The following is a 56,084-nucleotide window of genomic DNA, read 5'->3' as shown; positions in this document are numbered from 1 at the left end:
CGTTCGCCGCGCCGAGCTGCCTGACGGCCGTGATGCCCTCGGGGATCGAGTCGTGCCGGAAGCCGGCGGTCTTGGAGAAGACCAGGACACGCTTGGCGTGGGCCGGGTCCGACACGGCGGGTGCGGTCACGCAGCCGAGGAGCAGGGCGGCGCCGAGCGCCGCGGTGGTGATCCTGCCAGTTGGTCGCACGGTGTGTCCTCCTCTCAGCCGGTGGTGAAGGTGAAGTCGTCGACGTCGAACAGGGCGCCGCTGCCGCCCTTGAAGACGAGGTAGAGCGTGGTGCTGCCGCGCGGTGCGCGGGACAGCGCGGCGGTGACGTCCTGATAGGTGTCCCAGCCGCCGGTCACGGGGACGGTGGCCTTGCCGAGCAGGGTGCCGGTGGCGGATCCGGCGCGGACCTCGAGGGTGCCGCCGGCCCCGGCGGAGGCGACGCGCGCGGTGATCTTCTTGGCGTCGGAGAGGGCGTACGGGGTGAAGGCGATCCAGTCGCCGTTGTGGATGTCGCCGACGGTCTTGGCGCCGTGAGCGCTGGTCCGGGCGGTCACCGTGACGCCGGAGGAGGTGCTGAAGTGCTCGGCCTGGCGGTGCCGGGGCTGCAGGACGCTGCGGGCGTGCGTGGTGAGCGCGTCCTGGCCGCCGCCTCCGCCGTCGGTGTACTGGGCGTCGAGGACACCGAAGATGTTCGCGTCCTCGTCGTGTCCGCCGTCGGCACTGGTCTGGATGGTGCCGGAGCAGCCCTGTGCGGAGGTCAGCGGGTGGCCGTGGGTGTCGTGGCCGAGGATGAAGTTGACGGTGACCTTGGAGCAGTCGACCGCCTTGCCGTCCTCGGGGTCGGTGACCTTCACCTTGAACGGCACGGCGTCACCGAAGCTGAACAGCTGCCCGTCCTGCGGGAGTTCCAGGGTGACCTTGGGCGCGGTGTTGCCGACGACCACCTGGACGCTCGCGCTGCCGGTGCGGCCGGTGGTGTCCTTGGCGGTCACCGTGGCGGTGTAGGTGCCGTTCTTCTTGTACTTGTGCGTGGGGTCGGCGGCCGACGAGGTGGCTCCGTCGCCGAAGTCCCAGCTGTAGGTGAGCGCGTCGCCGTCCTGGTCGCTGGAGCCGGCCGAGGAGAAGGCCACCTTCAGCGGCGCCTGTCCCGAGGTGCGGTCGGCCGCGGCCTGGGCCACCGGGGAGTGCCCGTCGGTGGCGTTCTCGATGCGGAACAGGCCTGAGTTGTCGTCGCCGCCGAACCAGGAGGTGCCGTAGTCGAGCACGTAGAGGGCGCCGTCGGGGCCGAACGCCATGTCCATCACCTGGGTGCCGCTCCAGGGGACGTCGTTGATCGACTGGACCTTGCCGTCGGCGTCGCTGGTGATGCGCTTGATCCAGCGGCGGCCGAACTCACCGGCGAAGAAGTCGCCGTCGTAGGCCTCGGGGAACTTCACGGGTGAGTCGAGCGTGGCGTCGTAGTGGTAGACCGGGCCGCCCATCGGGGACTCGGAGCCGGTGCCGAACTCCGGAACGGACGGGCCGTCGTACGGGATCCAGGCCGGCTGGGCCGGGGGCAGGTCGGTGAGACCGGTGTTGTGCGGCGAGTCGTTCTTCGGTGCCGAGCAGTCGAACGTGGCGCCGGACGCCTTCGTCGCGAAGTCGTAGTCGACGTAAGGGTCGTTGGCGCCGGTGCAGTACGGCCAGCCGAAGTTGCCGGGCTTGGTGACGCGGGCGAACTCGACCTGGCCGGCCGGGCCGCGGCTGGGGTTGGCGGCGCCGGCGTCGGGGCCGTAGTCGCCGACGTAGAGGATGCCGGTCTTCTTGTCGACGCTGAACCGGAAGGGGTTGCGGAAGCCCATCGCGTAGATCTCGGGCCGCGTCTTGTCCGTCCCGGGCGCGAACAGGTTGCCGTCGGGGATGGAGTAGGAGCCGTCGGCGTTGACCTTGATGCGCAGGATCTTGCCGCGCAGGTCGTTGGTGTTGCCCGAGGTGCGCTGGGCGTCGAAGCCGGGGTTGCGGTCGGCGCGCTCGTCCAGCGGGCTGTAGCCGTCGGACTGGAAGGGGTTGGAGTCGTCGCCGGTCGACAGGTACAGGTTGCCGGCCGCGTCGAAGTCGATGTCACCGCCGACGTGGCAGCACAGGCCACGGGTGGTCTTGACGTCGAGGATCTCCTTCTCGCTGGCCTTGTCGAGGATGCCGTCGCTCTTCAGCACGAAGCGGGAGAGGCGGTTGACGCCGTCGAAGGGCGCGAAGTCGGCCGCCGTCCCGGTCTCGGGGGCGTCGCCGGCCGGAGTGTCCAGCGGGGGTGCGTAGTAGAGGTAGATGAAGCGGTTGTCGGCGAAGTCCGGGTCGACGCCCACGCCTTGGAGGCCCTCCTCGTCGTGGGAGTACACGTCGAGCTTGCCGGCGATCCTGGTGTTGCCGGCCGCGTCGGTGAGGCGGAGCTCGCCGTCGCGGGAGGTGTGCAGGACCGAGCGGTCGGGGAGGACGGCGAGCGACATCGGCTCGCCGACCTCGGCCTCGCCCTTGGCGAGGGTGACCTGCTGGAAGTCCTCGGCCGCCGCGGTGGTGTCCTGGCCGGTGACGGCTGCGCCGGCCTGGGGGGTGGTCAGGGTCAGGGTGGCGCCGGCGAGCAGGGCGCCGCTCAGCAGCGCGACCGCCTTGCGCAGACGTGTTCTGTGGGTTCCGGTGCGGTTGGTGCGATCGTTCCCGTGCACGAAATGCCTCCAGAAGGGGCTGGTTGTACGGGCGGGTGCGAGCGCCGGGATGCGCCGTCATCCCGGAGTTGCGAACTGACCTCTACGTGCGGGTCAGTTGGAGAAGGCCGCGTCGAAGGAGGCCGACGGCGGCTCGAAGTCATGGGCCCTGAGGCGGGCCAGGGCCTCGGGGGCGCCCTGCAGCCGGTCCATGCCGGCGTCCTCCCATTCGACGGAGACGGGGCCCCGGTAGTCGATGGAGCGCAGCATGCGGAAGACGTCCTCCCAGGGCACGTCCCCGTGCCCGGCGGACACGAAGTCCCAGCCGCGGCGCGGGTCGCCCCAGGGCAGGTGGGAGCCGAGCCGGCCGTTGCGGCCGTCGAGCCGCTTGCGGGCCTCCTTGCAGTCCACATGGTAGATGCGGTCGCGGAAGTCCCACAGGAAGCCGACCGGGTCGAGGTCCTGCCAGACGAAGTGGGAGGGGTCGAAGTTCAGCCCGAAGGCGGGGCGGTGGCCGATCGCCTCCAGCGCGCGGTGGGTCGTCCAGTAGTCGTAGGCGATCTCGCTCGGGTGGACCTCGTGGGCGAACCGCACGCCCTCGGCGTCGAAGACGTCGAGGATCGGGTTCCAGCGCTCCGCGAAGTCCTCGTAGCCCCGTTCGATCATCGATTCGGGGGCGGGCGGGAACATGGCGACGAGGTGCCAGATCGCGGAGCCGGTGAAGCCGATGACGGTGTCGACCCCGAAGGCGGCAGCGGCGCGGGCGGTGTCCCGCATCCGGTCGGCCGCGCGCCGCCGCACCCCCTCGGGGTCGCCGTCGCCCCACACCGCGGCGGGCAGGATGGCCCGGTGGCGCTCGTCGATGATGGCGTCGCAGACGGCCTGGCCGACGAGGTGGTTGGACACGGCCCAGCACTTCAGGCCGTACTTGTCGAGAAGCTGGTGGCGGGAGGCCAGGTAGGCGGGGTCGGACAGGGCCTTGTCCACCTCGAAGTGGTCGCCCCAGCAGGCGAGTTCGAGGCCGTCGTAGCCGAAGTCGCGGGCGAGCCGGCAGACCTCCTCCAGGGGCAGGTCGGCCCACTGGCCGGTGAACAGGGTGAACGGGCGCGGCATGGGCGGGCCTCCTCAGTCCGCGACGGACGTGTAGACGGAGTTCTTCTCGGCGCTCTCCTCGACCGCGGCCAGCACGCGCTGCACCTGCAGTCCGTCGGCGAAGGAAGGCTCGGGGCTGCGGCCCTCGGCGATGGCGTGGACGAGGTCGCGGACCTGGTGGACGAAGGTGTGCTCGTAGCCGAGTCCGTGGCCCGGCGGCCACCAGGCCTGCAGGTAGGGGTGTTCGGGTTCGGTGACGAGGATGCGGCGGAAGCCGGCCTCGGCGCCCGGTTCGGTGGCGTCGTGGAACCACAGCTCGTTGAGGCGTTCCAGGTCGAAGGACAACGAGCCCTTTTCCCCGTTGAGTTCGATGCGCAGGGCGTTCTTCCGGCCGGTGGCGTAGCGGGTGGCCTCGAAGGAGGCCAGGGCGCCGGAGGTGAACCGGCCGGTGAACAGGGCGGCGTCGTCGACGGTGACCGCGCCGGTGCCGGCCGCCGGCATCGCCGTCAGGCCGCTGCCCGCGCCGCCGGGCAGCGGCCGCTCCCGGACGAAGGTCTCGGTCAGGGCGGACACCCCGGCGAGCCGCTCCCCCGCCAGGTACTGCGCGAGGTCCACGATGTGCGCGCCGAGGTCGCCCAGGGAACCGGAGCCGGCCAGTTCCCTGCGCAGCCGCCAGGTCAGCGGGAACTGGGGGTCCACCAGCCAGTCCTGGAGGTAGGTCACCCGCACATGGCGCAGGGTGCCGATCCTGCCGCCGGCGACCATGCGCCGGGCGAGCGCGGTGGCGGGCACCCGGCGGTAGTTGAAGCCGACCATCGCCACCCGGCCGCGGGCCTGGGCCTCCTCGGCCGCGGCCGTCATGGTCTCGGCCTCCGCCACGGTGTTCGCGAGCGGCTTCTCGCAGAGCACGTGCTTGCCGGCGGCGAGCGCGGCCAGCGCGATCTCGGCGTGGCTGTCGCCGGGGGTGCAGATGTCGACCAGGTCGATGTCGTCCCGGGCGATCAGCGCACGCCAGTCGGTCTCCACCGCCGCCCAGCCGTGCCGGCCGGCCGCCGCGCGGGCCGCGGCCTCGTCGCGGCCGCAGATCACGGCCCGGACGGGCCGCAGGGGCAGGTCGAAGACCCGGCCCGCGGTGCGCCAGCCCTGCGAGTGGGCGGCGCCCATGAACGCGTAGCCGACCATGCCGACGCGCAGCGGGGGTTTCCCCTCCGGCGGGTCCCCGGCCGGGGCCGCCGGCTCCGTCGACTGCTGCGGCTGTTCCATGCGCTCGTCCTCCTCTTCGTGGTGGCGCGGTGGGGGGTGCGGGCGAGGACCCGGAGGCCCCGGGCTCACCGGAAGCCGGTGGGCATGTACTGGTCGACGTTGTCCTTGTCCACGACGGCCGAGTAGAGCGTGATCGAGGCGGGGATCTCGTACTCGGCGAGGCCGCCGACGCCCTTGCCCTGGCCGAGGGCGCGGGCGAGGTCGATCGCGGAGGCGGCCATGGTCGGCGGGTAGAGGACGGTGGCCTTGAGTACACCGTTGTCCTGCTTGATGGCCTGGAAGGCGGAGAGCGCGCCGGCCCCGCCGACCATCAGGAAGCCGTCCCGGCCGGCCTGCTCGATGGCGCGCAGCGCGCCCACGCCCTGGTCGTCGTCGTGGTTCCACAGGGCGTCGAACTCGGACTGGGCCTGCAGGAGCTGGGCCATCTTGGACTGCCCGGACTCGACGGTGAAGTCGGCCGCCTGCCGGGCCACCTTCTTGATGTTGGGGTAGTTCTTCAGGGCGTCGTCGAACCCCTGGGTGCGCTGCTTGGTCAGCTCCAGGTTGTCCAGGCCGGCCAGCTCGATCACCCGGGCGTTCGGCTTGTCCTTGAGCTTCTCGCCGATGTAGTTCCCGGCGCTCAGGCCCATGCCGTAGTTGTCGCCGCCGATCCAGCAGCGGTACGCCTGGGCGGAGTTGAAGATGCGGTCGAGGTTGACGACCGGGATGCCGGCGCGCATCGCCTTCAGGCCGACCTGGGTGAGGGCCTTGCCGTCGGCGGGCAGCACGACCAGGACGTCGACCTTCTTGTTGATGAGGGTCTCGATCTGGCCGATCTGCTGGGCGGTGTCGTTGGAGCCCTCGGTGATCTCCAGGGCGACGTCGGAGTACTTCTTCGCCCGGCTCTTGGCGTTGTCGTTGATGGCGTTGAGCCAGCCGTGGTCGGCCTGGGGGCCGGCGAAGCCGATGGTGACGTGCTTGCCGGGCTTGTCGTCGGCGGCCGGGCGGGTGTCGGCGGCCGCGCTCTCGTCCTTGGTGTCGTTGCTGGTGCAGGCCGTGAGGAAGGCGCCGGCGGAGACCGCCGCGGTCCCGAAGAGGAGTCCTCTGCGGCTGGTGCGGCCGTTCGTGGTGGGGCTGGTGTGCTCTGGCATGGCGGTGGACCCTTCCTCAGCTCGTTCTCGCGGTGCGGCGCTGGACCAGGACGGCGGCGACGATGATCGCGCCCTTGGCGATCTGCTGGACGTCGCTCTGGAGGTTGTTCAGGGCGAAGATGTTGGTGATCGTGGTGAAGATCAGGACGCCGAGCACGGAGCCGGTGATGGTGCCGCGGCCGCCGCTGAGCAGGGTGCCGCCGATGATCGCGGCGGCGATGGCGTCGAGTTCGTAGAGGTTGCCGTTGGTGTTCTGGCCGGAGCCGGAGAGCACGATCAGCAGGAAGGCGGCGATGCCGCAGCACAGCCCGGACAGCAGGTACAGGTAGAGGCGCTGCCGGCGGACGTCGATGCCGGCGAGCCGCGCGGCCTCGGCGTTGCCGCCGACGGCGACGGTGCGGCGGCCGAAGGTGGTGCGGTTCAGCAGCAGCCAGCCGGCGATGGTGACCAGCGCGAAGACCAGCACGAGCGGCGGGACGCCCAGGACATAGGAGTCGCGCTCGCCGAGCTTCAGGACGCCGTCGACGGTGACGACCTGGGTGCGGCCGTCGGTGATCTGCAGGGCGAGGCCGCGCGCCGAGGCGAGCATGGCGAGGGTGGCGATGAACGGGACCATGCCGCCGTAGGCGACCAGCAGCCCGTTGACCAGTCCGCAGCCGAGGCCCACGACCAGCGCGGTGAAGAGAATGCCGGTGAAACCGTACTCCTGGGTGGCGACGGTGGTGGCCCACACCGAGGCGAGGGCGACGATCGCGCCGACGGAGAGGTCGATGCCGCCGGCGGTGATGACGAAAGTCATGCCGACGGTGACCACGCCGATCACCGAAGCCTGGGTGAGGACGAGTTGGAGGTTGCGGGTGTCCAGGAACTCGTCGGGTCTGGTGACGCCGCCGATGACGACGAGGGCGGCGAGCACGCCGAGCAGGGACAGGGTGCGCACGTCGGCGCGGGCCGGCAGGCCGCGCCAGGCGGGGAGCCGGCCGGCCGACGGCGGCTTGCCGGTGGTGTCCCGGGGCGGGGAGACGGGCTGCGTCATGACGCCGGGCTTCCTTCCATGACGAGGTCGAGGACCTGGTGTTCGTCGAGTTCCTGGGCGGGTGCCGTGTGCACGACCCGGCCCTCGCGGAGCACCAGGACGCGGTCGGCGAGGCCGAGGACCTCGGGCACCTCGCTGGAGACGAGGAGCACGGCGAGGCCTTCGTCGGCCAGGCGGCGGACGACGGCGTACAGTTCGGCGCGGGCGCCCACGTCGACGCCGCGGGTGGGTTCGTCCAGCAGCAGCACCCGGCAGCCGCGCAGCAGCCAGCGGGCGAGGACCGCCTTCTGCTGGTTGCCGCCGGACAGGGTGCGCACGGGCACGTCCGGGTTGTCGGGCCGCAGCGACAGCTCGCGGGTGGCGGCGTGTGCGGCGCCCCGCTCGGCTCCTCGGTCGACCCAGCCGGCCCGGGAGAAGCGGGAGAGGGTGGAGACGGACACGTTGCGGGTGACGGACTCCAGCATCAGCAGCGCCTGCGCCTTGCGTTCCTCGGGGGCCAGCCCGAGCCCGGCCCGTACGGCGGCGCGCACACTGCCGGTCCGCAACGGCTTGCCGCCGACCAGGACTTGGCCCGCGCTGGGTCTGCGTGCCCCGTAGACCGTTTCCAGGATCTCGGAGCGCCCGGATCCGACCAGCCCGGCCAGGCCGACGATCTCTCCCGGCCGTACGTCGAGGTCGAGCGGCGCGAACTCGCCGTCCCGGGCCAGCCGGCGGATCCGCAGCACGGGCTCGCCGGCGGGTGGCGCCGCGGGCCGGGCGGGGAACACGTACTCGACGTCGCGTCCGGTCATCAGGGCGACGACGTCCCTGGTCGGGGTGGTCCTGGCGGGCAGTCCGCGGGCCACGGCCCGGCCGTCCTTGAGGACGGTCACCCGGTCGCCGATGCGCCGGATCTCCTCCAGGCGGTGCGAGATGTGGACGACGGCGACGCCTTCGGCGGTGAGGTTCCCGACGATCCGGAAGAGGTTGTCGACCTCGTCGGGGTCGAGCGCGGCGGACGGCTCGTCCATCACGATGAGCCGCACGTCGTGGGAGAGCGCCCGGGCCATGGAGACGATCTGCTGCTGGGCCGCCGACAGGTCCCCGACCAGGCGGCCCGGATCGATCTCGGGATGTCCGAGGCGCCCCAGCAGCGCGCTCGTCGAGGTACGGGCGGTCTTCCCGCGTACGACGAACCCGGCGGCCGTCGGCTCGTGGCCGAGGTGGACGTTCTCGGCCACCGACATGTGCTCCACCAGGTCGAGTTCCTGGTAGATGGTGGCGATGCCGAGGCGCATGGCGGCGATCGGCGAGCGCAGGGTGACGGGTTCGCCGCGCCAGTGGATGGTGCCGCCGTCCGGCTGGTGGGCGCCGGCCAGGACCTTGATGAGGGTGGACTTCCCGGCGCCGTTCTGGCCGAGGAGGCAGTGCACTTCTCCCGCCTGGACGTCGAGGTCGACGCCGTCCAGGGCGCGGACGCCGGGGAACGACTTGGTGATGCCGGTCATGCTGAGCAGCGGTGCTTCTGGTGCCATCGGATTCCCCTCGGCGGTCGTGCGGGCCGGTGTCAGGGCGTGCCGCGCCTGCTGCCGGGCGCGGTGCCGGGCAGACGTCGTTCGGGCAGGGCTGGGCGCTGTCGGTGCGGGTGTGGGTGGAGACGGCAGGGCGGAGCGGGCCCGTGACGGGGCCGGCCGCCTCGGCTGCCGGGCGGTGACGCGGTGGGGTGTGCTCGGGTGCGGCGGACGGGGTGGGCTCGGGGGCGCGGGCGGTGGTGCTGTCTACACGAGTCAGTGCGGGCGGTGCGGGCGGCTCGGACGGGTGGGCGGTCGCTCGTTACGCGGGTGAGAAGAGGTGGTCGCTGATCAGCCGGGCCGCGCCGGTCACACCGGCGGTGGGTCCGAGCTCCCCGAGGACGATGGGCAGGTTGCCGGTCGCCAGGGGCAGCGACTGGCGGTAGACCTGGGTGCGGATCGCGGCGAGCAGGGTGTGGCCGAGGCCGGTCACCCCGCCGCCGATCACCACCAGGCCGGGGTTGAAGAAGGAGACGAGGCCGGCGATGACCTGGCCGACGTGGGTGCCGCCCTCGCGGATCAGGTCGAGCGCGGTGGCGTCGCCCGCCGCGGCCGCGGCGGCCACGTCGACGGCGGACAGGGTGCCGTTCGCCGCCAGCCGGGCCGCGAGTTCGGCGGACAGGCCCTGGCCGGCCGCCTGCACCGCGTCCCGGGCCAGCGCGGCGCCGCTGAAGTGGGCCTCCAGGCAGCCCCGGTTGCCGCAGGCGCAGGGACGGCCGTCGGGCACGGCCTGGATGTGGCCGATGTCGCCCGCGCTGCCGGTGGTACCGCGGTGCACGGTCCCGCCCACGACGATGCCGCAGCCGATGCCGGTGCCGATCTTGACGCAGAGGAAGTCCGCGACGGTGCGGGCGACTCCGGCGTGCTGCTCGCCCATGGCCATGAGGTTCACGTCGTTGTCGACCATGACCGGGCAGCCGAGTTCCTGGCTGAGCGCCTCCCGGACCGGGAAGCCGTCCCAGCCCGGCATGATCGGCGGGGCGACCGGGACGCCCTCGGGGAACCGGACCGGTCCGGGGACGCCGATGCCGGCGCCGTCGAAGCCCTCGGCGAGCCCGGTGGCCTTCAACTTCCCGGCCATGTCCAGGACTTGCTCGAAGACGGCGACGGGGCCCTCACGGACGTCCATCGGCTGGTTGAGATGACCGAGGATCTCCAGTTCGGCGTTGGTGACGGCGACGTCGACCGAGGTCGCGCCGATGTCGACGCCGAGGAACCTGAGGCCCGGGTTGAGCCGGACGTTGTGGGAGCGGCGGCCACCCCGCGAGGCGGCGAGTCCGTCGGCCACCACCAGGCCGGTCTCCAGCAGCCGGTCCACCTCCACGGCCAGCTTGGACCGGGACAGATCGACCTGGTCGCCGAGCTGGGCACGGGAGTTGGGGCCGCCGTCACGCAGCAGCTTCAGCAGGCGGGCCTGGTGCGTGTTCGCCGGTCGTGCCGTCATGCGTCTCACGTGCCCCTCCCCGCCAGTTTTCGGCCGCCAGTGGCTGGCTTTCACAGGGAAAGTAGCAGTGGTCGTTGAACCTGGGAAGAAGTCGTGCACGGATTCGCGCAGACTTTTTCCTCTTCCAGGACAAAGAGCGTCGGTTCCGGACGGTGGAATGCCTGGTCGGGCTGCCGGAAGGGCGTATGACCCCGGGCACGGGACACTGGGGAGAGCGGCCGGCGAGCGAGCGCAGGGAGGCGAGCGTGGTGATCGCCGTCAATCCGACGGACAGCGCCTCGCTGCTCGCTGCCTTCGGGGCGCTGGGCGTCCTGGGGGTGATCTTCGCCGAGTCGGGCCTGCTCGTCGTGGGGTTCTTCCTGCCCGGTGACACGCTGCTGTTCCCCGCCGGGGTGCTGTGCGCGGCGGGCGACGGCCAGGGGCCGCGGCTGGAGTTGTGGCAGGTGATGCTGTGCGCGGCCGTCGGCTCCGTGGTGGGCGGCCAGGTGGGCTATCTGCTCGGGCGGCACGGCGGGCGGCCCCTGCTGGAGCGCTCGTCGAGCCGGCGGGTGAAGGCGGGCACGGCGCGGGCGGAGCAGCTCCTGGCCCGGTACGGGTACGGCAAGGCGCTGGTGATCGGCCGTTTCGTCCCTATGGTGCGCACCGTGCTGCATCCGGCGGCCGGCGCGCTGGGGGTGCCGGTGCGGACGTTCACGTTCTGGCAGACGGTGGGCGGGCTGCTGTGGTCCCAGAGTTTCGTGCTCGCCGGGTACCTCCTGGGTTCGTCGGTCTCCCACGTCGACGACTACCTGCTGCCGCTGGTCGCCGTCATCGTGGCGCTCTCGCTGCTGCCGCTGCTGGCGGAGGCCCGCCGGGCGCGTCGCCTCCGGCGGGACGATGAGCGCCGGCGGGACGGCTGAGCGTCAGCGGGCGCCGCCGGCCCGGCCGAGCCCGTGACAAGGCCACGATCGCCCACCGGAGACCGGGGCGTCCCCGGTGGTGCGGCGATCGTGGCCGGTGTGCTCAACGCGTGCCGAGGACGGCGCTGCCGGGTGCGACCGCGCGGCCGGTCTGCGGGGAGATCATCCCCGCGCACAGACCGCGGGAGGCCAGCACCTGGGCGATGCGCGGGATGGCGGCGAGCGTGTTGCCCGGCCACTCGTGCATCAGGATGACCTGGCCGTTGGCCAGCCGTGAGACCGCCTGGACGATCGCGTCGGTGCTCGCGCCGTTCCAGTCCTGCGAGTCGACGTCCCAGATGACCTGCCGCAGGCCGTATCTGGCCTCCACCGCCTGCAGCGTGCCGTTGGTCTCACCGTACGGCGGGCGGAACAGCCGCGGGGTGCCGCCGCCGGCGCCCGCTATCGCCTGCTGGGTGCGGGAGACCTCCGAGTCCATCTGCGCCTGGCCCAGCTGGGTCAGGTGCGGATGGGTGTAGCTGTGGTTGCCGATCCACATGCCGGCGGCGGCCTCGGCCCGCACCTGGGCCGGGTAGGCGGCGGCGTACTGGCCCTCGTTGAACATGGTGGCCCTGAGCCCGCTCTGCCGCAGGGCGGCCAGCAGGGCCGGGGTGTGGGCGTCGGACGGGCCGTCGTCGAAGGTGAGTCCGACGTACCCGGCGCAGCCGGCGGCGCGCGGAGTGGTGGCGCCGGCGGCGGTCATGCTCGCCACGGCCGTCACGGCGACGGCGAGTGTGGTGACGAGGGCCCGTAAGGGCAGGCGCGGGCTGGTTCGCATGGGGGTTCCTTCCTCCTCGACTCCATTGCTCCGGTGGTCACTTCAGCCCGCGACGCACGTCACGGTGGGCCAGGTCCAGGTGCCGTTGGTCTGCAGGGTCACGCCCCAGTTGTTGCCGTTGCCGTCGGGTTTCGCGACCAGTGTCTGCGCGTCGGGGTAGCTGGTCCCGACGTTCCAGGTCGAGAGGACCTTCTCCGGGGACGGGACCTTCATCGTGACGGTCCAGTTGGCGGCCCCGCTCACCGACACGTTCAGGTTGTAGCGGTCGCTCCACTGCTGCCCCGCGGACAGGGTCGCCGTGCAGCCGCCGCTGCCGCCACCGCCGCCGGTGCCGCCGGAGGAGCCGGAGTCGGACACCGTGATGCTGGAGTTCCCGCTGCTCTGGTACCCCTCGGTGGCGAGGATCTGGTAGTTGAAGGTGCCCAGGTTCATGCCGTTGCGCGCCCAGGCGTCGAAGTGGTTGCCGGCGGTGATGGTCCCGCCGGTGCGCTTGGACTGCCGGACGCTCCAGTACTGGTTGAAGGTCCTGGTGCCCTCGATGGAGGGGGCGTTGACCCGGGTGGTCTCGTAGATGTCGTACGTGCCGCCGTCGCTGGTGACGGTGCCCTTGTAGGTTCCCGTGGGCCGGTACGTGCCCCAGTTGTCGACGACGTAGTACTCCACGAGCGGACTGGTGGTCCAGCCGTACAGGGCGAGGTAGGCGTTGCCCGACGGATTGAAGCTGCCCGAGTAGGTGACGTTCCGGCGGGCCCCGGTGCTCCAGCCCTTGCCCGCGACGAAGTTCCCGCTGTTGCTCCACTTGGTGCTGTAGGCCCCGCCCGAGGCCAGGTTCATGGAGACCGAACCGCCGCCGTCGGTCCAGAACGAGTAGTAGTACCCGTTGTCGGTGCCGGTCCGGCTGGACGTGATCACGGTGTCCGCGCGCGCGGTGCCGGGCAGGAGCAGCGCCGCCATGGCCACCAGCACCAGGGCGCAGGCGCTCCTGACGAGTGACATGAGGCGATCGCCTCCGCGGCCGTTCAAATAAGACGTGCGCATGTCAATGCAGCCTCCTCAGGTCTCCGCCGTCGTCGAAGAGTGTTGGATCGGCCGCGAGGACTGTCAATGGTTTCGGTAGATATTTCGAAACATTCGTACTCGGTCCTCCGACGATGTGGGCAACAAGTAGCAGTTCAAGCGACATATGCGAGACGCCTTCCGAAAGCGACCCGCGCACCCGAGTCCTGTGTGATCGATATCTGATCAACCAAAGTCGAAAGTTTCGAAGCCCTCGGAAATTCAGCCATCGCCTGACCGGCCCAACGTGGCTCCGCCGGAGGGGCGAGGTCCGGTGAGGGGTGTTTCCGTGGTGGAAGAGATGGGCCGGTACACCTGTGACAAGGAGGCGGTATGCCGGAGTCGGGCGGCGTTGGCGGCGTGGCGGGTGCCGCCCTGATGGGCGGTGACACGCCGGACGGCGGTCCCGGCGACGCCTTCGCACGAGTGAGCGGCGTCGCCGACGCCGTCCTCTACGAGGGCTATCTGCTCTACCCCTACCGCCGTTCCTCGGCCAAGAACCGTGTCCGGTGGCAGTTCGGGGTGCTGCTGCCCCGGGACTGGGTGGAGGCGGACGGCCCCGTGGTCCCGGGCGTCTCCGGATCCGCCGACTCCTGGTACCAGCGCACCGAGTGCCTGGTGCGCGTGCGGCGCCCCGGCGCGGTCGTACGGGTGCGCGTGCGGTATCTGCAGATGCAGCACAAGCAGGTGCGGGCGGCGGGCCCGGACGGCCGGGACCTCCCGGTCGAGTCGCTGCGGACGGACGACGGGCGCGACCACCTCACCTTCGACGAGGCGGTGCCGCACGAGGTCGACCTCGCGTGGCCACTGGCGGATCTGCTGCGCGGCGAGTGCGGTGCCGCGGCCGGGGCGCCGGCAAGTGAGGAGACCGAGGTGCTGCCCGGCGGTGCCGGGCGGGTGGTGCGACGGCGCGAGGAGATCCGGGCGCACACCGCGGTGTTGGCCGAGCGGCTCACCGAGGACGTGTACCGGCTGCGCGTGCGCACCGAGAACACCGGGCGGGCACCGGATGTCCGGGCCGTGCGCGGCGAGGCGCTGCGGCACGCACTGCTCGCCGCGCACACCCTGATCGGCGGCGAGGGCCTGGAGTTCGTGTCGCTCGTCGATCCGCCGGCCGGCCTGGCGGAGCAGGCGCGCGGCTGCGTCAACGCGTTCACGTACCCGGTGCTGGGCGGCGCGCCCGAGGACACGGGTTCCACCGGGCCGGTCGTGCTGTCCTGTCCGATCATCCTCCCGGACCGTCCGCAGGTGGCGCCGGAGAGTCCGGGCGATCTGCACGACGCGGCGGAGATCGACGAGATCCTGACGCTGCGCACGATGCTGCTGACCGACGAGGAGAAGGCCGAGGCCCGGGCCACCGACCCGCGCGCCGCCCGGATCCTGGACCGCGTCGACAGCATGCCGCCCGAGGTCTTCGCCCGGCTGCACGGCGCCATCCGCTCGCTCACCCCGGCGCGGCCCGCCCCGGCCGGCGCCCCCGCCGCCCGGCCCGCCTGGTGGCAGGAGGGCGCCGACGACGGGCTGTCCCCGGCCACCGACACGGTCGTGGTCGACGGCGTCGACGTGGGCGGCGGCAGCCGGGTGCGGCTGCGGCCGCGCGGCCGGGGCGCCGACGCCCAGGACATGTTCCTGGACGGGCGGACCGCGCGGGTGGCGGCCGTCTTCCACGACGTGGACGGCAGCACGCACCTCGCGGTGACCGTGGACGACGATCCCGCGGCCGAACTCAACGGCTGGTACGGCCGTTTCCACTACTTCCGGCCCGCCGAGGTCGAACCACTCGCCTCCGTGGACCCGGTTGCCCCACCCGGCCGCGGTCCACGCGGCCCCGACGCCCGGCCGGCAGGCCGGAGGAGGGACGGCTCGATGGACGGCGCGACGGACGCCTCCGAGACGCCGGCGCAAGGACCCGGCCGACTCCCCGACCGACTGCAGCAAAGGCCGACGACATGAGCAGCCAGAGCGGTACCACCCAAGTCAGCCGCGAGCCCGGCGGGGCCGGAGCACGCGAGGGGATCGACGAGATCCACATCCTCTGGATCTCGGAGGGAATGAGCTGCGACGGCGACACCGTCTCCCTGACGGCCGCCGACCAGCCCTCGATCGAGGACGTCGTCCTCGGCCTCATCCCAGGCCTGCCCAAGGTCAACCTGGTCAACAAGGTGCTCTCGCCCAGCCTGGGCGGCGAGGACTTCCTGGCGCCCTACCGGGCGGCGGCCCGAGGCGAGCTGGCCCCGTTCATCCTGGTGATCGAGGGTTCGATCCCGAACCAGAACATCATCGACGGCGACGGCTACTGGACGTCGTTCGGCAACGACCCGGACACCGGCGAGCCGCAGACCCTGAACTGGTGGATCGACCAACTGGCGCCCAAGGCCTGGGCGGTGGTGGCCGCCGGCACCTGCGCGACCTACGGCGGAATCCACGCCATGGCCGGCAACCCGACCGGCTGCATGGGCCTCGCGGACTACCTGGGATGGGAGTTCAAGTCGCAGGCCGGTCTGCCGGTGGTCAACGTGCCCGGCTGCCCCATCCAGCCGGAGAACTTCATGGAGACCCTGATCTGGGTGCTCCAGCACGCGGCCGGTTCCGCTCCCCCGCCCCCGCTGGACCACATGCTGCGTCCGCAGTGGCTGTTCGGCAAGACCGTGCACGAGGGCTGCGACCGGGGCTCGTACTACGAGCAGGCCGACTTCGGACTCGACTACAACTCACCCAAGTGCCTGGTGAAGACCGGCTGCTGGGGTCCGGTCGTCAACTGCAACGTGCCCAAGCGCGGCTGGATGGCGGGGATCGGCGGCTGCCCCAACGTCGGCGGTATCTGCATCGGGTGCACGATGCCCGGCTTCCCCGACGCCTTCATGCCGTTCATGGACGAGCCGCCCGGCGGCACGCTGTCGTCCATGGTCATCAAGCCCTACGGGGCGGTCATCCGCCGGCTGCGCGGCCTGACCAACGACATGGTGAACCACGAGCCCAGGTGGCGCCACAACAAGCGGAAGCTCACCAGCGGTTACGACCCGCGCTACCGCCCGTGACCGCTTCCGTCCCGCACCCCCCACCGAACCGCCGATCCCGAACAGCGAGGGGCAGTACCGCAGATGACCACCACCGAGTCCCGTCAGACACAGCGCAAGCCCGCCCAGATCGTGGACATGTCCTGGGATCCGATCACCCGGATCATCGGCAACCTGGGCATCTACACGAAGATCGACTTCGCGAACCAGGAAGTCGTGGAATGCCACAGCACCTCGTCACTGTTCCGCGGCTACTCGGTGTTCATGAAGGGCAAGGACCCGCGTGACGCGGGCTTCATCACCTCGCGCATCTGCGGTATCTGCGGCGACAACCACACCACGTGCTCCAACTACGCCCAGCAGATGGCGTACGGCGTGAAGCCGCCGAAGCTGGCCGAGCACATCACCAACCTCGGCGAGGCCGCCGAGTACATGTTCGACCACACGATCTTCCAGGACAACCTGGTGTTCGTGGACTTCTGCGAGGCGATGGTCAAGGCCACCAACCCCGGGGTGCTGGCGCGCGCCGAGCGGACCGACGCGCCCCGCGGCGACATCCACGGCTACCGGACCATCGCCGACATCATGAAGGCCTTCAACCCCTTCGAGGGCGAGGTCTACAAGGAGGCGCTGAAGGTCAGCCGGGTCACCCGGGAGATGTTCTGCCTGATGGAGGGGCGCCATGTGCACCCCTCCACGCTGTACCCGGGCGGCGTCGGCACGATGCCGCAGCCGAACACCTTCACCGACTACCTCAGCCGGCTGATGCACGTCATCGACTTCGTGAAGAGGGCGGTGGCGATGAACGACGACGTCTTCGACTTCTTCTACGAGGCGCTGCCCGGCTACGAGGAGGTCGGCAAGCGCCGTATCATGCTCGGCTGCTGGGGCGCCTGGCAGAACCCGGACGTCGTCGACTACCGGTACGAGAACATGAACCGGTGGGGCAAGGCGATGTACGTCACCCCCGGCATCATCGTGGACGGCAAGCTCGTCACCAACAACCTGGTCGACATCAACCTGGGCCTGCGCATCATGCTGGGCAGCTCCTTCTACGAGGACTGGGTCAACGAGCAGCCGTTCGTCACCCACGACCCGCTCGGCAACCCCGTCGACATGCGCCACCCGTGGAACCAGACCACCGTCCCCGTACCGCAGAAGCGCGACTTCGACGGCAACTACAGCTGGGTGATGAGCCCGCGCTGGTACCACCAGGACAGCGGCGAGCACCTCGCCCTGGACACCGGCGGCGGCCCCCTGGCACGTCTGTGGTCGACCGCGCTGAGCGGCCTGGTCGACACGCCCTACGTCAAGGCCACCGGCAACAGCGTGCGGATCTCGCTGCCCAAGGGCGAGTCGCTGCCGGAGACCACGCTGGAGTGGCACATCCCGAAGTGGAGCAACACCCTCGAAAGGGACCGCGCCCGGCCGTACTTCGTGGCCTACGCCGCCGCCATGGCCCTGCAGTTCCTGGAGGAGGCCATGGGCATGCTGCGCAAGGGCGACACCAAGGTCTTCGAGAACTTCGAGGTGCCGGACGACGCGATCGGCTGCGGCTTCCACGAGGCGGTCCGCGGTGTCCTCTCGCACCACCTGGTGATCCGCGACAAGAAGATCGCCAACTACCACCCGTACCCGCCCACCCCGTGGAACGCCAGCCCCCGCGACATCTACGGCACGCCCGGACCGTACGAGGACGCCGTGCAGGGCCAGCCCATCTTCGAGGAGAACGGGCCGGACGACTTCAAGGGCGTCGACATCATGCGCACCGTGCGCAGCTTCGACCCCTGTCTGCCGTGCGGCGTTCACATGTACATGGGCAAGGGCAAGACGCTGACCACCGTGCACTCGCCGACGTACGGGGCCAACCATGGCTGAGGCCGCCGTCCGGCTCCCGGACCCGGCGGTGGAGGCGCGGCTCGCCCGGCTCGACGAGGTGCTGGCGGGTCTGGAGTCCGCGCCGGGCCCGGCCGCCCGCGAGGCGCTGGAGTCGGTGCGGCTGCTGACCGAGGTGTACGGCGAGGCGCTGGCCCGGGTCGTGGACGTGGCGGACGAGCGGCTGAGCGAACGGCTGGCCGAGGACGAGCTGCTGGGACACCTGCTGGTGCTGCACCGCGTACATCCCGAACCGGCCGAGCGCCGGGCCGCCCGCGCGGTCGAGAAGCTGCGCCCCGCGGTGCGCGAGCGCGGCGGTGACCTCGAGTGGGCCGGCATCGAGGGCCGGGTGGCCCGGGTCCGGGTCACGGGCGGCGGCGGATGCGGCTCCGGGTGCGGCGGCGCGTCCGCCGACGTCACCGAGGTGGTCCGGGCGGCGGTACTGGCCGCCGCCCCGGAGCTGACAGCGGTGGAGCCGGTCGCCGAGGAGCGGCGGGCCGCCCCCGCGTTCGTACCGCTGGGCTCGATCAGGCGCCGGGCCGCGGCACAGGAGGCCCGGTGACCGCCGAGGGAGCGCTGGCCCGTGTCATCCGCTCGGCCGGGAGCCGGGCGGCGGCCGAGGCCGAGGTGTGCGAACTGTGCGCCGCCCCGCTGGCCGGGACGCACCCGCATCTGTACGACACCGCGGACGCGGACGTGCGGTGCGTTTGCGGCCCCTGCTCGGTGCTGTTCGCCGACGACGGGGCGGGCGAGGGCCGCTACCGGCTGGTGCCGCGGCGCAGGCTGCGGCTGCCGCCGGTCGACACGGCGGTGCTGGGCGTGCCGGTGGGCCTGGTGTTCTTCGTGCCGCGCTCCGACGGCACGGTCACCGCGCAGGGCCCGAGCCCCGCCGGGGCCATGCGGTGGGAGGTGGACGCGGCGGCCTGGCAGCGACTGGCGGGCACCTGTGCGCCGCTCGCCGGGATGGCACCCGATGTGGAGGCGCTGCTGGTGAACACGGCGCGCGGTTCCGAGCAACACTGGATCGTGCCGGTCGACGACTGCTTCCGGATGGTCGCCCTGGTCCGCCGCGAGTGGCGGGGCCTGTCCGGTGGCGGCCTGGTCTGGCCGGCCGTGGAACGGTTCTTCGCGGAGCTCACCGAGCGGCGCTGAGGACCTGGAAGGAGAGACACGATGGGCAGCATCCGAGTGGGCCGCCCCCAGGCGAAGCCCGACACACCCAGCCATGTGCCCGGTCTGCACCAGGGCAACATCGGCCCGTACGACCGGCAGACCGGATTCCACGAGGACGGCACGTCCGACGCCCGCCGCTCCACCGGGATCCACTGGAAGCGGCATGACGCCCTGATCGACGCCATGCCGAACATCTCACCGGGATGAGAGGGCGGAACGTGACGAAGCGCTGTGGAACGGCAAGGACGACGACGAGGTCGGTGACGACCGGACGGCAGGTGCTGCTCGCGCAGGCCGCTCTGGTGGGTGGCGTGGTGGTGGCCCTGTTCCTGCAGGAGCTGCCCGGCCTGCTGCGGGAGGTGCGGATCTACCGGATGACCGGTGGGCTCCGCGCGCACCGCCGGTACCCCTGAGTCCGCCGCATGCACGAGCTGTCGATCGCGACCGCGATCGTGGAGCAGGCGGAGGAGATCGCCCGGGCGGACGGCGCCGACGGTGTGTCGGCGGTGACCGTCCGGGTCGGGGAACTGGCCGGTGTGGTGCCGGACGCGCTGCGGTTCGCCTTCGAGGTGGCCCGGGACGGTACGGCACTGTCCGGGGCCCGGCTCGTCGTCGAACAGGTGACGGCACAGGCCTGGTGCGGCGGGTGCGCCGAGGAGTTCGCGGTGGGCATGCCGCCGTTCTTCTGGTGCCCGCGCTGCGACCGTCCCTCGCAGGAGCTGCGCAGCGGACGGGAGCTGGAGATCACGGATGTGGAAGCGGTGCCGGCCCCGCGCTGAGCGCGGGGCCGTTCCCCTCACGGGGCCGCTTCAGCAGATACGCGGCAGTTGCTCACCGAGCGGCAGGTCGAGCACTCGGGTGCCGCCGAGTCCGGTGGCGACGACGACCATGCCCGCGTGTTCCTCGACGCAACTGCCGATGATCGTCGCCCCGGTGCCCTGCGGGTGGGCCCGCATCGCCGCGAGCACGGCCTCGGCCCGGTCCTGGGGCACGAAGGCGACGAGCCGTCCCTCGTTGGCGACGTAGAGCGGGTCGAGGCCGAGGAAACCGCAGGCGTTCGCGACCTCGTCGGGCACGGGGAGGGCCCGCTCCTGGAGCCGTACGCCGGTGCCGGAGGCGCGGGCGATCTCGTTGAGCGAGGCGCCGAGCCCGCCCCGGGTGGGGTCGCGCAGGACGTGGATGTCCTTGGTGACCGTCAGCATGGCCGCCACCAGACCGGCCAGCGGCGCGGTGTCGGAGGCGATCTCCACGCCGAACTCCAGGCCCTCCCGCACGCTCATGATCGCCACGCCGTGCAGCCCGATCGGCCCGCTGACGATGACGGCGTCGCCCGGCCGGGCGCGCTGCGGGCGGATGTCGACCCGGTCGGGGACGAGGCCGACGCCGGCGGTGGTGACGTAGACGCCGTCACCGTGTCCGGACTCCACCACCTTGGTGTCGCCGGTGGCGACGGTGACTCCGGCCGCCTCGGCCGCCGAGCCGATGGCGAGGGCGATCCGGCCGACGACGGCCAGTTCCACGCCCTCCTCCAGGACGAAGGCCGTGGAGAGGTAGGCCGGCCGGGCACCGCTCATCGCCAGGTCGTTGACGGTGCCGTTGACGGCGAGGTCGCCGAGGCAGCCGCCGGGGAAGAACAGCGGCCGTACGACGTAGGAGTCGGTGGAGAAGGCGAGGCGGGCGCCGCCCAGGTCGAACACTGCGGAGTCGGCCATCGTGGCGAGCGTGGGATTGCCGTAGGCGGGGGCGAAGACCTGGTCGATCAGTTCGGCGGACAGCGCGCCGCCCCCGCCGTGGCCCATGACCACGACCGGCTGGTCGCGCAGAGGGGCGGGACAGGTCCAGTTCGCGGGATCGACGGGCGCTTCGGCGGCGTCGGCGGGCGCCTTCGTGGCGCCGCGGGCCGCATCGGTGGCGAGGTCAGCCAACGGGGTTCATCTCCTCCTGCGGAATGCGGGATCCCCGGGGTGCCGGGCCGCCGCTCATCCGGCGGTACAGGTAGTAGGCCGCGCAGGCGCCCTCGCTGGAGACCATGGTGGCGCCGAGCGGCGTGCGCGGGGTGCAGGCCTTGCCGAACGCCTCGCACTCGGTCGGCTTGATCAGGCCCTGGAGGACCTCGCCGGCGCGGCACACGGCGGGTTCCTCGGTGCGGATGTCCGTGACGTCGAAGCGGTGCTCGGCGTCGTGGTCGCGGAAGGCCTCGCTGAGCCGCCAGCCGCTGGCCGGGATGCGGCCGATGCCGCGCCAGTTGCGGTCGGTGACCTCGAAGACCTCCTCGATCATCCGCTGGGCCGCCGGGTTGCCCTGGTCGCGCACGGCCCGGGCGTAGGCGTTGTCGACGCGGTGCTCACCGCGTTCGAGCTGGTGGACGGCGCGGCGGATGCCCTCGAGGATGTCCAGCGGTTCGAACCCGGTGACGACGATCGGCACCCGGTGCTTCTCGGCCAGTTCCGGGTACTCGGCGGTGCCCATCACGCTGCACACGTGCCCGGCGGCGAGGAAGCCCTGTACCCGGCAGGCGGGGGCGGTCATGATGGCCTCGATCGCCGGCGGGACCCGCACGTGGGAGACCAGCAGGCTGAAGTTGTTCAGGCCCAGCCGGCGGGCCTGGTGGACGGCCATGGCGTTGGCGGGGGCGGTGGTCTCGAACCCGATCGCGAAGAACACGACCTGCCGGCCGGGGTTCTTGCGGGCGAGTTCGAGGGCGTCGAGCGGCGAGTACACCACCCGTACGTCACCGCCCTCGCTCTTGACCCGGAACAGGTCGCGGTCGGTGCCGGGCACCCGCAGCATGTCGCCGAAGGAGCAGAAGATGACATCGGGGCGGGCGGCGATCGCCAGCGCCTTGTCGATGACGTCGAGCGGCGTGACACACACGGGGCAGCCGGGCCCGTGGATCAACTCCACCTGCTCCGGCAGGAGCTGGTCGATGCCGTGCCGGATGATGGAGTGCGTCTGGCCGCCGCAGACCTCCATCAGCGCCCAGGGACGGGTGGCCGTGGCACGGATCTCGTCCAGCAACCGGCGAGCCAGTTCCGGGTCGTTGAACTCGTCGATGTACTTCACTGGACCTCACTCCCGCTCTGCTGCCGGGCCGCCTGCTCCCAGGCGTCGCCGAACTCCTCCTCCAGCAGGCCGAGTTGCCCGAAGAGCTCCAGGGAGGCCCGGGCGGACTCCTCGTCCAGGCGCTGCAGGGCGAAGCCGACGTGGACGATGACGTACTCCCCCACCCGCACATCGGGCAGGTACTCCAGGCACGCCTGTTTCTGCACTCCGCCGAAGTCGATCAGCCCGGTGAGCGGGTCGGCGCGATGGTCGATGGACACGACCTTGCCGGGCACTGCCAGACACATGGGTCACTCCGTCTCGTGGTGGTTTGCCGTTCCCGCGACCATGAGCTGGCCGAGCGCCAGCCCGCCGTCGTTGGGCGGCACTTCGTGGTGCCGCAGGACGGTGAAGCCGTGCGCGTCCAGCAGGGCGGCGCAGTCCTCCTCCAGCAGTCCGTTGGCGAAGACACCGCCGGTGAGGGCCACGGTGGTCGGGCCGGCGGACCGGCGGGCCCGCCGGCAGACCTCGGCGACGGCCCGTGCGACCCCGCGGTGGAAGCGGGCCGCGAGCACCGGCGCGGGGGTGCCGCGCCGCCGGTCGGCGAGGAGCGCCTCCAGCAGGGGCGCGGCCTCCATCCGGTGGCCGGCGCCGAAGCGGAAGGGGTAGGCCCCGGTGTCCGCGCCCCAGGCCTCGGCCGCCGAGGCTTCCAGCTCCAGCGCGGCCTGCGCCTCGTACCCGGTGCGGTGGCAGACCCCGGTCAGTGAGGACACGGCGTCGAAGAGGCGGCCCATGCTGGATGTGGGTACGCAGGCGACGTCACGTTCCAACTGCTGCCGCAGTACGAAGAGTTCGGCGTCGGTGCAGGCGAGCAGGCTCGGCAGGTCCGGTTCCCACGGCAGTCCGGCGGCCCACAGCCGGGCCAGCGCCAGCCGGCACGGGTTGGCGACGCCGGCGTCGCCGCCGGGCAGCGGGGCCGTGGCCAGGTGGGCGAAGCGGCGGAAGCCGGAGTAGTCGGCCAGCAGCACCTCGCCGCCCCACACGGTGCCGTCGTCGCCGTACCCGGTGCCGTCGAAGGCGACGCCGATCACCGGTGTGCTGCCGTCGAGGCCGTGTTCGGCCATCGTGGCGGCGATGTGGGCGTGGTGGTGCTGGACCAGCGCGGGCGGCGGCAGGCCGCGGTCCGCGGACAGGCGCCGGGCCCAGCCGGTCGAGTGGTAGCGGGGGTGCCGGTCGGCGGCGACCACCCCGGCGGTGACGCCGGTGAGGCCGGTGACATGGCGTTCGGCCCGCGCGGCGGCGTCGAGGGTGGCGAGGTCGCCCATGTCGCCGATGTGCGGTCCGAACCAGGCCTGGTCGCCGTCGCCGAGGCACAGGGCGTTCTTCAGGTCCCCGCCGACGGCGAGCACGGGACGCACCGGGACCGGCAGGCGCAGTGGGCGGGGGACGTAACCGCGGGAGCGGCGCAGCACCTGTTCGCTGCCGTCGGCGCGGACCCGCAGCAGGGAGTCGTCGCACGGGGAGGCGATGGGCCGGTCGTGGACGAGCCAGGCGTCGGCGAGGCCGGCGAGGCGGTCCAGCGCCTCGGTGTCGTCGGTGACGATGGGTTCGCCGGCACGGTTGCCGCTGGTCATGACCAGGACGCGGGGCCCGGGCGGATCGCCGGGCAGTCCGAGGAGCAGGGTGTGCAGGGGGGTGTAGGGCAGCATGACGCCCACGTGCGGGCTGCCCGGGCAGACCTGCTCGGCGAGCCGGGGGCCCGCTGTGGTCCGGCGGCGGCGCAGCAGGACGATGGGGCGGCGGGCACTGGTGAGGGCGGCGCGTTCGGCGGGGGCGAGGTCGGCGATGTCCTGGACGGTGCCGAGGTCGGCGCACATCACGGCGAAGGCCTTGCCGCCGCGCTCCTTGCGGTCCCGCAGGGTGGCGACCGCCCGGGCGTCGGTGGCGTCGCAGGCCAGGTGGTAGCCGCCGACGCCCTTGACGGCGACGATCCGGCCGGCGGCCAGCAGCGCCCGTGCCGTGGCCAGGGCACCGGCGTCCCGGGCCGGGCGGACGCCGGTGCCGGCGGCCGGGATCAGGGTGAGCCGGGGTCCGCAGTCGGGGCAGGCGACGGGCTGGGCGTGGAAGCGCCGGTCGGCGGGGTCGCCGTACTCCCGGGCGCAGGGGGGACACAGCGGGAAGCCGGCCATGGTCGTGGCGGCGCGGTCGTAGGGCATCGCGGTGGCGATGGTGAAGCGGGGGCCGCAGTGGGTGCAGGTGATGAACGGGTGGCGGTGCCTGCGGTCGGCCGGATCGGCCAGCTCGCGCAGGCAGTCCGGGCAGGTCGCGGTGTCCGGCGGGAGCTGGGTGCGGCCCGTGGACCCACCGGTGGGACGGATGTCGAAGGGGCCTGCGGCACCGGTGGCGGGGACGTCCTCGCAGCCGACGCCGGTCACGACGGCCAGCGGGGGCGGCTCCTTCACCAGCCGGTCGTGGAAGAGGAGCACGTCCTCCGCCCGGCCCTCGACCTCGATGAGCACGCCGCTCGCGGTGTTGCCGACGAATCCGGCCAGGCCCAGCTCGGCGGCCAGGCGGTGCACGTACGGCCGGAAGCCCACGCCCTGCACCGTGCCGTACACGGTGATCCGGCGGCGCACCCGGCCGGCGACGGGCGCGGTCACGAGGCGGGGGCGGAGGCGGGGTGGTGGTGCCCGTGGGGGTGCGGGGCGAGCGGCGGCCGGTGCGGCGGGGCCGTGTCGCGGGCGGCGAGGGCGTGCTCCAGGAGAGTGTCGGACCCGTCGCCGGTGCGGGCGCAGGACCGTACGATCTCCACTCCCGGATTGACGCGCTGGACGTTGGCCCGGAAGGCGTCCTCGTCGAAGCCGGCCGCCTCGGCCAGGTCGGTCTTGGTGATGACGACCAGATGGGCGGAGCCGAACGCGGTCGGGTACTTCAGCGGTTTGTCCTCGCCCTCGGTGACCGCCATCAGCGCGATCCGCAGGGTCTCGCCGAGGTCGTAGGAGGCCGGGCAGACGAGATTGCCGACGTTCTCCACGAAGAGCACCGCGGTGTCCTCCGGCAGCCAGCCCTCGAGGTGCCCGCGCACCTGCCGGGCCTCCAGATGGCACAGTCCGTCGGTGAGCAGTTGCCGGACCGGCGCGCCCGAGCGGGCCAGCCGGACGGCGTCGTTCTCGGTGGCGAGGTCGGCGGTGAGCGCGGCGACGGGCACGCCCCGCTTCACCGCCCGCGCCAGGACCCGGCCGAGGAGTTCCGTCTTGCCGCTGCCGGGGCTGGACAGCAGGTTGACCACCGTCACGCCCTTCAGCGCCAGGTCCTCGCGCAGACTCGCGGCCAGGTCGTCGTTCTTCGCCAGGACGGCCTGCTTGACGTCGGACCGGCACATGGGCGCAGCTCCTCGCGGTCGTGGGGCGGAAGGCCCCGGCCACGCCCTGTGCGGCCCGGGGTCTCACCGATCTTCGGCCGCGCCGGCCGTGAGGCGGGGCAGCGCAGCCGTGTGCGGGGGCCCGGATTCCATCGGGCGGCCCAACGGCGGCGCGGGTGCGGCGGGATCGGCCAGCAGGACGGGGACGAGCGTGTGCAGCGCGTCGACGGCCCGGCCGACGGCCTCCCGCACCGGTGCGCTCAGTCCCGGCAGGATGTCCTCGTCGCCCGAGGGCAGGACGGCGGGCTCGCAGGCGAGCACGAGGACGCGGGGCAGTGGCTCCTCGCCCAGGTGGGTGGCGAGGGCCAGCACCTTCTCCGGGTCGAGGCCGTGCGCCTCGGGCGCGACGCTCGCGTCGGGCGGTTCGGCCTCGAGCAGGGTGAGGGTGCCGGGCCGGTGCCCGCGCGTGGCCGCGTCGACCAGGACGGCGGTGGCGCAGCCGCCGAGCAGGGCGTAGGCGAGGTCCATGCCGCGGATGCCGAAGTCCCGCACCGTGGCGCCGGGGGGCAGCGGACGCCGGTCGAGGGCGCTGATCACCTCGGGGCCGAAGGCGTCGTCGCCGAGGAAGATGTTGCCGACGCCCGCCACGAGCAGCCGGCCGGGCGGGGCGCTCATCCGAGGTCTCCCGCGACCGGGGCCAGTGGCCGGACGGAACCGGCCGGCTTCTTGCGCACGAAGGCGGAGCGCAGCGCGTGGTACGGGGCTCCGGGGTCGAAGAAGACGGCGTGCATACGGGCGAGTTCCTCGCGCCGGTACTCCGCGAGCGGCCGCCGTGCCTCGTCCAGGCGGCGGGCCGCGTCCTTGGCGGCGATCCGCCGGGCGAGGTCCGGGGCGGCGGCGAGGTCCGCGGCCAGCCGCTCGACCTGGGGGCCGAACTCCCCGGGCGCGGCGGGCACCAGCCGGTCCACCAGTCCGATCCGGGCGGCCGAGGCGGCGCTGAGCGGCAGCGCCTCGCCGGTCAGCCGGTGCGCAAGGCCGTCTCCCACCCGGCGCGGCAGGGTGTAGGTCCAGAACTCGGAGCCGTACAGGCCCATGCGCCGGTAGTGCGGGTTGAGGACGGTGCCGGTGCGGCACCACACCTCGTCGGCGGCGAGGGCGAGCATGGCGCCGCCGGCGGCCGCGTTGCCGGGGAGCGCGGCGACCACCAGCCGGTCGGTGGTCCGCAGCACCGCCTCCACCAGGTCGTCCATGGCGTTGAGATTGATCCAGGACTCCTCGGCCGGGTCTTCGGCCGCCTCGATGACGTTCAGGTGGATGCCGTTGGAGAAGAAGTCCCGGTCCGGGCCGAGCACCAGTACGGAGGTGGGGCGGGCGAGCGCGTACCGGTAGGCGGTGAGCAGCCTGCGGCACTGCTCGGTGCTCATCGCTCCGCCGGAGAAGGCGAAGGTCAGGAAGCCCGTGTCGCCGCGCGTGCGGTAGCGGATGTCGCTCCAGGTGCGCCGGTCCGGGGACGGTTCCAGGGGGACGGCGTCCTCGGGCAGGCGGGGGGCGTCCGGGAAGGAGGCGAGTACGGAGGCGGCCGGGCGCCGGAAGGGCGCGGGGTCGCCGGAGTTTCTGCGCGGGCGCAGCTCCGGGATCCACACGGCGCCGTCGCGGGTGGCGCGGCAGACAGCGCCGGACCGGGTGGCGAGCAGTTCGCCGGGGCGGCCGCGGAGCAGGTCCTCGGGGTGCCCGCCGTGCAGGAACACCTCCCGGCCGAGGAGTTCGTCGAGGACGCCCGGCTGGGAGTCGGCGCCTCGCAGCTTGCGCAGTACGTCCTCGGTGCCGTCGTTCTCCCAGTCGATGCGGCGCCGTTCCTGCCGGAAGAAGTCGCGCCACACGATGTGCGGGGCGGTGCCCGGGTCGCCGGTCTGCGGGCGGGGTTTGTAGGAGGCGTCGGCGTAGCGGCGCACGGCGAGCAGGACGGCGGCCACGGCGGCGTCGGAGACCTCGTTGCGGTACAGATCGCTCTTGCCGACGGGCGGTACCGGGAAGGGTTCCGACGCCCAGATGTCGCCGGCGTCCATGGCGGCCTCGGCCTGGAGGACGGTCACGCCCCAGTGCGGGGCCTGTTCGGCGATCGCCCAGTCCAGTGCGGACGGGCCGCGGTCACCGGGCGGTCCCGGGTGCACGATCAGGCAGGTGTGGTCGCGCCAGACGTCCTCGGGCAGGGCCGATTTCAGCATCGGCGCGACGACCAGGTCGGGGCGCAGCTCGCGGACGGCGGCCCGGACCGGTTCGGTGCCCTGCGTGGCGAGCACGACGTCCACCCGGTGGTCCAGGTCCGACAGCTCGGCGTACACCCGTTGGGAGAGGCTGTTGAACGCGCTTGCGACGAGCAGAATGTCCATGACGCGGCATGTTCGCCCTTTCACGGGGTGCCGTGAAGAACCGGTGCGGCGTTTCGTCAGGGTCGGTCGGATACCTTCCGCCAACCGGCTCGCACGGCGCGCTTTCTGAACGTTCGGCGTCGCTTGGCGTTCGCCGGGGGCGGCGCGCGGCGGAAGCGGGGTTCGGCCGGCCGTCAGGCGGCAAGGGCCGGTCCGGCCGTCAGGCGGCGAGCGCCGGTCCGCCCGTGAGGCGGTCCAGGAGCTGATCGTGGTGCAGCGCGGCCACGGGGGCGAGCAGGTCGGGGTGGCGCAGCAGCGCGGCGGCACTGCGGTCGCCGTCGTCGGGAGCGAGGAGGCGCCGGAACTCCTCCGGCGGGCCGCAGGTGTGCTCCGAGCCGGCGAGTACGCCGACGGCCAGCACGGCCAGCGCGGGATCGGTCAGCAGGCCCGCGGCCCAGCTGGCCACCACCTCGTCGACCCAGGTGCGCCAGGCCCACTCCTCGGCCGTGCCGCCGCCGCCCGAGTCCGCGCCGGTCGCCCAGTCCAGGCGCATCGCGCCGCCGGGGCCGGCCATGGCGACCAGGGCCGCGTCGGTCTCGGTCGGGTACCGCAGCCACGCGGCGGCCGTCACGGCCTGCCGGGCCTGCGCCTCGCAGCGGGCCGTGGCCAGCGCGCCGCCGTTCGCCGGGTAGGCGCCCGTCAGCCAGCGGGCCGTCGCGGCGATGAGGGGGGAGAGATCTGTGAGCACTGCCGGGCCGTCCGAGATGAGTATGGGAACAGGGGGCTCCACGCCACGGTAGCCCCGGGCCGGGCGGCCGTGGGACGGCTGGGAAGTTCGTCATATGTGGCTTCGGCCACGTCACGGCGCGGCGGTGACGTGTGGCCCGGGGCGCCCGGGGAACCCGGGGCGGGCCCGCCGCCGGGCGAGGCGCGCACCGGGAGGCCCCATGACGACGGACGACGCACAGTACGACGACCGGGGCGAGGTGCCCCTGGCGGGTTACGCCGCTCTCGCCTCTGCGTTCGCCGCGGGCGTGGGCACGTACGCGGTGGTGGCCCGGCGCCGGGGCGTGCGGTTGCCGCGGGAGCTGCCGCCGTGGGACGTCGCCCTGCTGGGCACGGCGACGTACAAGGTGTCCCGGCTGCTGACCAAGGACAAGATCACCAGTTTTCTGCGCGCCCCGTTCACCCGCCGCGCCGACGAGGGCGAGGCCGGCGAGGTCATGGACGAGCCGCGGGGCACCGGCATGCGCAGGGCGGTGGGCGACCTGCTGGCGTGCCCGTTCTGCACCTCGGCCTGGGTGGCGACGGCTCTGATGTGCTCCTACGCCGCCTCGCCGCGGCTGACCCGGCTGGTCGGCGGGGGCTTCGGCGCGCTGGCGGTGGCGGACTGGCTGCAGTACGCGTGGACGTGGACCCAGCGGGCGGCCGACTGAGCCGGCCGCCAGGCCGGGCAGCCGGGCCGCCGCCCACGAGGAAGGAACCGGCCTGATGCATCACGACGAGATGATCGGAAAGGTGCGGACGCTGGCCCGGCTGCCCGACAGCGACACGGCGGAGCGGGCGACGCGTGCGGTGGTGTGCACGCTGTCGGAACGGCTGCCGTCCGGTTTGGCCCGCCATGTGGCCGCCCAGCTGCCACCGGACCTGGCGGCCCCCATGCGCCGGGCGGCCGACGAGGCCGGCGCCGACTCGGGTCACGCGGGTGAGCGTTTCGGTCTCGCGGTGTTCGCGGGCCGGATCGCCGACCGGGCGGGCACGGACGAGGACACGGCCCTCAGGGAGGCCGCGGCCGTTCTGGAGGTGCTCGACGCGGCCCTGGCCCCGGAGCTGACCGAACGGATGGCCGGCGCGCTCCCCGCGGACATCCGGGAGCTGCTCCCGGTGGAGCGCGCCGCGGAAGAGGGCGCGGAGTGAGAGGACGGTGACGGCCGGCCGGGAGCGGCCGGCCGTCACCGATGGTGCGGTACCCGTGTCCAGGGGCGCCGGAAGAACGGCCGCCGCCGGGCGTGCCGCGCTCCGGTCGGCCGGGTGACCCAGCGGTCCTCGACCTGGTCGAGGCCGAAGAGCAGCACGCCGAGCGCGGGAAGCAGCAGGAGTGCGACGAAGATCACTGGAGGGACTCCTCCCTGCGAGTAGGGCAGGCGAGTGCCCGTGCCGCCGCCGTCCCAACGTCCACGGTGTGTGAAGGTCCTGTGACGCCCCGGCGCGCCGGTGGAAACGGACGGCGCCGGGCGGGCACGGGCGCGTTGTGCCGGTACGGCGTCCGCCTGCCCGTAACGTTCTCGCCGGTGACCGATGGTCACACTTCGAGTACGGTGAGCGCACGGGAGGCCGGGTGGGCGGTCCGGGACGGCGGACGGTCCGGGGACGCCGGACGCGTGGGACGGTGCCGGGCAGCCGCCCGGCGCACTCCGTACGGCTGCCGCCGGGTGCCCGCACCGGACCCGACGCCGCGGTGGCGGCGCGGGTGGTTCCGTGGCTGCGGATCACCGCGGCCTACGCCTGGCGGCTCATCCTGGTCGGCGTCGTGGTGTACGGCGTCTTCACCGTGCTCGGCCGTTTCCAGCTCATCGCCGTGGCGCTGTTCCTGGCTCTCATCGTCACCTCGGTCCTGCGCCCGCTCGCCGATCTTCTCGGCCGTGTCCTGCCCCGGCCGCTGAGCGTCGCCGTCGCCCTGGTCGGCAGCCTGTTGCTGCTGCTCTCCCTGCTCGCCCTCGTGGGCAACGCGGTGGCGAGCGAGTCGGCCACGCTGGCGGGTGAGTTCCGCGGCGGGGTGCACCGGATCGAGCTGTGGCTGCAGCGCCCACCACTGCGGCTCAGCCCGGGCCGGCTCTCCGCCCTGGAGAACCAGGTGACGCACTACCTCGACGCCCACCGGTCCAGGCTGCTCAGCAGCGCGCTGACCCAGCTGGGCAAGGTGGTGGAACTGGTCACGGGCGGCGCGCTCGCGCTCTTCGCCTCGGTGTTCTTCATCCACTCCGGTGAGCGCCTGTGGTCCTGGGTGCGCGACCAGTTGCTGCCGAGCGGAGCCCGCGGCGCCTGGGACCGGGCGGGAAGCACGGCCTGGCGGACGTTCGCCGGGTACACCCGGGGGATCATCATCGTCGCGGCCACCAACGCCGTGCTCGTGGGCATCGCCCTGCTCGTGCTGCGGGTACCGCTGGCGCTGCCCCTGACGTTGCTGGAGTTCTTCGCCGCGTTCGTGCCCCTGGTCGGCTCGCCGGTGGCGCTCGGGGTGGCCACCGTGGTGGCCCTTGCCGGGCGCGGGCCGCTGACGGCCCTCGCCGTGCTGGCGCTCATCGTCGTCATCGGCCAGTTCGAGGGGCATGTGCTGCACCCGCTGGTGCTGAGCTGGGCGGTCCGCCTGCATCCGCTCGTCGTCGCCGTCTCCGTCATCGCGGGCAGCATCGTGGGGGGAGTGATCGGGGCGGTCGTGGCCGTCCCGTTCGTCTCGGTGGTCTGGGCAGTGCTGCGCGCGCTGCGGCCGGCTCCGCCCTGAGCGGGGCGGCCCGGGCATGGGCACCCGCTTCGGGTGGCACTCGGTGCGTCGTGCGTGGAATGCGATTGATGTGGCAAGGGGTACGGCGGGATCTGTCGGAGGCGGTGGCGGCCGTGCGCCGGGCCGCCGCGGGGCCCGGCCGGGAGCGGGATCTGGTGGTGCAGGCGCTGAAGGCCGCGCTGGCCGCCTGGGTGGCGTGGGCGGTGGCGGGCTGGTGGCTGAAGGCGCCGGTGGCGTTCGTCGCGCCCTGGGTTGCGGTGGTCCTGGTGGAGTCGACCGTGTACCGGTCCATCGCGCGCGGGCTGCAGCAGCTCGGCGCGATCGCGGCGGGCACGGTCGTCGCCACCGCGGTCGGGCTGCTGCTGAGCGACACGATGACCGCGATGGCGATCGTCCTGCCCGCGGCGATGCTGCTGGGGTACTGGCGGCGCCTGGGCAGTCAGGGGATCTACGCGGCCACCGGTGCCCTGTTCGTCCTGACCGGGGGGTCCGTGTCGGTCGGCACCTCGGCGGCCCGGCTCGGTGAGGCCCTGTTCGGCGCGCTGGTCGGCATCACCGTCAACGCGCTGATCCGGCCGCCGGTGTACCTGCGCGACACCAGTGCGGTGCTGCGGGGCGCCACGGACGAGGCCCACGACATCCTGCGCGACGTGGCCGACGGTCTGGCCGAGGGCCGTTGGGACGCCGAGGAGGCCGGGGCCTGGCACGAGCGCGCCCTGCGTCTGCGCTCCCGGGTGGACCAGGCCCATGCCGCGGTGGACCTCGGCAGGGAGAGCCTGCGGGTCAATCCCCGCCGCCGGAGGGGAGCCGCGGCGCCGCCCGGCAAGGGGTACGACGACGCCGTCCTGGTGCTGGACTACGCGGCCGTGCACACCGCGGGCGTGACCCGTACGGTGCTCGAGGCCGCCGCGCAGGACCGCCCGGCACCGAGGCCGCACCCGGAACTCGCCCGGCGCTACGCGGCGTTCCTGTACCAGACCGCCCACGCCCTGCGGCTCTACAGCCACAGCCGGTTCGGTCAGTCGAGCGAGGACGGGCTCTGCGAGGCCGTGGCGGACCTGCGCGACACGCTGGAGGAACTGCGCCGGGACCTGGTCCGTTCGACGACGGACGACCCCGACGACATCGCCACCTACGGGGCGCTGCTCGCCCAGGCCCACCGGCTGGCCGACCGCCTCGTCGTGCCGTCCTGATGCCGGCAGGGCGGCCGGCGCGGTCCGACGCCCGCCGCCGGCGGCACGTCAGCCCTTGGCGAGCGCGACGACCTTGTCCACCGACCCGTCGAACCTGTCGTGGTCGCCGACGGTCGGACCGGTGGAGGTGTACTGCCACACGGTGTACGCCGACCAGCCCGAGGGCAGTGTCCCCGCCGACGAGGCGTAACGAGCGATCCAGAGCGGGTTGTTCGCGCCGAAGCCGCCGTAGTCGCCGGTGCACTGGGTCCACCAGCTGGTGGCCGTGTAGATGACGGCGTGGCGGCCGGTGCGGGTCTTGTAGCGGTTCAGGAAGTCACGGATCCAGGTGACCATCCCGCTCTTCGACTTCCCGTAGCAGTCGTCGCCGTACGGGTTCCACTCGATGTCGAGCACACCGGGCAGGGTCTTGCCGTCCTTGGACCAGCCGCCGCCGTGGTCGACGAAGTAGTCGGCCTGGGTGGTGCCGTTGGTGGTGTCGGGGGTCGCGAAGTGGTAGGCGCCGCGGATCATGCCGGCGTCATGGGACCCGGTGTACTGCTGCGTGAAGTAGGGGTTGGTGTAGTACGTCCCCTCGGAGGCCTTGGTGTAGGCCCAGCGGACGCCGCTGTTCCACAGCGTCGGCCAGGCGACGTTGCCCTGGTAGCTGGCGACGTCCACGCCTTCGGTCTGGGTGGCCCGGGGGACCGTCGGCGTGGCCTCGTCCGTGGGACCGGTGCCGTCGTGGGTCAGTACTCCGATGCCCATGTAGGCGCTGCCGCGCTCGGGCGTGGACCCGCCGGCCGGGGAGGGCGCGGCCGCGGGTGTCGTCAGGGACAGCAGAAGGCCGGTCAGAGCGCCGGTGACGGACCAGCGTGAGCGGCGGCGATGAAGGGTTATATGGCTTCGCACGGGATCCATCTGACCCGGGGTCGGACCGGGCCGCACTCCGGATACGGCCGTGCGGTGTCACTCCGGCCGGACATTGGGCCATGCGGGTGCGGCGCTCAGCGGGTGCCCAGGGTCATGAGGACGGCGCCGAGGCGGGTGCCGTCCGGTCCCGCCCAGCCGCCGGCGACATGACCGAGCGGGTCACCGCCGGGAAGCGGCGGGTTCCCGGCGACGGGCACGGGGACACGGTGGACATGGAGGGTCGTGCCGTGCGGCGCGGGCAGGTGGGTGCCTCGTTCGTCGTCGGCGGGGTGAGGGGTGAGTTCGGTCCGGGGGAACGGCTCGCCGGTGTAGGCGCGGGTCACCTCCCGGTCGGGTGTGTCGGTGATGCTCTGCGCCATGGCCCCGGCCCGGCCCTCGATCAGCGAGAGCAGCTCGGTGACCAGCACCGGGTCGTGGCAGCCGTCGTAGACCCAGCGCTTGCCCAGCACACCGTGTTCCGAGGTGCCGATCAGCCCGTGCCCGTCGCCGGCCCGCGGGGCGCCGCGGTAGGTGAGCGGGACCAGGTAGGCGACCGGCTCGGGGCCGGAGGTGTCGGTGGTCACCATGAACTCGATCCCGACCTCGCCCGCCGGGTCGTCCAGCCGGAAGCCGCCTGACTTCTCCAGTTCGGGCGCGGCTCCCCCGCGGTACCAGGGGCGGGTGGGCAGCCATTCGGCGAGGAGTTCCAGCTTGGTCGGCGTGAGGGTGGTGCGGTGGATGACGGCCACGCGGCAACTCCTCCTGGGTCGCGGGGACATGGGCACCCCCAGCTTTCCACGTCCCCGCGACGGCGTGATCGGCTTCGCCGGGGGGCCGCCGAGGGCCGCCGGGCGGACCGCTTTCGCGGCGGACCGGTTTCACGGCGGATCGGGGGACATGCCGGACCGGGGCGCGGGTAGTCGGCTCTCGAATTGATCGACCTCGGCTTCGCACCAGGAAGGCGGATCTCATGCTGATGGCACACCCCGCGGTACTGAAGGACCTGATCGCCCAGTACGAGACCCTCACACTGCTCGGAGCCGAGGAGAGTACTCCGCAGGCCCGGCAGCGGCTGGCGGACATCGCCTACTCGCTGTGCGTGGCCACGGGGACGAAGGACGTCGACATGGCGCTGATCGCCGCCCGTCACCGGCTGTCCGGGGCCCGCCCCGAGGACGACTCGCTGGTGGGGCCGACCGCCGTGCTGGACCCGGCTCCCGCGGTGGAGCCGGCCGGCCTGACGGACCCGGCCGCCGTGGCGGAACCGGCGTCCGGGGTCTGACGGTACGGCCGCCGGGGCGGCGCGCGCATTCGTGCCCGCCTCTCCCCCGGCGGCCGCGAATGTTCCTTCCCGCTTATGGCCCGCGCGACCTACCGGGCGGTATACAGGCCCAGTTGAAACGCGGACCGCCGCTCGGGGCGGGGCCGTGTGCCCGCCCTCTGGGGGAGGAACCATGGCGAACGACACGCGCGCGGCCGACGGGGCGAGAGGGCGGCGGCGGACGACCGTACTGGGGACGGCACTCGGGGGCTGCGCCCTCGTCGCCGCCGCCACGGTGCCCGCCGCCGCCCATCCCGCCGGACACGGCCACGAGCTCACCTACGTCTCCCTCGGCGACTCCTACACCTCGGGCCCGCTCATCCCGCGTCAGGTGAACGCCGAATGCGGCCGCTCCGACCAGAACTACCCCTCGCTGCTGGCGTCGTGGCGCGGGGTGAAGTCGTTCAGGGACGTGAGCTGCGCCGGGGCCACGACGAACGAGATGTGGCAGGCGCAGGGCGGCAACGCGGCCCAGCTCGACGCGCTGGACCGGAACACCGGCCTGGTGACGGTCCAGATCGGCGGCAACGACGTCGGGTTCGGCTCGATCATCAGCACCTGCGCCCGTCTCGGCGCCCAGGAGCCGGCCGGCAACCCCTGTGAGCGCTCGTACAAGGCCGGCGGGTACGACCAGCTGGCGCTGAACGTCCTGCGCACCGCGCCGAAGATCGACCAGGTGCTGCGGGCCGTCCACCGGCGCGCACCGCACGCGCGGGTCCTCCTCGTCGGCTACCCGGACCTGCTCCCCGACGACGGCCTGGGCTGCTTCCCGGCGGTGCCGTTCGCGGCCAAGGACTTCCCCTACCTCCGGGACACCGAGAAGCGGCTGAACCTGATGCTGCGCACGGTCGCCGCGTGGAACCGGGTCGAGTACGTCGACACCTACGGACCCACGGTGGCCCACGACATGTGCAAGGCACCCGCCGACCGCTGGATCGAGCCGCTGCGACCGGCCGCGCCCGCGGCCCCCGCGCACCCCAACGCGCGCGGCGAGGACGCCATGGCGCGGGCCGTGCTGGACCGGCTGGGCCACGGGCGCGGGCGCGGCTGAGCACCGCGCGCGGCGCGGCGGCCCCGGCGCGGGCGCGCCGGGGCCGTCGTGCGGTCCGTGGGACTCAGCCGCCGAGCGCGGCCTGGACCACGCCCTTGGCCTCCTCCTGCACCCGGGCGAGGTGGTCGGGGCCGAGGAAGGACTCGGCGTAGACCTTGTAGACGTCCTCGGTGCCCGAAGGGCGGGCGGCGAACCAGGCGTTGGCGGTGGTGACCTTGATCCCGCCGATGGCGGCGCCGTTGCCGGGCGCCTCGGTGAGGATTCCGGTGACCGCCTCGCCGGCCAGGGTGTCGGCGGTGACCTGGGCCGGGGACAGCTTGGCGAGCAGCGCCTTCTGCTCACGGGTCGCCGGGGCGTCGATGCGGGCGTAGGCGGGTTCGCCGAAGCGGGCGGTCAAACCGGCGTAGTGCTCCGACGGGGTCCGGTCGGTGACCGCCGTGATCTCGGAGGCGAGCAGGGCCAGCAGGATGCCGTCCTTGTCGGTGGTCCACACCGAGCCGTCCCGGCGCAGGAAGGACGCCCCGGCCGACTCCTCGCCGCCGAAGCCGAGGGTGCCGCCGGCGAGTCCGTCCACGAACCACTTGAACCCGACCGGCACCTCGACCAGTCGCCGGTCCAGGTCGGCGGCGACCCGGTCGATCATCGTGGAGGAGACCAGGGTCTTGCCGATGCCGGTGCCGGCGGGCCACTGCTCGCGGTGCCGGTAGAGGTAGGAGATGGCGACGGCGAGGTAGTGGTTGGGGTTCATCAGGCCGGCGTCCGGGGTGACGATGCCGTGCCGGTCGGCGTCGGCGTCGTTGCCGGTGGCGATGCGGAACCGGTCGCGCTGCTCGATCAGCGAGGCCATCGCGTACGGCGACGAGCAGTCCATGCGGATCTTGCCGTCCCAGTCCAGCGTCATGAACCGCCAGGTGGGATCGGTGTGCGGATTGACCACGGTCAGGTCGAGGCGGTGCTGCTCCGCGATCCGGCCCCAGTAGGCGACGGACGCCCCGCCGAGCGGGTCGGCGCCGATGCGCACCCCGGCCGCGCGGATCGCGTCGAGGTCCAGGACGGCGGGCAGGTCGCCGACGTAGGCGCCGAGGAAGTCGTAGCGCCCGGTGCCGGCGGCGGCGAGCGCGCGGGCGTACGGCAGCCGCCGTACCTCCTTCAGGCCGCCCGTGATGATCTGGTTGGCGCGGTCCTGGATCCAGGACGTCGCGTCGGAGGCCGCCGGCCCGCCGCTGGGCGGGTTGTACTTGAAGCCGCCGTCGGCGGGCGGGTTGTGCGAGGGGGTGACGACGACGCCGTCGGCGAGACCGGTGTCGCGGCCCCGGTTGTGGGTGAGGATGGCGTGCGAGACGGCCGGGGTCGGGGTGTAGCCGTCCGCGCTGTCGATGAGCACGGTCACGTCGTTGGCCGCGAACACCTCCAGCGCGGTGACCCTGGCGGGCTCCGACAGTGCGTGCGTGTCGGCGCCGAGGAACAGCGGCCCGTCCACGCCCTGTGCCGCGCGGTACTCGCAGATGGCCTGGCTGGTGGCGGCGATGTGGTCCTCGTTGAAGGCGCTCGCCAGGGACGAACCCCGGTGTCCCGACGTGCCGAACGCCACCCGCTGGCCTGGGTCGGCCGGGTCGGGGCGCAGCGCGTAGTACGCCGTGACCAGCCGGGCCACGTCGATGAGGTCCTCAGGACCGGCCGGCCGTCCGGCTCGCTCGTGCGGCATGAGTCCGCTCCTCCGCATCGGTGTGATCGATCGCTCGGGGTTCATCTTTCCCCGTCGGGGCCCCGGCGTGCGAGTGCGCCCGCACGGAGCGGGGCGCACCGGCCCCGGACTGCCCTATGATCCGCTTCTCCGACGATCATCTTCAGCCACGCTCCCGTGTGCCCCCACGACAGGCAGGTACCCGCCCGTGTCCGGACCCACCGTCAAGGCCCCCTGGCCGCTCGCCCGTTTCGCCCAGGCCGCCGTGGCCGCGGCGGCCGTGGCGGAGGTCGCCCGCGCCGTGACCGTGCGCGCGCACGCGCTCCATCCGCTGGACACGTCCGGGAGCACGTCGGGGCGGGTGTCCCAGGTGTACGTGAACCTGATGATCGTCGCGGCGGCGCTGTTCCTGGTCTGGTTCACCCGCTCCCGGCGCATCGCACAGTCGCTGTCCCCGAGCCCCCTCCCGGGCTCGGCCCCGTGGGCCGTGTTCTCCTGGCTGATCCCGGTGATCAACATGTGGGTGCCGCGAGGGCTCGTCCTCGACGTCCTCCGCGCGAGCGGCCCCGGCGCGGCCGGGCGGCGCGACCGAGTGCTGGTGAACGTCTGGTGGGCGACGTGGATCGGGCACGCTCTCGTCGCCGGGGTGAGCGGCGGGCCGGGGCAGGGGGCTTCGCTCGCCCTGCTCCTGGTGGCCGAGGGGCTGGAACTGGCCGCGGGCGCCCTGGCGATCGCCGTGATCCAGCGGGTCACGGCGCGGCAGGCCGCCGCGCTGGGATCGACGTTCCCGGTCCCGGGCGCCGCGAGCCTGCCGCGTCTGTCGTAGCGGATCGGCCGGGGGGCCTCAGCCGATGTGGTAGCTGTCGCCGTACACCTTCCAGTCCAGCGGCGTGTTCAGGTCGAGGTTGCCGTTGCGCAGGAAGACCCGCTGCGCGGTGTCGACCCTGCTCGTGTCGCTGTGCGCCTCCTCCTGCTTCATCGCCCACACCCGCGCGTCGAGGAAGGCGTTCAGGTACGCCGTCTCGCCGCCGCCCTGCGCCGGCGGCCTGGCGCTGCGCAGGGCACGGCGCCGGATGCCGCGGAAGCCGGTGGGATCGTCGCCGTCGCCGTGCATGACGATGGCGTCGTAGTAGGCGAACTGGCCGAGGGCGCGCAGTCCGTCCGCCTTGCCCTGGGCGACGGCGGGGCCGAAGTAGACCCGGTCGCGTTCGTCGTTCTGCGCCTGCTGGAAGGCCGGGTCCTGGGCTGCCCCGCGCCAGTCCCGGGTGTAGTCGGGGTCCAGGCCGTCGTGCGAGTCGGTGCCGTCGACCCGGCGCAGGGCGGGCAGGTACCGGGCCAGGACGTTGCCCGGCCTGCGGTCGGTGTAGAGCTGGACGAGGTCGAGCATGTCGCCGGTACCGGAGCAGAAGCCGATGATGCCGGCGGTGTAGCCGCGTCCGTCGCCGATGTCCTCGATGTACTTGTACTGGGCCTTCCAGTCGAGGGACGAGTTCTCGGCGCTGGAGACGAGCCGCATGGCGATCTCCTTCTTCGCCGGGTCGTCGAGGCCGGGCGCGGCGGCCGAGGCCCGCCCGGCGCCCGGGACGCCGGCGAGCAGGGTGCCGGTGGCGGCGGCGCCCAGCAGGGCGACGGCGGTGCGGCGGGAGAGGCGGGTGTGGGCTGCCGGCTGGCGGTCTGTGTGCGCCACAGGGGCTCCAAGGGGAGGTGGGGGGCTGAGAGTTGGTCCAGTGCCGAACTGATAGGAAAGTTTCCTATCGCGTGTGGCCCGGACCGGTAACCCGTCCCGCGCGAAGTTCGTAGGATCGAACAGTGCGCTCCCCGGGGCCGCCGGGCGGGCTCACCCGTGCGGCGTACCGGCCCGCTCCCGCGCGAAGGCGTACAGCTCCTTGGAGGTGGTGATCAGCTCCCGCCGCTCCTCCTGCGAACCGACCATCGGCTGCGAGCCGTTGAGCGGCACCTGGGCGCTCTCCGGCAGGAACTTCACCGTGAGCAGGCCGATCGCGCCGGCCAGCATCAGGTAGTAGGCCGGCATCAGGTCGTCGCCGGTGGCACCGACCAGCGCGGCGGTGACCAGCGGTGTGGTGCCGCCGAACGCGGCGACGGCGATGTTGAAGCCGATGCCCATGGCCGCGTAGCGGACGGCGGTCGGGAACAGCGCGGGCAGCGTGGCCGCGCTGGGCGCGGCGAAGCAGGCCAGCAGGGTGGAGAGCAGCAGCACGCCGAGGATCGGCGGCCAGGTCCCCTCCGCCTTGATCAGCAGGAACGCGGGAACGGCCAGCACGATCATGGCGGCCGCGGCGAAGCCGTAGAGCGGACGCCGGCCGAAGCGGTCACTGAGCCGGCCGAGGAAGGTGATCAGCAGGACGATCCACACCATGCCGATCAGCACCAGGACGTCGGCGGAGCCGCTGGAGCGGTGCAGCGTCTCGGTCTGGTAGGTCGGCAGATAGCCGGTGACCATGTAGTTGGTGACGTTGTAGAGCAGCACCAGGCCCATGCAGATGAGCAGGGCGGGCCAGTGGTTCTTCACGATGTCCTTGAACTCGCTGCCCGCCGACTCCTGCGCCAAGCTCTTCTCGTGGTCGTCCAGTTGCTGCTGGAAGGCCGGGGACTCCTCGAGCTTGAGCCGCATGTAGAGGCCGATCACGCCGAGCGGCCCGGCGATCAGGAAGGGGACCCGCCAGCCCCAGGAGAGCATCTGGGCGTCGGTCAGCATCAGGTTCAGCGCGGTCACCAGGGCCGATCCGAGGGCGTAGCCGACGAAGGTGCCGAAGTCGAGCCAGCTGGAGAGGAATCCGCGTCGGCGGTCCGGCGAGTACTCGGCGACGAACGTGGTGGCGCCGCCGTACTCGCCGCCGGTGGAGAAGCCCTGCACCATACGGGCGATGAGGAGCAGCACCGGAGCGGCGATGCCGATGGTGGCGTAGCCGGGGATGATTCCGATGGCGAAGGTTCCCACCGCCATCATGATCATGGTGGTGGCGAGTACCTTCTGCCGGCCGATCCGGTCGCCGAGCGGACCGAAGACGAGCCCGCCGAGGGGCCGTACGACGAAGGCGGCGGCGAAGGTCGCGAACGAGGAGATCACCTGGGCCGTCGGGGAGGCACCGGGGAAGAACACCTTGCCGATGGTGGCGGCGAGATAGCTGTAGACGCCGAAGTCGAACCACTCCATGCAGTTGCCGAGCGCGGAGGCGCCGACCGCGCGCCTGAGCAGTGGCGGTTCGACGACCTGGACGTCGTCCCTGCGGAAGGCCCGCCGGTTGCGGCGGAGCCTGCGGGTCAGCTCCTCGCGGACCTGGTGCGGCAGTTCCGCGACGGCCTTCGGAGTCCTCGGCCTCACCCCGGCCCGGCGTTCGCCCTCAGGCGTCACCCCGCTCATGGGCGTCTCCCTTCCCACTGCCCGCCGGCCCGGCCCCCGATCGGCCGGCCCTGCTCACCGCGTGCCCCATCCGTCTGCCCCGCTTCGCATCCGCCACACAGCAAAGTGATCACGGCCCCCACCGGTCACCAGGCGCCGCACCGGGCCCCGATTCAGAAACCGGACCGCTCAATGCCATGACGGGCGGCGGTTGGACTTACGAATCATGGAAGCGCAGGGTGGACGTGCCCCCTCGCACACCAGGGGCACCCCTACGGCACCACCCGGAGACGACCCGATGAACCACGTCGCGGACCCCGCTCGCTACGACGGCACCATGCGCTACCGGCGCACCGGCCGCTCGGGACTGGACCTCCCGCTCCTGTCCCTGGGCTACTGGCACAACTTCGGCGACGACCGGCCCTTCGAGACCCAGCGCGAGATCGCGCTGCGCGCCTTCGACCTCGGGATCACCCACCACGACCTGGCGAACAACTACGGCCCGCCGTACGGCGCCGCCGAGATCAACTTCGGCCGGCTGCTGCGGCGCGACCTCGCGCCGTACCGGGACGAGTTGGTGATCTCCACCAAGGCGGGCTGGGACATGTGGCCCGGCCCCTACGGGCAGGGCGGCGGCTCCCGCAAGTACGTGCTGGCCTCGCTGGACCAGTCGCTCGCGCGCATGGGCGTGGACTACGTGGACATCTTCTACTCCCACCGGCTGGACGCGACCACGCCGCTGGAGGAGACGATGGGCGCGCTGGCCACCGCCGTCCGCCAGGGCAAGGCCCTGTACGTCGGCATCTCCTCCTACGACGCCGAGCGCACCCGGCAGGCCGCCGCGATCCTGCGTGAGCTGGGCACGCCGCTGCTGATCCACCAGCCGTCGTACAGCATGCTCAACCGCTGGATCGAGACCGACGGCCTGCTGGACACGGCCGAGGAGGAGGGCTTCGGCGTCATCGGGTTCACGGCGCTCGCCCAGGGGCTGCTCACCGGCCGCTACCTGGACGGCGTACCCCAGGACTCGCGGGCCGCCGCGGGCAAGTCATTCGACCCGGCCTGGCTGACCGAGGACATGCGCGGCCGGCTGCGCGCCCTGAACGACATCGCCGCCCGCCGCGGGCAGAGCCTCGCGCAGCTCGCGCTGGCGTGGGCGCTGCGCGACGAGCGGGTCACCTCGCTGGTCATCGGCGCCTCGCGCACGGAGCAGCTCGAGCAGAACGTCGCCGCCCTGGAGCACCTCGAGTTCAGCGCCGAGGAGCTGGCCGAGATCGACGAGCTGGCCACCGACGGCGGCGTGGACCTGTGGCGGGAGGCGCGCCAGGGCACCCTCGGCTGATACCTGGCACTGAGTGACACAAGCCGTAGACATAAAGAAAAAGTCGGACATAATGGAAGCCATCCGGACCGCGACCGCGACTCGAGGAGCCGCTCCCCGTATGGCATACGGAGCCCCCCACAGCCCCTTCCCGCCGCCCCACCCCGACCTGGGCCTCGCCCGTCACTGCGAGCACTGCCTCGGCTGGGGAACCGTCGTCACCCGCGACGGTGAGCACGAGTTGTGCCACACCTGCCAGCCCGACGCGTACGACGGCGAAAGCGGCCCCGGCTCCGCCTCCTGACCGCCACCCGCGCCCTGCTCGAACCGGGTCTCCGCGCGGCCGTGCGCCGCGAGAGGGTTAAGATCCCGGTAATGGTTTCCTCAAGAAACCTTCAAATCGAGCAGGGGGGGGTCATGGGCGCAGCGCGCACCAGCAGTACGCCGTTGCCGGGGATCGGTGTGCGGTACGACCTGACGACGCGGGAGCGGCAGCGTCTGTCGGTGGTGGCCCACCGCGACGGCGCGAGAACACTCAGCGCGTACCAGGGCGACGATCCCGACGCCTGCGCCCTGTCCGCGCGGCTCACCGGCGGGGAGGCACAGGCGCTGGCCGAGGCGCTCCAGCCGACGCACCACAGCCCGAACCTGCTCTCCACCACGGAGCTGGGCCTGGTGGCCGAACGGATCGAGCTGTCCGCGGCCTCCCACTGGAACGGCCGGCTGCTCGGCGACACCCGGATGCGCACGGAGACCGGGGTCTCCATCGTGGCCGTGCTGCGGCGCGCCGAGGCGATCCCCTCGCCCGGCCCCGGATACCGGCTGGCCGGCGGGGACACGCTGATCGTGATCGGCACCCGCGAGGGCGTCGACGCGGCCGCCGTCATCCTCGGCCGGGAGTGATGCGGATGCATTCCTCCGCGGTCTTCCTCATCGAGTTCGGCGCGATCATCCTCGGCCTCGGGCTGCTGGGCCGGCTCGCCGCGCGCCTGAGCTTCTCCCCCATCCCCCTGTACCTGCTGGCCGGGCTGGCCTTCGGCGAGGGCGGCCTGCTGCCGCTCGGCGCGAGCGAGGAGTTCGTGGCGATCGGCGCCGAGATCGGCGTGGTCCTGCTGCTGCTCATGCTGGGTCTGGAGTACACCGCCAGCGACCTGGTCTCCAACCTCAGAACCCAGTACCCGGCCGGGATCGTCGACGCCACCCTCAACGCCCTGCCCGGGGCCGTCATGGCGCTGCTGCTCGGCTGGGGCCCGATCGCCGCCGTCGTCCTCGCCGGCATCACCTGGATCTCCTCCTCCGGCGTGATCGCCAAGGTCCTCGGCGACCTCGGCCGGATAGGCAACCGGGAGACCCCGGTGATCCTCAGCATCCTGGTGCTGGAGGACCTGTCGATGGCGGTATATCTGCCGGTCGTGACCGCGCTGCTGGCCGGGACCGGTCTCGCGGCGGGCAGTGTCACCCTCGCCGTGGCCCTCGGTGTCGCCGGGCTGGTGCTGCTGCTTGCGGTGCGGTTCGGGCGGCACATCTCCCGCTTCGTCTCCAGCGACGATCCGGAGAAGCTGCTGCTCGTCGTGCTGGGGCTGACCCTGCTGGTGGCCGGCGTCGCCCAGCAGCTCCAGGTCTCGGCGGCGGTCGGCGCGTTCCTGGTCGGCATCGCGCTGTCCGGCGAGGTCGCCGAGGGCGCGCACAACCTGCTCGCGCCGTTGCGGGACCTCTTCGCGGCGGTGTTCTTCGTCTTCTTCGGCCTGCACACCGACCCGGCCAGCATCCCGCCGGTGCTGCTGCCCGCCCTCGCCCTGGCGGTCGTCACGACGCTCACGAAGATCGCGACGGGCTACTGGGCCGCGCGCCGGGCGGGCATCTCGGCGAAGGGCCGATGGCGGGCCGGCGGCACCCTGGTGGCCCGCGGTGAGTTCTCCATCGTCATCGCCGGTCTCGCGGTGACCGCGGGCATCGACTCCGACCTCGGCCCGCTGGCCACGGCGTACGTCCTCATCCTGGTGGTCCTCGGCCCCCTCACCGCCCGCTACACGGAACCGGTCGCCCGCCGGCTGACCGCCCTGGGCGGCCGCCGTACGGCACCGGCCGCCGCAGGTACCGCCGCGCGCGACACGCCACTCGCCGAGGACGCCGAACCCGCGCTGCGGGACCAGGACACGGTCGGCCGGTCCTGACCCGGGTACCGGGAGACACGGGGGCCGGCACCCCTCGTCCGGCCCGTGAGCCCAGGGACGCCGCGGGCACCTCCTGGGGCGCGGGGCAGGGACTCCGCAGCCCCTCCGGCCCGTGGGCCGGAGGGGCACAAGGGACCACCCCTCAGCCGCTCTGCCGGCCGCCCCGTGCGTGCAGGTACTCCAGGGCGTCCAGCACAACGGTGCGGCAGTACCACGAGCGCCAGGCAGCCAGGTCGGCGGCCAGCTCGTCCAGGGCGGCCTCCTGTCCCCGGTCCAGCCAGGCGCCCGGGTCCGCCCGGTGCACGGAGACCACGCCCTTGCAGTGCCCCTCGGCGGTCGTCATCGGTGTGCTGTGCACGGCGCGGCTGCCCGCGGCGAGCGTGGCCCGGCCGACGGGGTGTCCGGCCAGCTCGGGATCCGCGGCCACGTCGGCCACGGTCACCGGCTTGCCGGCCGCCAGGGCCCGGGAGCACACCGCGGGCGGACCGCAGACCAGGGCGAGGCAGTCGCGGTAGGCGGCGTCCAGCGCGTGGTGGGCCTCCAGGACGAGAGCCTCCTCGCGGGTGTGGTCGGTCAGGTGGATCTCCGCGGCGTCCGCGTCCGTCACGGTCACCGCCGCGTACACGGCCGCCCTGAGAACCTGCCGGCGGTCGCGTACGTCCACCGGGCCGGGCAGCGCGAGGCCGAGGACGGGCGGCGGCAGGTGCCGGCGTCCCGGGAACCACTCCCCCGGCGCGTGCGGCGCCGGCGCGCTCACCGCGGCCGCGGCCAGCACCCGCAGCGGCACGTTGTGGTGCTGGGAGCCCTCCCGGAGCAGGTCGAACGCCTCCTCGGGACCGGGCAGGCCGTAGCGGGCCAGCAGGATGCCCTGGGCGATCCCGATGAGCCCGCTGGTACGCGCCTTCGCCCGCAGCCCGAACACCTCGCTGCGCACGTCTTCCGGCCGCGCCGCCGCTTCGGGCCGCGGCCCATCGGCAGCCTCGCGGCACACGGCGGCCAGGGCCTCCTCCAGCGTGGGACAGAGCCGGACGCCCGGCAGTGCGGCGGCCGTGAGCACGGCGCGCACCTCGGGACAGGCACCGCTGACCAGGACCGGCCCGGCCCCGAGGTGCCGGGTGCGGGCGTCCAGGGCGTCCCGGACCTCGGTGCTCATCCGGCTGACGCCCGAGACGTCCAGGACGAGGCGAAGCCCACGCCGGTCGGCGCGCGCCAGCCGCAGGTCGAGTTCGCGGCCGAGCATGCCGGCGCCGTACCGGTCCAGGGTCCCCGACAGGCGCAGTACCACCGCCCGGTCGGCCACCGGCAGCACAGTCAGCGAGGCGCCCGCCGTCACGGCGCGCCACCCGCGAGATCCACGTGCACGTACATGCCACGACCCGGTCGGTGCGGGCCTTTCGTCCGCTCCCCGCCGGCTCCTTCCCTCACCTTGTTCCCAGCGGTCACGAAAAGGCAAGCCGAGGACGGCGGCCGGGGTGGCGGCACGCGGCGTGACCCGCGGCCGGACGAGCGGCAACCGGTCCGGCGGGAGGACAGCGGGTTTGGACCGGGTCAGAACGGCAAACCGGATGTCGACCGCACACCGGAACGACGTTGGGAAGTGACTACCCCATGGCTGGTGACCAGAAGGCAAAGGCCAAGGCGGAGCAGGCCAAGGGCAAGGCCAAGGAGGCCGTGGGCCGCGCCGTCGGCAACGAGCGCATGGAGGCGGAGGGCCGCATGGAGGGCGCGCGCGGCGACGCCCGGCAGGCCAAGGAGAAGGGCAAGGACGCCTTCAAGCACTGACGAGTTCTGAACCTGAACCGCAACAGCGTGCCGGGGCAGGCCGCGAAGATCGGACAAGCCGATTTCCGCGGCCTGTCCCGGTTCGCGTGTACTTGATCGACCCTCCCATGGGTATCCGCGACAAGGACGGCACGAGCCTCCTCGATCAGGAAGGGACCCCGACCCCGGAGGAAGAGGGCAACGAGGTATGGACATCCACCTGTCGACTCACACGGCCACGCGGGCCCGCCCCGGGCCTCTGCGGCACAGTCGCACCTGGGATTCCGGTGCTCCCTGCATAGCCGAGGCGAGGGACGCGGTCGGCGCCCTCCTGGCACGGGCTCGTCCCGAACCGGGCCGGCGCGCGGTCCAGGATGCCCAGCTGGTCGCCAGCGAGCTCGTCACCAACGCCGTCAAGCACGCTCCCGGCCCGTGCGCGCTCCGGCTGGAGCTGGCGCCCGACGCCGGCGCGCTGAGCATCACCGTCGTCGACACGTCCCCGGACCTGCCCCGGCAGCCCCCGCCCGACCCGGGCCGGGTGGGCGGCCACGGGCTGCTCCTGGTGAACATGCTCAGCGGCGGCCTGGAGGTCACCCCGCTGCCGCGCGGCAAGCGCGTCACCGCCACCGTCGCCCTGCGCGCCGACGTCGGCGGGTGACGCGCGGCACCGGCGCCGCCCGGCTCAGGCCAGCCTGATCCCCACGATGCAGGTGTCGTCGTCGGTGTCCGACCTGCTGTGCGTGAGCAGCCGGTCCAGGTGCTGGTCCAGGCCGCCGGGTGCCGAGCGGGCCATGGACAGCAGGTGCGACAGGGACTCCTGGACGGAGCGGTCCCGTCGCTCGATCAGACCGTCGGTGTACATCAGCAGGGTGTCCCCAGCGGCCAGTTGGACCTCCGTCTCCTCGTACACGGCGTCCGGTACGGCGCCCAGCAGCAGCCCCTTGAGCGTGGGCATGGCGGTGGCCTCCGCGTCCCGGACCAGGACCGGCGGGAGATGGCCCGCCCGGGCCCAGCGCAGGGTGCGCCGCTCGCCGTCGTACAGACCGCACACCGCGGTGGCGGTGACGGCGCCGGTCAGATGGTGGGCGACGATGTTCAGCCAGGACAGCAGCTGCGCCGGCCCGGCACCGGTCACGGCCAGGCCGCGCAGGGCGTTGCGCAGGACGACCATGCTGGTCGCCGCCTCTATGCCGTGCCCGGCGACGTCCCCCACGCACAGCAGCACGAGGCCCGAGGGCAGCACGACCGCGTCGTACCAGTCGCCGCCGACCAGCTGCTCCGTCTCGGCGGGCCGGTACCGTACGGCCACCTGAAGGTCCGGCACCTCCAGGGGAGCCTGGGTCGGCGGCATGATGGCGTGCTGGAGCTGCAGGGCCAGCCGGTTGCGCTCGTCGGCCTGCTGCTCGGTGTGGGCGAGCTGGTCACGGGTGGCGGACAGGGCGACCTCGGTCCAGTGCTGGGCGGAGATGTCCTGGTAGGCGCCGCGGACGACGAGGAGCTGGCCGTCGGTGTCCAGGACGGGTTCGGCCACCACCCGCACGTGCCGGGTCACCCCTTCCGGCCGCTGCAGCCGGAAGGCGACGGAGGCCGGGCGCCGGTGGTGCACCAACGTGCGCAGGAACCGGCCGATGCCGACGGCGTCGTCGGGATGCGCGTGCGCGGCCAGGTCCTCCAGACGGACCGGCGGGCTGGTGGGCGGCCGGCCGTACAGGTCGAAGAGCTGCCCGTTCCAGGTGATCTCGGCGGTCAGCAGGTTCTCCTCGAAGCCGCCGATGCGGCCGAGCCGCTGGGCGTGCTGGAGCAGGCTGGCCAGGCGGGCCGCCTCGTCCTCGATCCGCCAGATCAGCAGCACGCTGGAGCCGTGCCGGCTGATGCTGATGTCCGCGACCGCCGACAGCGGCACCTGGTCGACCAGGGCCGTGAGCCGCATGCGGTGGGCGCGGAACGGCTCGCCGGTGGCGTAGACCCGCTCCACCCGTTGGAACAGCTCGTTGGTGCCGGCGGCCATCGGGTAGGCCTCCAGCAGCAGGGCGCCGCCGACGACGGCCCGCGGCCGGCCCGCCGGGTCGAGGAAGCGGCTGTTGACGTGCTGGATGCGGAAGTCGACGAGCTGTCCGGTGTCGTCGAGGTGCGGCACCAGGACCAGGGCCGGGTCGTGCAGCCCGTCCGCCAGGTCCATCAGTTCAACCACGTCCGGCAGCACCCGGTTCTCCTGGGCCCCGGGCAGCAGCGGGTGGGACTCCAGGGTGTGCGCGCACAGTTCGGCGAGCGCCTCGAGCTGACGCACCACCTGGGGCGGCTTCGGGCTCTCGGGGCCCGGCCAGGCGATCTCCAGGACGCCGTGGATGCGGCCGCCCACGCCGGCCGGCACGGCGGCCCGGGCGCCCTCCACGAAGTCCCGGCGGCCGATGGTGGGCAGCCCGGACTCGGCGAGGGACGTCAGCCACTGGCCGCCCGGCTCGGTCAGTCCGCGCCGGGCCACGGTGGCCACGTCCGGCGGGACGTAGCGCCAGCGGTCCGCCTCGGCCTGCGGGAACCCCGCGCTGCCCGCGAGGGTCAGCGAGCCGTCGGAGCCGGCGGCCCAGACGGCGACGGCCACCGCGCCGAGCGGCCGCAGGGCGTGCTGGAGCAGCGAGTCGGCCACCGCCTGGGTGTCGTGGGCGGCGAGGACGCCGCTCTCGGCGGCGCGCAGCCGCACGGCGGCGGAGTCCTCCAGCTGCCCGGCCGGGTCCGCGGTGGCGGCCAGGAAGGCCTTGGCGACCTCCGATACCCGGTCCCGGGCCGCCTGGTTGATGACCTCGACGGCGAACTCCAGCGGGGTCACCCGGGCCTGCTCGGTCAGCTCGGCGAGCTGGCGGGCGGCCTGGGCCGGGCCGCAGCCGAGGCGCTCGACCAGGATGCCCTTGGCCAGCTCCAGCAGTGCCCGGCCCTCGGCCTCGGCCTGCGCCGCCCGCACCTCCCCGCGCAGCCGCTCGACGGTGGCGGCGAGCCTGCCCACGGGCGAGGTGGCCGGCGCCCCGGACGGACCGTAGGGGCCGCTCTCCTCGGGCGGACCGAAGGGTTCCGCGGCCTCCGCCGGACCCAAAAGGTCCGGGGACCCGGGCAGGCCCGGCCCCCCGGCCCCGGGCGGGCCGGGCGGTTCCAGGGCGCCGGGCGGGCCGGGGACGGCGGGCGGGCCGGCGCCGGGAGAGCCCGGATCCAGGGCGGCCGCCTCGGACAGCGGTTCGTAGTCGTTCACCGGATACCTGCTCCTCGGCCGGCGGTCATGGCGTGCGTCCTCATGCGGGCAGCCAGCGCCGGACGCAGGCGATGAGGTCCTGGGTGTCCACCGGCTTGGTGACGTAGTCGCTGGCGCCGGACGCGAGGCTCTTCTCCCGGTCGCCCTGCATGGCCTTGGCGGTCACGGCGATGACCGGCAGGTCGGCGTACTGGGGCATCTTGCGGATCTCGGCCGTCGCGGTGTAGCCGTCCATCTCGGGCATCATCACGTCCATCAGGACGAGTTCGACGTCCGGGTTGTTCACCAGCGTGTCGATGCCCTTGCGGCCGTTCTCCGCGTGCAGCACGCGGAAACCGTGCAGTTCGAGGATGCCGCTGAGCGCGAACAGGTTCCGGGCGTCGTCGTCGACGACGAGGACCGTACGGCCGCGGGTCCGCTCGTCGACCGGCTGGACCGTCGTGAGCTGCGGCTCCTCACCGCGGACCAGGGTGAGCACCTCGCCGGGCTCCTCGGCCGACAGGTGCAGGGCGATCCGCTCGCGCAGCTCGTCCAGGCTGAACAGGTACTCCAGCGAGCCGCCCGCCGTGTCCTCGGCGAGGTGCTCGGTGCGGTGCGAGCTGTGCACCAGGACCGGGACGCTCGCCAGCGCGGAGTCGCCGCGCAGCGCCCGCAGGAAGCGCGCCGACTCCCCGTCCGGCGCGCCGAGTTCGACGACGACGCAGTGGCAGGGTTCGGCGGCCAGGGCACCGGCCGCCTCGTGCGCGCCGACCGCGGCGATGATGTCGACGGTGGCACCCTCGGCACGGCCGTGCCCGAGGTCCCCGACGACGCTCTCGGCGACGAGCGTGAGCAGGCCGCGCGGCCGCTCCTCCACCACCAGCAGGCGGCGCGGGCGCTCCCGCCTGGCGGACGCCGGGGGCGCTCCCTCCGGGGCGGCGGTTCCGGGCGCCGTGCCGGCCGGCGACAGCTCGGGCGGCTTCGGCGCACTGCGCAGCAGTTCCTCGAAGTCCACCCGGGCGACGGGCAGGAAGAGGGTGAAGGTGCTGCCCTTGCCGGGTGTGCTGGTCACGGTGACGGAGCCGCCGAGGAGATGGGCGATCTCCCGGGTGATGGACAGGCCGAGGCCGGTGCCGCCGTACTTGCGGCTGGTGGTGCCGTCCGCCTGCTGGAAGGCGCCGAAGATGGTCTCCCGCTGCTGTTCGGGGATGCCGATGCCGGTGTCCTTCACCCGGAAGGCCACGATGGTTCCGCCCCGCACCACGCCCTCGGGCACCTCGTCGTCGGGGGCGGGCTCGATGCGCAGCTCGACGCTGCCCTGCTCGGTGAACTTCACCGCGTTGGAGAGCAGGTTGCGCAGGATCTGCCGCAGCCGGGAGTCGTCGGTGAGCAGGTCGGCGGGGGCGCCGGGCGCGGTGGAGACGGTGAAGTCCAGGCTCTTCTGCGAGGTCATCGGGCGGAAGGTGGCCTCGACGTACTCGATGAGCTGCCGCAGCGGGACCCGCTCGGGGCTGACGTCCATCTTTCCGGCCTCGACCTTGGACAGGTCGAGGATGTCGTTGATGAGCTGGAGCAGATCGGAACCCGCGGAGTGGATGATGCCCGCGTACTCGACCTGCTTCGGGGTGAGGTTGCGGGAGGGGTTCTGGGCCAGGAGCTGGGCGAGGATGAGCAGGCTGTTGAGCGGGGTGCGCAGCTCATGGCTCATGTTCGCGAGGAACTCGGACTTGTAGCGGGAGGCGAGCGACAACTGCTGGGCGCGCGCCTCAAGTTCCTGCCGGGCCTGCTCGATCTGCAGGTTCTTCGCCTCGATGTCCCGGTTCTGGTCGGCCAGCAGGGAGGCCTTGTCCTCCAGTTCGGCGTTGGACTGCTGGAGTTCCTCCTGGCGTGCCTGCAACTCGGCGGAACGGGACCGCAGTTCGCTGGTGAGGCGCTGGGACTCCTCCAGCAGTTCGTCGGTGCGGGCGTTGGCGACGATCGTGTTGACGTTGACGCCGATGGTGTCGACCAGTTGCTGCAGGAAGTCCCGCTGGACGGGGGTGAACGCGGTGACCGAGGCGAGCTCGATGACGCCGAGGACCTGCTCCTCGAAGAGGATGGGGAGCAGCAGCAGGGCGGTGGGCTCGATCTCTCCGAGCCCGGAGGAGATGGTGACGTAGCCGGCCGGCAGCTCGTCCACGGCGATCGTGCGGCGGCTGCGCGCGGCCTGGCCGACCAGGGACCGGCCGAACGGGATGCGGGCGGGCCGGTTGTCGTCCTCCGGCCTGCCGTAGGAACCGACGAGCCGCAGTTCGGGTCCGGTCTCGCCGTCCTCGGCGAGGTAGAAGGCGCCGTACTGGGCGGAGACCTGGGGCACCAGCTCGTCCATGATCAGCTCCGCGACGACGGGCAGGTCGCGGTGGCCCTGCATGAGGGCGGAGATACGGGCGAGGTTGGTCTTGAGCCAGTCCTGTTCCTGGTTGGCCAGGGTGGTCTCGCGCAGGGACTCCACCATGGAGTTGATGTTGTCCTTGAGGTCGGCGACCTCACCGGAGGCGTCGACGGTGATCGACCGGGTCAGGTCGCCCTCGGCGACGGCGCTGGCCACGTCGGCGATGGCGCGCACCTGCCGGGTGAGGTTGCCGGCGAGTTCGTTGACGTTCTCCGTCAGGCGCTTCCAGGTGCCGGAGACGCCCTCGACCTCGGCCTGTCCGCCGAGCCGGCCCTCGGTGCCCACCTCGCGGGCCACCCGGGTCACCTCGTCGGCGAAGGCCGAGAGCTGGTCCACCATCGTGTTGATGGTCGTCTTCAGTTCGAGGATCTCGCCGCGCGCGTCGACGTCGATCTTCTTCGACAGGTCGCCCCGGGCCACGGCGGTGGTCACCAGCGCGATGTTGCGCACCTGGCCGGTGAGGTTGTTCGCCATGGAGTTGACGTTGTCGGTGAGGTCCTTCCAGGTGCCGGCCACGTTGGGCACATGGGCCTGTCCGCCGAGCCGGCCCTCGGTGCCGACCTCGCGGGCGACGCGCGTGACCTCGTCCGCGAACGCGGAGAGCGTGTCGACCATGGTGTTGATGACGTCGGCGAGCGCGGCGACCTCGCCCTTGGCCTCGACGGTGATCTTCTGCGACAGGTCGCCCTTGGCGACGGCCGTGGCGACCTGGGCGATGGAACGGACCTGGCCGGTGAGGTTGGACGCCATCACGTTGACGTTGTCGGTGAGGTCCTTCCAGGTGCCCGAGACCCCGCGCACGGTGGCCTGTCCGCCGAGGTTGCCGGCGGTGCCGACCTCGCGCGCCACCCGGGTCACCTCGTCGGCGAAGGCCGAGAGCTGGTCCACCATCGTGTTGATGGTGTTCTTCAGCTCCAGGATCTCGCCGCGCGCGTCCACCGTGATCTTCTGCGACAGGTCGCCCTGCGCCACCGCGGTGGCCACCTGGGCGACGTTGCGCACCTGGGCGGTGAGGTTCCCGCCCATGAAGTTGACGGAGTCCGTGAGGTCCCGCCAGGTGCCCTTGACGCCCTTGACGTCCGCCTGACCGCCCAGCCGGCCCTCGGTGCCCACCTCGCGCGCCACCCGGGTCACCTCGTCGGCGAACGCCGAGAGCTGGTCCACCATCGTGTTGATGGTGCTCTTCAGCTCCAGGATCTCGCCCCGGGCGTCCACCGTGATCTTCTGCGACAGGTCGCCCTGCGCCACCGCCGTCGTCACCTGGGCGACGTTGCGCACCTGAGCGGTGAGATTTCCGGCCATGAAATTGACCGAATCCGTGAGGTCCCGCCAGACACCGGCGACCCCGGGCACCTGCGCCTGCCCCCCGAGGCGCCCCTCGGTGCCCACCTCGCGCGCCACCCGGGTCACCTCGTCGGCGAACGCGGAGAGCTGGTCGACCATCGTGTTGACGGTCTCCTTCAGCTGGAGGATCTCACCGCGCGCGGGCACGTCGATCTTCTGCGACAGGTCGCCCTTGGCGACGGCGGTGGCGACCTGGGCGATGTCACGCACCTGGGTGGTGAGGTTGCCCGCCATCGCGTTGACGGAGTCGGTGAGGTCGGCCCAGGTGCCGGAGACACCCGGCACCTCCGCCTGGCCGCCGAGCGTGCCCTCGGTGCCCACCTCGCGGGCGACCCGGGTCACTTCGGAGGTGAACACGGACAACTGGTCGACCATGCCGTTGAAGACGGTGGCGATGTCGCCCATCAGTCCGCTGGCGTCGTCCGGCAGACGTGTGCCGAAGTCGCCGTCGCGGACCGCCGTCAGCCCCGCGAGAAGCCGTCTCAGTTCCTGTTCACCCGGGACCGCGTCGATCGTCCCGGTCGCCTTGCCGGCCATGTGCACCCTCGTTCCGCTCCCCAGGAGCCCTCGGGCAGAGGGCTCGGAACCACCGCCGGGCACGCGGCCTGACCCGGCCCTTGGTGTGTGCATTTCCGCAGTTCACGGATTTGCCTGATGAGAAAAATACGTCGCAGGCTAACCCACTTTCACGACCCCCGACAAAGCAGGCGCCCGGCCGGCAGAACTTCGCGAGGTGATCCGCCCTCGGGGGTGTACGACTCGTCATGCCGGGTACTCCATTGCGTTCGGCGTCTCCCGGAGCGGCACCTCCGGTGCCGCCCCCGCGCACCGGTACGGCTGCCGCGGGAGCCGTTTCGGGCGCGCGGAGCCAGGGCACCCGTGCCACGCTCGGAACACGGCAACAGAACCCGGACCCCGCACGTTTCCGCACCTGCGCCGTCAGCGGGGGCGAGGGCTGGACGAGGAGGGTGCGGCATGACCCCGGACGACGACGGCTCGGCGGGCGCCGGACCGGCACGCGGGCATCTGCTCTACGGCCCCCAGCCGGACGTGGCGGGTGCCGCCGGCTACCCCGACGCCCCGCCCAGAATGGGCTTCTTCACCGACACCTCCGTGTGCATCGGCTGCAAGGCGTGCGAGGTGGCCTGCAAGGAGTGGAACGCCGTTCCGGAGGACGGGCTCGAGCTGACCGGCATGTCGTACGACAACACGCAGGGTCTCGGCGCCGACACCTGGCGGCACGTGGCCTTCATCGAGCAGCGCAAGCCGTTCGGCGGGCAGGAGCCCGGGGTCGTCCACGAGGACGTCGACGTGTTCGCCGCGGCGGCGGGCCTCGGTACCGACGCGGGCTCGCCGGGACCGGGGGCCACCGCTCCTCCGCCCGGCGCGGCCCCCGCGGGCGCCCCGGCCGGGGAGATCTCCCCGGTGTCGCCCGACGGCCGCACCGAGCTGCGCTGGCTGATGGCCTCCGACGTGTGCAAGCACTGCACCCACGCGGCCTGCCTCGACGTGTGTCCCACGGGTGCGCTGTTCCGCACCGAGTTCGGCACGGTCGTCGTCCAGGAGGACATCTGCAACGGCTGCGGGTACTGCGTGCCCGCCTGCCCGTACGGCGTCATCGACCAGCGCGAGGACGACGGCCGGGTGTGGAAGTGCACCCTGTGCTACGACCGGCTGGGCGTCGGCATGGAACCGGCCTGCGCCAAGGCCTGCCCGACCGACTCGATCCAGTTCGGCCCGCTGGACGAACTGCGCGAGCGGGCCGCGTCCCGGGTGGACCGGCTGCGGGAGGCCGGAGTGACCGACGCCCGGCTGTACGGCGAGAGCCCGGACGACGGGGTCGGCGGGGACGGCGCGTTCTTCCTGCTGCTGGACCAGCCGGAGGTGTACGGCCTGCCCCCGGACCCGGTGGTCACCACCCGGGACCTGCCCGACATGTGGCGGCACGCGGCGCTGGCCGCCGTCTCGCTCGCCGCGCTAGCCGTCACCAGTTTCGTGAGGAGGCCGCGATGAGCGGTTCGGACGTGACCCGGGACGGTGTGACCGGCGGCCGGCCGGGGCGGGAGGCGTCGACGGGCGCGCGGGCCGGGCGCCGACGGCGCCGGCGCGGCCGGGGCGAGCAGCCGATGGTCCCGGAGGCGGAGTTCTCGTCGTACTACGGCAAGCCGGTGCTGAACAAACCGACGTGGAAGGCGCTCGACATCGCGGGCTACCTGTACCTCGGCGGTCTGGCCGGGGCGTCGTCGCTGCTCGCGGCCGGGAGCTCCCTCAGCGGGCGGCCGGCGCTGGCCCGGCCGGCGAAGCTGGGGGCGGCCGGGGCGATCTCCCTGTCGCTGGTGGCGCTCGTCCACGACCTGGGCCGCCCGGCCCGCTTCCTCAACATGCTCAGGGTGTTCAAGCCCACCTCGCCGATGAGCGTGGGTTCGTGGCTGCTGGTGGGGTACGCCCCGCTGACGATGGCCGCGGCGGCCGCCGATGTCGCGGGCCGCTACCGCCTCGCCGGCTCGGCCGCCACGGCGGGCGCCGCCGTCCTCGGCCCGGCGGTGGCGACCTACACCGCGGTGCTGCTCTCGGACACGGCGGTGCCGTCCTGGCATGAGGGCTACCGGCAACTGCCGTACGTCTTCGCGGGATCGGCGGCCACCGCGGCCTCCGGTCTGGCGCTGGCCACCGCCCCTGCGGGCCAGGCGGGGCCGGCCCGCCGGATGGCGGTCCTCGGCGCCGCACTGGAGCTGGGCGCCTTCCGGCTGATGAAGGGGCGTCTGGGACTTGCCGCCGAGCCCTACGAGCAGGGCAGGCCACACCGGTTGCTGCGCGCCGCCGAGGCGCTGACGGCGGGCGGGGCGGCCCTGGCACTGCTGTCCGGGCGCGTGCGCGACCGGCGCCTGGCCCTGGCGGCCGGTGCCGCGCTGCTCTCCGGCTCTGCGGCACTGCGCTTCGGCGTGTTCCAGGCCGGGGTGGACTCCGCCGAGGACCCGAAGTACACGGTCGTGCCGCAGCGCGAGCGGCTGGCGGCGCGCGGCCGGTGAGCCGGTCCCC

Annotated in this window: 51 protein-coding genes (1 of these 51 only partly in view); 24 read left to right on the top strand and 27 right to left on the bottom strand. The window is 72.8% G+C overall.

Features of this window, described 5'->3' with window-relative positions:
* The 8 genes from AB0924_RS24960 to AB0924_RS24925 all read right to left on the bottom strand — a co-directional run.
* Positions 1–190, bottom strand: partial view of a ThuA domain-containing protein gene (locus AB0924_RS24960; protein ID WP_366912561.1) — the start only. It extends 1,145 nt beyond the left edge of the window; the window shows 190 of its 1,335 coding nt (coding positions 1–190); the start codon lies at positions 188–190; the stop codon falls past the left edge of the window.
* Positions 191–204: 14 nt separating this feature from the next.
* A complete protein-coding gene (locus AB0924_RS24955; protein ID WP_366912560.1) occupies positions 205–2,691 on the bottom strand; it encodes a PQQ-dependent sugar dehydrogenase in 2,487 nt (828 codons plus the stop codon).
* A 93-nt stretch (positions 2,692–2,784) separates the two neighbouring features.
* The gene (locus AB0924_RS24950) at positions 2,785–3,783 is read right to left on the bottom strand and encodes a sugar phosphate isomerase/epimerase family protein (protein ID WP_358932667.1); all 999 of its coding nucleotides are present in this window, start codon (positions 3,781–3,783) and stop codon (positions 2,785–2,787) included.
* Between the two features lie 12 nt (positions 3,784–3,795).
* Positions 3,796–5,025: a Gfo/Idh/MocA family oxidoreductase gene (locus tag AB0924_RS24945; RefSeq protein ID WP_358932669.1), complete on the bottom strand. Its 1,230-nt coding sequence runs from the start codon at positions 5,023–5,025 to the stop codon at positions 3,796–3,798.
* A gap of 65 nt (positions 5,026–5,090) precedes the next feature.
* Positions 5,091–6,155 carry a substrate-binding domain-containing protein gene (locus AB0924_RS24940; RefSeq protein ID WP_366912559.1) on the bottom strand — a complete coding sequence of 355 codons (1,065 nt, stop codon included), beginning with the start codon at positions 6,153–6,155 and terminating at the stop codon, positions 5,091–5,093.
* Between the two features lie 16 nt (positions 6,156–6,171).
* Positions 6,172–7,191, bottom strand: a complete 1,020-nt coding sequence (locus AB0924_RS24935) for an ABC transporter permease (RefSeq protein ID WP_358932674.1) — start codon at positions 7,189–7,191, stop codon at positions 6,172–6,174.
* Positions 7,188–8,705: a sugar ABC transporter ATP-binding protein gene (locus AB0924_RS24930; protein WP_366912558.1), complete on the bottom strand. Its 1,518-nt coding sequence runs from the start codon at positions 8,703–8,705 to the stop codon at positions 7,188–7,190. Before AB0924_RS24930 ends, AB0924_RS24935 begins: the two co-directional genes overlap by 4 nt.
* 298 nt (positions 8,706–9,003) lie before the next feature.
* Complete coding sequence (locus AB0924_RS24925; protein ID WP_358932871.1) at positions 9,004–10,185, bottom strand: ROK family transcriptional regulator; 1,182 nt, start codon at positions 10,183–10,185, stop codon at positions 9,004–9,006.
* Between the two features lie 248 nt (positions 10,186–10,433).
* Between AB0924_RS24925 and AB0924_RS24920 the strand changes: the two genes are divergently transcribed.
* On the top strand, positions 10,434–11,084 hold the full coding sequence (locus AB0924_RS24920; RefSeq protein WP_366912590.1) for a DedA family protein: 651 nt from the start codon (positions 10,434–10,436) through the stop codon (positions 11,082–11,084).
* Positions 11,085–11,187: 103 nt separating this feature from the next.
* On the opposite strand, the gene AB0924_RS24915 is transcribed toward AB0924_RS24920, so the two are convergent.
* On the bottom strand, positions 11,188–11,901 hold the full coding sequence (locus tag AB0924_RS24915) for a polysaccharide deacetylase family protein (protein WP_358932678.1): 714 nt from the start codon (positions 11,899–11,901) through the stop codon (positions 11,188–11,190).
* Positions 11,902–11,943: 42 nt separating this feature from the next.
* Positions 11,944–12,897: a glycoside hydrolase family 11 protein gene (locus tag AB0924_RS24910; RefSeq protein ID WP_366912557.1), complete on the bottom strand. Its 954-nt coding sequence runs from the start codon at positions 12,895–12,897 to the stop codon at positions 11,944–11,946.
* Positions 12,898–13,335: 438 nt separating this feature from the next.
* Between AB0924_RS24910 and AB0924_RS24905 the strand changes: the two genes are divergently transcribed.
* From AB0924_RS24905 to hypA, 8 genes are all read left to right on the top strand, one after another.
* Positions 13,336–14,910, top strand: a complete 1,575-nt coding sequence (locus tag AB0924_RS24905) for a hypothetical protein (protein ID WP_358932875.1) — start codon at positions 13,336–13,338, stop codon at positions 14,908–14,910.
* Positions 14,907–15,995: a hydrogenase expression protein HypE gene (locus AB0924_RS24900; protein WP_358932680.1), complete on the top strand. Its 1,089-nt coding sequence runs from the start codon at positions 14,907–14,909 to the stop codon at positions 15,993–15,995. The genes AB0924_RS24905 and AB0924_RS24900 overlap by 4 nt, the downstream gene beginning before the upstream one ends.
* Before the next feature lie 63 nt (positions 15,996–16,058).
* Positions 16,059–17,852: a nickel-dependent hydrogenase large subunit gene (locus AB0924_RS24895; protein ID WP_366912556.1), complete on the top strand. Its 1,794-nt coding sequence runs from the start codon at positions 16,059–16,061 to the stop codon at positions 17,850–17,852.
* Complete coding sequence (locus AB0924_RS24890) at positions 17,845–18,411, top strand: NifU family protein (protein WP_358932684.1); 567 nt, start codon at positions 17,845–17,847, stop codon at positions 18,409–18,411. The genes AB0924_RS24895 and AB0924_RS24890 overlap by 8 nt, the downstream gene beginning before the upstream one ends.
* The gene (locus AB0924_RS24885) at positions 18,408–19,001 is read left to right on the top strand and encodes a DUF5947 family protein (RefSeq protein WP_366912555.1); all 594 of its coding nucleotides are present in this window, start codon (positions 18,408–18,410) and stop codon (positions 18,999–19,001) included. Before AB0924_RS24890 ends, AB0924_RS24885 begins: the two co-directional genes overlap by 4 nt.
* 21 nt (positions 19,002–19,022) lie before the next feature.
* On the top strand, positions 19,023–19,229 hold the full coding sequence (locus tag AB0924_RS24880) for a hypothetical protein (RefSeq protein WP_358932688.1): 207 nt from the start codon (positions 19,023–19,025) through the stop codon (positions 19,227–19,229).
* 53 nt (positions 19,230–19,282) lie between these two features.
* Positions 19,283–19,435, top strand: a complete 153-nt coding sequence (locus AB0924_RS24875; RefSeq protein WP_358932690.1) for a hypothetical protein — start codon at positions 19,283–19,285, stop codon at positions 19,433–19,435.
* 9 nt (positions 19,436–19,444) lie between these two features.
* Positions 19,445–19,801, top strand: a complete 357-nt coding sequence (gene hypA / locus AB0924_RS24870; RefSeq protein ID WP_358932692.1) for a hydrogenase maturation nickel metallochaperone HypA — start codon at positions 19,445–19,447, stop codon at positions 19,799–19,801.
* A gap of 30 nt (positions 19,802–19,831) precedes the next feature.
* Here hypA and hypE read toward each other — a convergent pair whose 3' ends face one another.
* The 8 genes from hypE to AB0924_RS24830 all read right to left on the bottom strand — a co-directional run bounded on the left by hypE (position 19,832) and on the right by AB0924_RS24830 (position 28,542).
* Positions 19,832–20,821: a hydrogenase expression/formation protein HypE gene (gene hypE / locus AB0924_RS24865; protein WP_366912589.1), complete on the bottom strand. Its 990-nt coding sequence runs from the start codon at positions 20,819–20,821 to the stop codon at positions 19,832–19,834.
* A 118-nt stretch (positions 20,822–20,939) separates the two neighbouring features.
* Positions 20,940–22,085 (bottom strand): hydrogenase formation protein HypD, encoded by a 1,146-nt coding sequence (hypD, locus tag AB0924_RS24860; RefSeq protein ID WP_358932694.1) that lies wholly within the window; start codon positions 22,083–22,085, stop codon positions 20,940–20,942.
* A complete protein-coding gene (locus AB0924_RS24855) occupies positions 22,082–22,372 on the bottom strand; it encodes a HypC/HybG/HupF family hydrogenase formation chaperone (RefSeq protein WP_366912554.1) in 291 nt (96 codons plus the stop codon). Before AB0924_RS24855 ends, hypD begins: the two co-directional genes overlap by 4 nt.
* A gap of 3 nt (positions 22,373–22,375) precedes the next feature.
* Entirely contained in the window at positions 22,376–24,724 is a 2,349-nt protein-coding gene (hypF, locus tag AB0924_RS24850) for a carbamoyltransferase HypF (RefSeq protein WP_366912553.1), read from the bottom strand.
* Complete coding sequence (hypB, locus tag AB0924_RS24845; RefSeq protein WP_358932700.1) at positions 24,721–25,446, bottom strand: hydrogenase nickel incorporation protein HypB; 726 nt, start codon at positions 25,444–25,446, stop codon at positions 24,721–24,723. Before hypB ends, hypF begins: the two co-directional genes overlap by 4 nt.
* A gap of 63 nt (positions 25,447–25,509) precedes the next feature.
* The gene (locus AB0924_RS24840) at positions 25,510–26,100 is read right to left on the bottom strand and encodes a hydrogenase maturation protease (protein ID WP_358932702.1); all 591 of its coding nucleotides are present in this window, start codon (positions 26,098–26,100) and stop codon (positions 25,510–25,512) included.
* Positions 26,097–27,815, bottom strand: a complete 1,719-nt coding sequence (locus AB0924_RS24835; protein ID WP_366912552.1) for an enoyl-CoA hydratase-related protein — start codon at positions 27,813–27,815, stop codon at positions 26,097–26,099. Before AB0924_RS24835 ends, AB0924_RS24840 begins: the two co-directional genes overlap by 4 nt.
* Positions 27,816–28,014: 199 nt before the next feature.
* Positions 28,015–28,542 (bottom strand): hypothetical protein, encoded by a 528-nt coding sequence (locus AB0924_RS24830; protein WP_358932706.1) that lies wholly within the window; start codon positions 28,540–28,542, stop codon positions 28,015–28,017.
* 199 nt (positions 28,543–28,741) lie between these two features.
* On the opposite strand from AB0924_RS24830, the gene AB0924_RS24825 reads away from it, so the two are divergent.
* Positions 28,742–29,230, top strand: a complete 489-nt coding sequence (locus AB0924_RS24825) for a DUF1360 domain-containing protein (RefSeq protein ID WP_366912551.1) — start codon at positions 28,742–28,744, stop codon at positions 29,228–29,230.
* Between the two features lie 55 nt (positions 29,231–29,285).
* Positions 29,286–29,711, top strand: coding sequence for a DUF2267 domain-containing protein (locus tag AB0924_RS24820; protein ID WP_358932710.1), 426 nt, complete (start codon positions 29,286–29,288; stop codon positions 29,709–29,711).
* 35 nt (positions 29,712–29,746) lie between these two features.
* On the opposite strand, the gene AB0924_RS24815 is transcribed toward AB0924_RS24820, so the two are convergent.
* On the bottom strand, positions 29,747–29,908 hold the full coding sequence (locus AB0924_RS24815) for a hypothetical protein (RefSeq protein ID WP_358932712.1): 162 nt from the start codon (positions 29,906–29,908) through the stop codon (positions 29,747–29,749).
* A gap of 275 nt (positions 29,909–30,183) precedes the next feature.
* On the opposite strand from AB0924_RS24815, the gene AB0924_RS24810 reads away from it, so the two are divergent.
* Together AB0924_RS24810 and AB0924_RS24805 are read left to right on the top strand one after the other, a co-directional pair.
* Positions 30,184–31,296 carry an AI-2E family transporter gene (locus AB0924_RS24810; RefSeq protein WP_366912550.1) on the top strand — a complete coding sequence of 371 codons (1,113 nt, stop codon included), beginning with the start codon at positions 30,184–30,186 and terminating at the stop codon, positions 31,294–31,296.
* 68 nt (positions 31,297–31,364) lie between these two features.
* The gene (locus AB0924_RS24805; RefSeq protein WP_366912549.1) at positions 31,365–32,489 is read left to right on the top strand and encodes an aromatic acid exporter family protein; all 1,125 of its coding nucleotides are present in this window, start codon (positions 31,365–31,367) and stop codon (positions 32,487–32,489) included.
* A gap of 48 nt (positions 32,490–32,537) precedes the next feature.
* Here AB0924_RS24805 and AB0924_RS24800 read toward each other — a convergent pair whose 3' ends face one another.
* A complete protein-coding gene (locus AB0924_RS24800; RefSeq protein WP_366912548.1) occupies positions 32,538–33,389 on the bottom strand; it encodes a lysozyme in 852 nt (283 codons plus the stop codon).
* Positions 33,390–33,475: 86 nt separating this feature from the next.
* Positions 33,476–34,129 (bottom strand): 1,4-alpha-glucan branching protein, encoded by a 654-nt coding sequence (locus tag AB0924_RS24795; RefSeq protein WP_366912547.1) that lies wholly within the window; start codon positions 34,127–34,129, stop codon positions 33,476–33,478.
* A 221-nt stretch (positions 34,130–34,350) separates the two neighbouring features.
* On the opposite strand from AB0924_RS24795, the gene AB0924_RS24790 reads away from it, so the two are divergent.
* Together AB0924_RS24790 and AB0924_RS24785 are read left to right on the top strand one after the other, a co-directional pair.
* Positions 34,351–34,662, top strand: a complete 312-nt coding sequence (locus AB0924_RS24790) for a DUF5133 domain-containing protein (protein WP_358932722.1) — start codon at positions 34,351–34,353, stop codon at positions 34,660–34,662.
* 172 nt (positions 34,663–34,834) lie between these two features.
* Positions 34,835–35,752 carry an SGNH/GDSL hydrolase family protein gene (locus AB0924_RS24785; protein ID WP_366912546.1) on the top strand — a complete coding sequence of 306 codons (918 nt, stop codon included), beginning with the start codon at positions 34,835–34,837 and terminating at the stop codon, positions 35,750–35,752.
* Positions 35,753–35,816: 64 nt separating this feature from the next.
* Here the strand turns inward: AB0924_RS24785 and pgm are convergent, their stop codons facing one another.
* A complete protein-coding gene (gene pgm / locus AB0924_RS24780; RefSeq protein WP_358932727.1) occupies positions 35,817–37,457 on the bottom strand; it encodes a phosphoglucomutase (alpha-D-glucose-1,6-bisphosphate-dependent) in 1,641 nt (546 codons plus the stop codon).
* Between the two features lie 187 nt (positions 37,458–37,644).
* On the opposite strand from pgm, the gene AB0924_RS24775 reads away from it, so the two are divergent.
* Positions 37,645–38,262, top strand: a complete 618-nt coding sequence (locus tag AB0924_RS24775; RefSeq protein WP_366912545.1) for a DUF4328 domain-containing protein — start codon at positions 37,645–37,647, stop codon at positions 38,260–38,262.
* An 18-nt stretch (positions 38,263–38,280) separates the two neighbouring features.
* Here AB0924_RS24775 and AB0924_RS24770 read toward each other — a convergent pair whose 3' ends face one another.
* Positions 38,281–39,123, bottom strand: a complete 843-nt coding sequence (locus tag AB0924_RS24770; RefSeq protein ID WP_358932731.1) for a chitosanase — start codon at positions 39,121–39,123, stop codon at positions 38,281–38,283.
* Positions 39,124–39,273: 150 nt separating this feature from the next.
* Positions 39,274–40,818 (bottom strand): MFS transporter, encoded by a 1,545-nt coding sequence (locus tag AB0924_RS24765; protein WP_366912544.1) that lies wholly within the window; start codon positions 40,816–40,818, stop codon positions 39,274–39,276.
* A 277-nt stretch (positions 40,819–41,095) separates the two neighbouring features.
* On the opposite strand from AB0924_RS24765, the gene mgrA reads away from it, so the two are divergent.
* From mgrA to AB0924_RS24745, 4 genes are all read left to right on the top strand, one after another.
* Positions 41,096–42,139: an L-glyceraldehyde 3-phosphate reductase gene (gene mgrA, locus AB0924_RS24760; RefSeq protein ID WP_366912543.1), complete on the top strand. Its 1,044-nt coding sequence runs from the start codon at positions 41,096–41,098 to the stop codon at positions 42,137–42,139.
* A gap of 100 nt (positions 42,140–42,239) precedes the next feature.
* Positions 42,240–42,422 (top strand): hypothetical protein, encoded by a 183-nt coding sequence (locus AB0924_RS24755; RefSeq protein WP_358932737.1) that lies wholly within the window; start codon positions 42,240–42,242, stop codon positions 42,420–42,422.
* A 113-nt stretch (positions 42,423–42,535) separates the two neighbouring features.
* Positions 42,536–43,021 carry a TrkA C-terminal domain-containing protein gene (locus AB0924_RS24750; protein ID WP_358932739.1) on the top strand — a complete coding sequence of 162 codons (486 nt, stop codon included), beginning with the start codon at positions 42,536–42,538 and terminating at the stop codon, positions 43,019–43,021.
* A 5-nt stretch (positions 43,022–43,026) separates the two neighbouring features.
* Entirely contained in the window at positions 43,027–44,292 is a 1,266-nt protein-coding gene (locus tag AB0924_RS24745) for a cation:proton antiporter (protein ID WP_358932741.1), read from the top strand.
* A 142-nt stretch (positions 44,293–44,434) separates the two neighbouring features.
* Here AB0924_RS24745 and AB0924_RS24740 read toward each other — a convergent pair whose 3' ends face one another.
* Positions 44,435–45,625 carry a GAF domain-containing protein gene (locus AB0924_RS24740; protein ID WP_366912542.1) on the bottom strand — a complete coding sequence of 397 codons (1,191 nt, stop codon included), beginning with the start codon at positions 45,623–45,625 and terminating at the stop codon, positions 44,435–44,437.
* Between the two features lie 275 nt (positions 45,626–45,900).
* On the opposite strand from AB0924_RS24740, the gene AB0924_RS24735 reads away from it, so the two are divergent.
* Both AB0924_RS24735 and AB0924_RS24730 read left to right on the top strand, forming a co-directional pair.
* Complete coding sequence (locus tag AB0924_RS24735) at positions 45,901–46,074, top strand: CsbD family protein (protein WP_358932745.1); 174 nt, start codon at positions 45,901–45,903, stop codon at positions 46,072–46,074.
* 187 nt (positions 46,075–46,261) lie between these two features.
* Positions 46,262–46,711, top strand: a complete 450-nt coding sequence (locus tag AB0924_RS24730) for an ATP-binding protein (RefSeq protein WP_358932747.1) — start codon at positions 46,262–46,264, stop codon at positions 46,709–46,711.
* Between the two features lie 24 nt (positions 46,712–46,735).
* Here AB0924_RS24730 and AB0924_RS24725 read toward each other — a convergent pair whose 3' ends face one another.
* Both AB0924_RS24725 and AB0924_RS24720 read right to left on the bottom strand, forming a co-directional pair.
* On the bottom strand, positions 46,736–49,138 hold the full coding sequence (locus AB0924_RS24725) for a SpoIIE family protein phosphatase (protein WP_358932879.1): 2,403 nt from the start codon (positions 49,136–49,138) through the stop codon (positions 46,736–46,738).
* Positions 49,139–49,331: 193 nt separating this feature from the next.
* On the bottom strand, positions 49,332–53,582 hold the full coding sequence (locus AB0924_RS24720; protein WP_366912541.1) for a HAMP domain-containing protein: 4,251 nt from the start codon (positions 53,580–53,582) through the stop codon (positions 49,332–49,334).
* 438 nt (positions 53,583–54,020) lie between these two features.
* Here AB0924_RS24720 and AB0924_RS24715 point away from each other — a divergent pair, with 438 nt between their 5' ends.
* Entirely contained in the window at positions 54,021–55,058 is a 1,038-nt protein-coding gene (locus AB0924_RS24715; RefSeq protein ID WP_358932751.1) for a 4Fe-4S dicluster domain-containing protein, read from the top strand.
* Complete coding sequence (gene nrfD / locus AB0924_RS24710) at positions 55,055–56,074, top strand: NrfD/PsrC family molybdoenzyme membrane anchor subunit (RefSeq protein ID WP_366912540.1); 1,020 nt, start codon at positions 55,055–55,057, stop codon at positions 56,072–56,074. Before AB0924_RS24715 ends, nrfD begins: the two co-directional genes overlap by 4 nt.
* Positions 56,075–56,084: the final 10 nt, after the last annotated feature.

Origin of the sequence: Streptomyces sp. NPDC047869, assembly GCF_040704065.1 — a bacterium.
Lineage (GTDB): Bacteria > Actinomycetota > Actinomycetes > Streptomycetales > Streptomycetaceae > Streptomyces.
Note: the sequence above shows the minus strand (reverse complement) of the source record. Positions and strands in the feature narration are given on the sequence as shown.

Bases quoted from the DNA above. Each gene is read 5' to 3' on its own strand.
- AB0924_RS24805 (WP_366912549.1), top strand. From the start codon at position 31,365: ATGTGGCAAGGGGTACGGCGGGATCTGTCGGAGGCGGTGGCGGCCGTG.
- AB0924_RS24935 (WP_358932674.1), bottom strand. From the start codon at position 7,191: ATGACGCAGCCCGTCTCCCCGCCCCGGGACACCACCGGCAAGCCGCCG.
- AB0924_RS24800 (WP_366912548.1), bottom strand. From the start codon at position 33,389: ATGGATCCCGTGCGAAGCCATATAACCCTTCATCGCCGCCGCTCACGC.
- AB0924_RS24930 (WP_366912558.1), bottom strand. From the start codon at position 8,705: ATGGCACCAGAAGCACCGCTGCTCAGCATGACCGGCATCACCAAGTCG.
- AB0924_RS24905 (WP_358932875.1), top strand. From the start codon at position 13,336: ATGGGCGGTGACACGCCGGACGGCGGTCCCGGCGACGCCTTCGCACGA.
- AB0924_RS24790 (WP_358932722.1), top strand. From the start codon at position 34,351: ATGCTGATGGCACACCCCGCGGTACTGAAGGACCTGATCGCCCAGTAC.
- AB0924_RS24940 (WP_366912559.1), bottom strand. From the start codon at position 6,155: ATGCCAGAGCACACCAGCCCCACCACGAACGGCCGCACCAGCCGCAGA.
- AB0924_RS24880 (WP_358932688.1), top strand. From the start codon at position 19,023: ATGGGCAGCATCCGAGTGGGCCGCCCCCAGGCGAAGCCCGACACACCC.
- hypA (WP_358932692.1), top strand. From the start codon at position 19,445: ATGCACGAGCTGTCGATCGCGACCGCGATCGTGGAGCAGGCGGAGGAG.
- nrfD (WP_366912540.1), top strand. From the start codon at position 55,055: ATGAGCGGTTCGGACGTGACCCGGGACGGTGTGACCGGCGGCCGGCCG.
- AB0924_RS24785 (WP_366912546.1), top strand. From the start codon at position 34,835: ATGGCGAACGACACGCGCGCGGCCGACGGGGCGAGAGGGCGGCGGCGG.
- AB0924_RS24890 (WP_358932684.1), top strand. From the start codon at position 17,845: ATGGCTGAGGCCGCCGTCCGGCTCCCGGACCCGGCGGTGGAGGCGCGG.
- AB0924_RS24745 (WP_358932741.1), top strand. From the start codon at position 43,027: ATGCATTCCTCCGCGGTCTTCCTCATCGAGTTCGGCGCGATCATCCTC.
- AB0924_RS24720 (WP_366912541.1), bottom strand. From the start codon at position 53,582: ATGGCCGGCAAGGCGACCGGGACGATCGACGCGGTCCCGGGTGAACAG.
- AB0924_RS24835 (WP_366912552.1), bottom strand. From the start codon at position 27,815: ATGGACATTCTGCTCGTCGCAAGCGCGTTCAACAGCCTCTCCCAACGG.
- hypE (WP_366912589.1), bottom strand. From the start codon at position 20,821: ATGGGCCACGGCGGGGGCGGCGCGCTGTCCGCCGAACTGATCGACCAG.
- AB0924_RS24825 (WP_366912551.1), top strand. From the start codon at position 28,742: ATGACGACGGACGACGCACAGTACGACGACCGGGGCGAGGTGCCCCTG.
- AB0924_RS24840 (WP_358932702.1), bottom strand. From the start codon at position 26,100: ATGAGCGCCCCGCCCGGCCGGCTGCTCGTGGCGGGCGTCGGCAACATC.
- AB0924_RS24855 (WP_366912554.1), bottom strand. From the start codon at position 22,372: ATGTGTCTGGCAGTGCCCGGCAAGGTCGTGTCCATCGACCATCGCGCC.
- mgrA (WP_366912543.1), top strand. From the start codon at position 41,096: ATGAACCACGTCGCGGACCCCGCTCGCTACGACGGCACCATGCGCTAC.
- AB0924_RS24895 (WP_366912556.1), top strand. From the start codon at position 16,059: ATGACCACCACCGAGTCCCGTCAGACACAGCGCAAGCCCGCCCAGATC.
- AB0924_RS24735 (WP_358932745.1), top strand. From the start codon at position 45,901: ATGGCTGGTGACCAGAAGGCAAAGGCCAAGGCGGAGCAGGCCAAGGGC.
- AB0924_RS24900 (WP_358932680.1), top strand. From the start codon at position 14,907: ATGAGCAGCCAGAGCGGTACCACCCAAGTCAGCCGCGAGCCCGGCGGG.
- AB0924_RS24945 (WP_358932669.1), bottom strand. From the start codon at position 5,025: ATGGAACAGCCGCAGCAGTCGACGGAGCCGGCGGCCCCGGCCGGGGAC.
- pgm (WP_358932727.1), bottom strand. From the start codon at position 37,457: ATGCCGCACGAGCGAGCCGGACGGCCGGCCGGTCCTGAGGACCTCATC.
- AB0924_RS24765 (WP_366912544.1), bottom strand. From the start codon at position 40,818: ATGAGCGGGGTGACGCCTGAGGGCGAACGCCGGGCCGGGGTGAGGCCG.
- AB0924_RS24915 (WP_358932678.1), bottom strand. From the start codon at position 11,901: ATGCGAACCAGCCCGCGCCTGCCCTTACGGGCCCTCGTCACCACACTC.
- AB0924_RS24755 (WP_358932737.1), top strand. From the start codon at position 42,240: ATGGCATACGGAGCCCCCCACAGCCCCTTCCCGCCGCCCCACCCCGAC.
- hypB (WP_358932700.1), bottom strand. From the start codon at position 25,446: ATGTGCCGGTCCGACGTCAAGCAGGCCGTCCTGGCGAAGAACGACGAC.
- AB0924_RS24730 (WP_358932747.1), top strand. From the start codon at position 46,262: ATGGACATCCACCTGTCGACTCACACGGCCACGCGGGCCCGCCCCGGG.
- AB0924_RS24925 (WP_358932871.1), bottom strand. From the start codon at position 10,185: ATGACGGCACGACCGGCGAACACGCACCAGGCCCGCCTGCTGAAGCTG.
- AB0924_RS24910 (WP_366912557.1), bottom strand. From the start codon at position 12,897: ATGTCACTCGTCAGGAGCGCCTGCGCCCTGGTGCTGGTGGCCATGGCG.
- AB0924_RS24950 (WP_358932667.1), bottom strand. From the start codon at position 3,783: ATGCCGCGCCCGTTCACCCTGTTCACCGGCCAGTGGGCCGACCTGCCC.
- AB0924_RS24715 (WP_358932751.1), top strand. From the start codon at position 54,021: ATGACCCCGGACGACGACGGCTCGGCGGGCGCCGGACCGGCACGCGGG.
- AB0924_RS24750 (WP_358932739.1), top strand. From the start codon at position 42,536: ATGGGCGCAGCGCGCACCAGCAGTACGCCGTTGCCGGGGATCGGTGTG.
- AB0924_RS24820 (WP_358932710.1), top strand. From the start codon at position 29,286: ATGCATCACGACGAGATGATCGGAAAGGTGCGGACGCTGGCCCGGCTG.